The 50,201-nt window shown below is 36.3% G+C and carries 53 protein-coding genes (1 of these 53 only partly in view); 34 read left to right on the forward strand and 19 right to left on the reverse strand.

Annotation, left to right across the window (positions count from 1 at the left end):
* The 8 genes from JFU56_RS12110 to JFU56_RS12145 all read left to right on the forward strand — a co-directional run.
* Window positions 1-445, forward strand: the 3' portion of a protein-coding gene (locus JFU56_RS12110) for a hypothetical protein (protein ID WP_198437551.1). The gene continues 86 nt to the left of window position 1, outside the view; only the last 445 of its 531 coding nucleotides appear in the window; its start codon lies beyond the left edge, outside the window; it ends in the stop codon at window positions 443-445.
* A gap of 44 nt (window positions 446-489) precedes the next feature.
* Window positions 490-906, forward strand: a complete 417-nt coding sequence (locus JFU56_RS12115) for a hypothetical protein (RefSeq protein ID WP_198437552.1) — start codon at window positions 490-492, stop codon at window positions 904-906.
* A 78-nt stretch (window positions 907-984) separates the two neighbouring features.
* On the forward strand, window positions 985-1,158 hold the full coding sequence (locus tag JFU56_RS12120; protein WP_198437553.1) for a hypothetical protein: 174 nt from the start codon (window positions 985-987) through the stop codon (window positions 1,156-1,158).
* Between the two features lie 80 nt (window positions 1,159-1,238).
* A complete protein-coding gene (locus JFU56_RS12125) occupies window positions 1,239-1,922 on the forward strand; it encodes a hypothetical protein (protein WP_198437554.1) in 684 nt (227 codons plus the stop codon).
* A gap of 47 nt (window positions 1,923-1,969) precedes the next feature.
* Complete coding sequence (locus tag JFU56_RS12130; protein WP_198437555.1) at window positions 1,970-2,173, forward strand: hypothetical protein; 204 nt, start codon at window positions 1,970-1,972, stop codon at window positions 2,171-2,173.
* Between the two features lie 377 nt (window positions 2,174-2,550).
* Complete coding sequence (locus JFU56_RS12135; RefSeq protein ID WP_198437556.1) at window positions 2,551-2,787, forward strand: plasmid replication protein RepB; 237 nt, start codon at window positions 2,551-2,553, stop codon at window positions 2,785-2,787.
* An 826-nt stretch (window positions 2,788-3,613) separates the two neighbouring features.
* Window positions 3,614-4,603 carry a DNA-binding protein gene (locus JFU56_RS12140; RefSeq protein WP_198437557.1) on the forward strand — a complete coding sequence of 330 codons (990 nt, stop codon included), beginning with the start codon at window positions 3,614-3,616 and terminating at the stop codon, window positions 4,601-4,603.
* A gap of 11 nt (window positions 4,604-4,614) precedes the next feature.
* Window positions 4,615-5,499 carry a DNA replication terminus site-binding protein gene (locus JFU56_RS12145; protein ID WP_198437558.1) on the forward strand — a complete coding sequence of 295 codons (885 nt, stop codon included), beginning with the start codon at window positions 4,615-4,617 and terminating at the stop codon, window positions 5,497-5,499.
* 270 nt (window positions 5,500-5,769) lie between these two features.
* Here the strand turns inward: JFU56_RS12145 and JFU56_RS12150 are convergent, their stop codons facing one another.
* The 15 genes from JFU56_RS12150 to JFU56_RS12220 all read right to left on the reverse strand — a co-directional run bounded on the left by JFU56_RS12150 (window position 5,770) and on the right by JFU56_RS12220 (window position 15,656).
* Window positions 5,770-6,093 (reverse strand): hypothetical protein, encoded by a 324-nt coding sequence (locus JFU56_RS12150; RefSeq protein ID WP_198437559.1) that lies wholly within the window; start codon window positions 6,091-6,093, stop codon window positions 5,770-5,772.
* Between the two features lie 82 nt (window positions 6,094-6,175).
* On the reverse strand, window positions 6,176-6,529 hold the full coding sequence (locus tag JFU56_RS12155; RefSeq protein ID WP_198437560.1) for a hypothetical protein: 354 nt from the start codon (window positions 6,527-6,529) through the stop codon (window positions 6,176-6,178).
* A gap of 79 nt (window positions 6,530-6,608) precedes the next feature.
* Window positions 6,609-6,947, reverse strand: a complete 339-nt coding sequence (locus JFU56_RS12160; RefSeq protein WP_198437561.1) for a hypothetical protein — start codon at window positions 6,945-6,947, stop codon at window positions 6,609-6,611.
* A gap of 149 nt (window positions 6,948-7,096) precedes the next feature.
* Window positions 7,097-7,501, reverse strand: a complete 405-nt coding sequence (locus tag JFU56_RS12165) for a hypothetical protein (RefSeq protein ID WP_198437562.1) — start codon at window positions 7,499-7,501, stop codon at window positions 7,097-7,099.
* On the reverse strand, window positions 7,488-7,730 hold the full coding sequence (locus tag JFU56_RS12170; RefSeq protein WP_198437563.1) for a hypothetical protein: 243 nt from the start codon (window positions 7,728-7,730) through the stop codon (window positions 7,488-7,490). The genes JFU56_RS12165 and JFU56_RS12170 overlap by 14 nt, the downstream gene beginning before the upstream one ends.
* A gap of 55 nt (window positions 7,731-7,785) precedes the next feature.
* The gene (locus tag JFU56_RS12175) at window positions 7,786-8,106 is read right to left on the reverse strand and encodes a hypothetical protein (protein WP_198437564.1); all 321 of its coding nucleotides are present in this window, start codon (window positions 8,104-8,106) and stop codon (window positions 7,786-7,788) included.
* A gap of 444 nt (window positions 8,107-8,550) precedes the next feature.
* Entirely contained in the window at window positions 8,551-8,802 is a 252-nt protein-coding gene (locus JFU56_RS12180) for a hypothetical protein (protein ID WP_198437565.1), read from the reverse strand.
* 673 nt (window positions 8,803-9,475) lie between these two features.
* The gene (locus JFU56_RS12185) at window positions 9,476-10,228 is read right to left on the reverse strand and encodes a hypothetical protein (RefSeq protein WP_198437566.1); all 753 of its coding nucleotides are present in this window, start codon (window positions 10,226-10,228) and stop codon (window positions 9,476-9,478) included.
* A gap of 197 nt (window positions 10,229-10,425) precedes the next feature.
* Entirely contained in the window at window positions 10,426-11,232 is an 807-nt protein-coding gene (locus JFU56_RS12190) for an EAL domain-containing protein (RefSeq protein WP_198437567.1), read from the reverse strand.
* 87 nt (window positions 11,233-11,319) lie between these two features.
* Window positions 11,320-11,688 (reverse strand): hypothetical protein, encoded by a 369-nt coding sequence (locus tag JFU56_RS12195; protein WP_198437568.1) that lies wholly within the window; start codon window positions 11,686-11,688, stop codon window positions 11,320-11,322.
* Between the two features lie 37 nt (window positions 11,689-11,725).
* Complete coding sequence (locus JFU56_RS12200) at window positions 11,726-12,085, reverse strand: hypothetical protein (RefSeq protein WP_198437569.1); 360 nt, start codon at window positions 12,083-12,085, stop codon at window positions 11,726-11,728.
* Window positions 12,085-12,957 carry a hypothetical protein gene (locus tag JFU56_RS12205; RefSeq protein ID WP_198437570.1) on the reverse strand — a complete coding sequence of 291 codons (873 nt, stop codon included), beginning with the start codon at window positions 12,955-12,957 and terminating at the stop codon, window positions 12,085-12,087. The genes JFU56_RS12200 and JFU56_RS12205 overlap by 1 nt, the downstream gene beginning before the upstream one ends.
* Window positions 12,958-13,426: 469 nt before the next feature.
* Window positions 13,427-13,858: a hypothetical protein gene (locus JFU56_RS12210; protein WP_198437571.1), complete on the reverse strand. Its 432-nt coding sequence runs from the start codon at window positions 13,856-13,858 to the stop codon at window positions 13,427-13,429.
* Between the two features lie 33 nt (window positions 13,859-13,891).
* Window positions 13,892-14,581, reverse strand: a complete 690-nt coding sequence (locus JFU56_RS12215; protein WP_198437572.1) for a hypothetical protein — start codon at window positions 14,579-14,581, stop codon at window positions 13,892-13,894.
* Between the two features lie 118 nt (window positions 14,582-14,699).
* A complete protein-coding gene (locus JFU56_RS12220) occupies window positions 14,700-15,656 on the reverse strand; it encodes a hypothetical protein (protein WP_198437573.1) in 957 nt (318 codons plus the stop codon).
* A gap of 532 nt (window positions 15,657-16,188) precedes the next feature.
* Here JFU56_RS12220 and JFU56_RS12225 point away from each other — a divergent pair.
* The 5 genes from JFU56_RS12225 (at window position 16,189) to JFU56_RS12245 (ending at window position 20,676) form a co-directional block, all read left to right on the forward strand.
* Entirely contained in the window at window positions 16,189-16,377 is a 189-nt protein-coding gene (locus JFU56_RS12225; RefSeq protein ID WP_198437574.1) for a hypothetical protein, read from the forward strand.
* 234 nt (window positions 16,378-16,611) lie between these two features.
* On the forward strand, window positions 16,612-18,054 hold the full coding sequence (locus JFU56_RS12230; protein WP_198437575.1) for a hypothetical protein: 1,443 nt from the start codon (window positions 16,612-16,614) through the stop codon (window positions 18,052-18,054).
* Window positions 18,055-18,130: 76 nt separating this feature from the next.
* Window positions 18,131-18,466 carry a hypothetical protein gene (locus JFU56_RS12235; RefSeq protein ID WP_198437576.1) on the forward strand — a complete coding sequence of 112 codons (336 nt, stop codon included), beginning with the start codon at window positions 18,131-18,133 and terminating at the stop codon, window positions 18,464-18,466.
* A 246-nt stretch (window positions 18,467-18,712) separates the two neighbouring features.
* Window positions 18,713-19,021, forward strand: coding sequence for a hypothetical protein (locus JFU56_RS12240; protein WP_198437577.1), 309 nt, complete (start codon window positions 18,713-18,715; stop codon window positions 19,019-19,021).
* 362 nt (window positions 19,022-19,383) lie between these two features.
* Window positions 19,384-20,676: a conjugal transfer nickase/helicase domain-containing protein gene (locus tag JFU56_RS12245; protein WP_198437578.1), complete on the forward strand. Its 1,293-nt coding sequence runs from the start codon at window positions 19,384-19,386 to the stop codon at window positions 20,674-20,676.
* A 74-nt stretch (window positions 20,677-20,750) separates the two neighbouring features.
* Here the strand turns inward: JFU56_RS12245 and JFU56_RS12250 are convergent, their stop codons facing one another.
* The 3 genes from JFU56_RS12250 to JFU56_RS12260 all read right to left on the reverse strand — a co-directional run bounded on the left by JFU56_RS12250 (window position 20,751) and on the right by JFU56_RS12260 (window position 22,320).
* Window positions 20,751-21,650 (reverse strand): thioredoxin domain-containing protein, encoded by a 900-nt coding sequence (locus tag JFU56_RS12250; protein ID WP_198437579.1) that lies wholly within the window; start codon window positions 21,648-21,650, stop codon window positions 20,751-20,753.
* A 19-nt stretch (window positions 21,651-21,669) separates the two neighbouring features.
* Entirely contained in the window at window positions 21,670-21,861 is a 192-nt protein-coding gene (locus JFU56_RS12255) for a hypothetical protein (RefSeq protein WP_198437580.1), read from the reverse strand.
* 78 nt (window positions 21,862-21,939) lie between these two features.
* Window positions 21,940-22,320, reverse strand: coding sequence for a hypothetical protein (locus JFU56_RS12260; RefSeq protein ID WP_198437581.1), 381 nt, complete (start codon window positions 22,318-22,320; stop codon window positions 21,940-21,942).
* 96 nt (window positions 22,321-22,416) lie between these two features.
* Here JFU56_RS12260 and JFU56_RS12265 point away from each other — a divergent pair, with 96 nt between their 5' ends.
* The 5 genes from JFU56_RS12265 (at window position 22,417) to JFU56_RS12285 (ending at window position 28,796) form a co-directional block, all read left to right on the forward strand.
* On the forward strand, window positions 22,417-23,367 hold the full coding sequence (locus tag JFU56_RS12265; RefSeq protein WP_198437582.1) for a tyrosine-type recombinase/integrase: 951 nt from the start codon (window positions 22,417-22,419) through the stop codon (window positions 23,365-23,367).
* A gap of 296 nt (window positions 23,368-23,663) precedes the next feature.
* Window positions 23,664-25,094 (forward strand): DNA cytosine methyltransferase, encoded by a 1,431-nt coding sequence (locus tag JFU56_RS12270; protein ID WP_198437583.1) that lies wholly within the window; start codon window positions 23,664-23,666, stop codon window positions 25,092-25,094.
* A 153-nt stretch (window positions 25,095-25,247) separates the two neighbouring features.
* Window positions 25,248-26,918 carry a DUF6884 domain-containing protein gene (locus JFU56_RS12275; RefSeq protein ID WP_198437584.1) on the forward strand — a complete coding sequence of 557 codons (1,671 nt, stop codon included), beginning with the start codon at window positions 25,248-25,250 and terminating at the stop codon, window positions 26,916-26,918.
* Window positions 26,919-27,315: 397 nt separating this feature from the next.
* A complete protein-coding gene (locus JFU56_RS12280; protein ID WP_198437585.1) occupies window positions 27,316-27,837 on the forward strand; it encodes an Hsp20 family protein in 522 nt (173 codons plus the stop codon).
* 344 nt (window positions 27,838-28,181) lie between these two features.
* A complete protein-coding gene (locus tag JFU56_RS12285; protein ID WP_198437586.1) occupies window positions 28,182-28,796 on the forward strand; it encodes a hypothetical protein in 615 nt (204 codons plus the stop codon).
* A 181-nt stretch (window positions 28,797-28,977) separates the two neighbouring features.
* On the opposite strand, the gene JFU56_RS12290 is transcribed toward JFU56_RS12285, so the two are convergent.
* Window positions 28,978-29,481: a hypothetical protein gene (locus JFU56_RS12290; RefSeq protein WP_198437587.1), complete on the reverse strand. Its 504-nt coding sequence runs from the start codon at window positions 29,479-29,481 to the stop codon at window positions 28,978-28,980.
* A 367-nt stretch (window positions 29,482-29,848) separates the two neighbouring features.
* Between JFU56_RS12290 and JFU56_RS12295 the strand changes: the two genes are divergently transcribed.
* From JFU56_RS12295 to JFU56_RS12370, 16 genes are all read left to right on the forward strand, one after another.
* Window positions 29,849-31,747: a 3'-5' exonuclease gene (locus JFU56_RS12295; RefSeq protein WP_198437588.1), complete on the forward strand. Its 1,899-nt coding sequence runs from the start codon at window positions 29,849-29,851 to the stop codon at window positions 31,745-31,747.
* Window positions 31,748-31,799: 52 nt separating this feature from the next.
* A complete protein-coding gene (locus JFU56_RS12300; RefSeq protein ID WP_198437589.1) occupies window positions 31,800-32,606 on the forward strand; it encodes a hypothetical protein in 807 nt (268 codons plus the stop codon).
* On the forward strand, window positions 32,603-33,754 hold the full coding sequence (locus JFU56_RS12305) for a hypothetical protein (protein ID WP_198437590.1): 1,152 nt from the start codon (window positions 32,603-32,605) through the stop codon (window positions 33,752-33,754). Before JFU56_RS12300 ends, JFU56_RS12305 begins: the two co-directional genes overlap by 4 nt.
* A 657-nt stretch (window positions 33,755-34,411) precedes the next feature.
* Window positions 34,412-36,019, forward strand: a complete 1,608-nt coding sequence (locus JFU56_RS12310) for a class I SAM-dependent methyltransferase (protein ID WP_198437591.1) — start codon at window positions 34,412-34,414, stop codon at window positions 36,017-36,019.
* A gap of 177 nt (window positions 36,020-36,196) precedes the next feature.
* Complete coding sequence (locus JFU56_RS12315) at window positions 36,197-36,874, forward strand: zinc-finger-containing protein (RefSeq protein WP_198437592.1); 678 nt, start codon at window positions 36,197-36,199, stop codon at window positions 36,872-36,874.
* A gap of 95 nt (window positions 36,875-36,969) precedes the next feature.
* The gene (locus JFU56_RS12320; RefSeq protein WP_198437593.1) at window positions 36,970-38,364 is read left to right on the forward strand and encodes a DNA cytosine methyltransferase; all 1,395 of its coding nucleotides are present in this window, start codon (window positions 36,970-36,972) and stop codon (window positions 38,362-38,364) included.
* Window positions 38,365-38,423: 59 nt separating this feature from the next.
* On the forward strand, window positions 38,424-38,672 hold the full coding sequence (locus JFU56_RS12325; RefSeq protein WP_198437594.1) for a hypothetical protein: 249 nt from the start codon (window positions 38,424-38,426) through the stop codon (window positions 38,670-38,672).
* Between the two features lie 394 nt (window positions 38,673-39,066).
* Window positions 39,067-39,261: a hypothetical protein gene (locus JFU56_RS12330; RefSeq protein ID WP_198437595.1), complete on the forward strand. Its 195-nt coding sequence runs from the start codon at window positions 39,067-39,069 to the stop codon at window positions 39,259-39,261.
* Between the two features lie 1,105 nt (window positions 39,262-40,366).
* A complete protein-coding gene (gene parM, locus JFU56_RS12335) occupies window positions 40,367-41,353 on the forward strand; it encodes a plasmid segregation protein ParM domain-containing protein (RefSeq protein WP_198437596.1) in 987 nt (328 codons plus the stop codon).
* Window positions 41,354-41,833, forward strand: coding sequence for a hypothetical protein (locus JFU56_RS12340; RefSeq protein WP_198437597.1), 480 nt, complete (start codon window positions 41,354-41,356; stop codon window positions 41,831-41,833).
* Window positions 41,820-42,401 (forward strand): DUF2913 family protein, encoded by a 582-nt coding sequence (locus JFU56_RS12345; RefSeq protein ID WP_198437598.1) that lies wholly within the window; start codon window positions 41,820-41,822, stop codon window positions 42,399-42,401. Before JFU56_RS12340 ends, JFU56_RS12345 begins: the two co-directional genes overlap by 14 nt.
* A 407-nt stretch (window positions 42,402-42,808) precedes the next feature.
* On the forward strand, window positions 42,809-43,198 hold the full coding sequence (locus tag JFU56_RS12350; RefSeq protein WP_198437599.1) for a hypothetical protein: 390 nt from the start codon (window positions 42,809-42,811) through the stop codon (window positions 43,196-43,198).
* An 8-nt stretch (window positions 43,199-43,206) separates the two neighbouring features.
* Window positions 43,207-45,117, forward strand: a complete 1,911-nt coding sequence (locus tag JFU56_RS12355; protein ID WP_198437600.1) for a TraI domain-containing protein — start codon at window positions 43,207-43,209, stop codon at window positions 45,115-45,117.
* Window positions 45,118-45,213: 96 nt separating this feature from the next.
* A complete protein-coding gene (locus JFU56_RS12360; protein ID WP_198437601.1) occupies window positions 45,214-45,912 on the forward strand; it encodes a hypothetical protein in 699 nt (232 codons plus the stop codon).
* Window positions 45,913-45,930: 18 nt separating this feature from the next.
* On the forward strand, window positions 45,931-46,815 hold the full coding sequence (locus tag JFU56_RS12365; protein WP_198437602.1) for a hypothetical protein: 885 nt from the start codon (window positions 45,931-45,933) through the stop codon (window positions 46,813-46,815).
* A 262-nt stretch (window positions 46,816-47,077) separates the two neighbouring features.
* Window positions 47,078-47,992, forward strand: coding sequence for a PFL_4669 family integrating conjugative element protein (locus JFU56_RS12370; protein WP_198437603.1), 915 nt, complete (start codon window positions 47,078-47,080; stop codon window positions 47,990-47,992).
* Window positions 47,993-50,201: the final 2,209 nt, after the last annotated feature.

The raw sequence follows: 50,201 nt of genomic DNA on the forward strand, positions 1-50,201 counted from the left end.
ATCATTGATTGTTGAATTAGCGACTTCAACACTTTGCCCATCATTTGAAATATTCGGAGAAGACAAACCAAGAAATTGGCAGCCGTTAGTTGTTAATAACACAAATAAGGATTGGATTAACGGGCAATACTTTAGTGGTCGCTTTGTAGGTAAGTCGCATTCTTTTAACGTTTTGATAAAGCCGAATAGCGCGAACATTCAAGTGTTAAAAAATGCAATCGCGGAAAATCATAACGGCTATGACTATCAGTCATTAGCTTTTGAGATGTTAAGTGAACACATTAAAGTCAAACATAATGGTACCAATATACTGGTATCGAAAGATGTTTGGTCTAGTATCCAAAATGGTCGACACCACGATATGAACTTGGGAAATTGTATTTTAGTTGGGGAGCGTTTTTCACAGCAAACCAAAACATTTTTCACAAATACCTTAGCCTATTAATATTAAGTTTGTTAACTCAACATTTAAATAAGGAAGCATTTACAATGCCAACTAATGTCAAAATAAATACTGCCCTAACAATTTACTACTGTGATAGTGATAATTACAAAAATGAATACACAATTATCTTAGCAGGTGCCATTTCAAATGAGCATTTGCAAGGTTACCTGGCTACTAGTCGAGAGGGTATTATTCCAAATCAAATACATCCATCACTAGAACATCCAGCAGTTGAATGTGGGGAAGAATCATTTTGGGATCCAGATTCAGATCATGTTTGGTGTTCAATAATGGAACTTGATGAATGTGGTGACAATGTCGATTTAGATAGCTTGCTCACGAATGATGATAAAGCTATTGCTATGTCGGTCTCTGATTTCTTTAAAAAAATTATAGAAATTGAAAACGATGAAGGATGGGACGTCGAAACAGAAACAATACGTCATCTAGACCAAGATTAACCACAGGTATATTAATTTAAACCTACAAAAACTAACCTGCCATTAGGCATAATCCAACAAACATTAAGAAACATTAACATGGCCACAGTATCATGGACAAACAGCAACGGTAATGAAACAAAAAAACACATCCAGGGCGGCTATAAAACGCTTTGCGGTATTGAAATCCCTTCACAAAAATTTGAGTACAGTGTTTATGGAATACCAGAATGCAAGCGTTGTATTAAGCGTGAAGATTTAGCAAGTGAATAAATTTTCTGTTAATTAAATTAAACATACCGGTCAAATTGGCCGGTAACTTTACCAAAACAAACTTCCAAATGGAGCGAATCATGACTTCTCATGACATTAAAACCAATCAAGAATTTCTATTCCCTGATCAAGTTGAGGATGCTAAAATTCTTGGTACTTATCCTGGCGCCAAAAAGCTACTGGGTTATATAATTGAAAACAAAAAAATAGCTGTTGGGACCATGGTGGTTAATCATCATCATATCCCACCAATGGTTATCTCAAGAGAAATGCTGGAACATAATTTTCCAAGCATGAGAGATGCAACAATCTGGTATGTACTACCCGAGTCCCTACAACCTTACCTCTTCATAAAAAGCTTAAATGTTAGTGGTAAAAAACTTGAATTATGTGAACCTGCTGGTCGATTACAAGTTATATTTAATCCTGACACAGGTCATGTAACAGTGTCCGGTAAAACCTCTGATCGTAGTGAAGCCTATAGTTTTACCTTTCATGAATTTGAAAAATTATATCAATGGTTAAATATAGCTAAAGAGTTAAATACCTGTATTTACTCTTCACTTAAACCCTTCAATATAGTTTTTGAAACCGATACCGGCAAAATTGTTGGTATTTATGACACGCCAACTCTGTGTGATGAAGAAGCTGCAGAGCAATTTCGACGCACGCAGCGAGATCTCAGTTATGGAATAGTACACACCCCTATGGGTATGTATAAAGATGATGTTATCGGTAAAAATATGTCATCGTTCGCATACTAACTGCTATTAAAAGTAGACTATTGCTTAATAGTAACAAGGAGGTGTACATGCCACATATTATTCAAATGGTCGAAGAGATCACTGAATCCGTAGCTCAAATCAAAGTAGTAAAAAACGGTTGTATGATGGATATCATGACCGATACTAGTTTAACGCTTGAGCAAAAAAATAAAATCGTAGGATTGTTGCAACCATTGGATGTTTCTATTGCTGCAGCGAGAAAATCATTTCTTTTCGGAGAAATGGAGTAAAACTTTAAGGTAGTAAATTTATTAAGGCTGCGGGGATTTCCCTGTAGCCTTTTTTGTTGTTAAAACCCTGATTAGTGAATAACAAAAGCAGATCATTTTATACAGTTTATGCGTATAGTTTGTACCATTTGTATGCATACAGTCGAAATTCCGAATAACATTACATGAAGATATTCTTTTTATATCATTAAAAACCCAATTCAAATGCTCACTTATGATTATCAAAAGGCATGTTTTGATAATCAATATACTGGTATTGAAAGGCGTGTATTGATAATCAAAAGCAGTGTATTGATTATCAATGAAACCGTATTGATTGTGCGTAAATGATAAGTGAGTTAGAATAAATCCATACAAAAACTATAATTTGGAATTTGATGGAACTTCGAGATATAAAAAGTGCATTCACAACAGGTGGATTATCAAGTTTAAGCATAAGTTATACGTCACTATTGGATGGTTATATTGTTACAGTTAAAACAAAATCAGGTACAGCACATCCACTGACAACGCAACGCGAAGGTAAGGGCTGCCCAAGATCGTTCAAAAGTGTTGATTCAGCAATAGCGGCCATTAAAAATGTTGGTTTTAAACAAGTGACCATTGACCTCTAGTAATGAAAAATTAATTAAATCATGGGTAAATACTTGCCTATGATTTAATCTTCGCATAAAGAAAGCTATTCCCTTCCTCTTCTAAATCTAAATACAAGCCTAAAATGTCCAAAACCACAAAGTGTGATCTGTATCGCCTCTACGTGTTCAAATGTATCTTTTCCAAAGTAGAGATTATTCTAAAGACCGATGTGGGTGATTGCCCTGTAGAATTCACGTAGCGCTGATTTTATTTGGATGAAAATGTAGTCTAAAGTGACTATTTCAAAGTGGAAGTTGGATATTTATCATGGCCATAATCACGGTGCGATTCTATTAAGATTTAATCTTAATTAATTGGCCAATTCTTAAATTAAATTGGCCATGATTTTACATTGTTAACATCTGGTTACGGCTGTGATATTTGACCGGTATTTTCACCTGGACTCTAAATTGGTTAGTAAAAAATAGCCCAAATGCCTGCATATTATTTCTTCATTAAATTTATCAATTAGCCTCTATCTGAATGTGATTTGCGATCATAATTGACGAAGCTACTTGCTTCACAAATGGTTCAATTCAAGTATGTATTTAGGTGGTCTTAATTTTGTAGTTCTTAAGACTGTCGCTGTACCGTTATGAACATATCGGTACAGTTATATTTATGTTGTATAATTTTATGTTCTTGATATAAATAACAATAAATATACTGGTACTGAATTTACGTGTAATTCTGTACCGATATATAATACTCTTAAATATCGGTACAGTAACCCTGCATACTAAAATATATACGCTAATATTATGTTATTATGGATTTAATTTAATTTAATTGGTCAATAGAAACATGGAAAAAAAACAAGCTGTCCCCCTTACGTTTAATGACGTTAAAGAAGTGTGTGACCGACTTCATTCAATGAATGAGAAAGTGAGTGGCAATAGAATTATTGCTGAGTTGGGTCGTGGATCCAAGGGTACAGCGCTGAATTTTATCAAGCAGTGGCGTGAAGAATTAGATGCATCATTACAACATTTACGTGACAGCATGGGCTTCAGTGAGGCGTTCTCAATCAGTTTCATGCAGGAAATTGGCCGGTACAAAAGTGAAATTGCTCTACAGTTTGAGGAGACACTAACAGCAGCTAAATTATTAGAAGCAGAAGCTTTAATTGCTCTGACTGAAGCTGAACAAAAGCTTGAAATTGCATATTCTGATCTCGGGAAAAAAGATGAAGCCATTACAGCCTTCAAGCAAGAAATTGCAACTATAACCTCCTCCAGCAAAACTTCCGATGGGGCTTTACGCAGTCAAATTATTGATCTAGAAAAAAGCATAAGTGAACATGTAGGAAAGGCCGATCGCCTAACAACGGAATTGGCAAAAGCTGAAGTAAGACTAGGAGACAATTTTACATTCGTTACAGAAGCTAAGTTAACATTGGAAAAAAAACAAGGTGATATTGATACCTTGAGTAACGAGTTATCTAAATCAAATGAAATAATTGCAACATTAACAGCTCAAGATAAAGCAGCCAATGATGCATTACAGCTACTTCAGACTCAATCAAAGACAAGCATACTATCACTTGAAAATAGGTTATCACAAGGTGAAGCACAATCGATAGCTTTGGCAGATATAACAAGATCTGAAAGAAAAGATCTGCAGGGTGAAGTTTCTAAGCTTAATACCCAATTTGCCTCCGAGTCCGCAAGCCATCAAGCGTTAATTATCTCGTATGGGGAGACAGGTAAATTACTTGATTTAGAACGGGCTGCTCATGATGTAACAAGGGGTGAGCTCTCAATATTGCAGAAGCTAAATGCGAACAATAAATAAAGGTGTGAGAGATGATAAATGAATTAGGTGCTACAGTTAAAATTGACCTTGAAACGTGTATGGGAGAGATTGAATTACAATTACAGGAGCTATCCAAAGTTTTAAGAGCATCAAACCCTACGGCACAGGTATATGTTTTACCGTTAATAACTAAAGAAGACGAAAACGTAGATAATAAAATAATAGCAGTGAAATCAGTAACAGGCGAACGAGCTGTCGACCTTGCTATTCAGGCTTATAAAAAATTCATTATTGATGATAATGTTTCGTTAAAATGTGTATATCGGTTACCTGGCTTTATCCAAGTTAAAACTAATCACGAATTAATATTAAGTATTATTGATAGAATTAATTGCCTAAAAGCTGATTTTAAAAATCAGGTAATTAAGGCCGGTCCTAGGATGGTTAGATTTAGACTGGTTCATGAACTATTCCCATATACAAATACAAAACAAATTTACCGTCGTATCAACATCCATAAAGGCCTCGATATTCATAAGGTTAAATTCATTTGGGCGAGAAAGCATTCGGTTAAAAAAATCACAAAAATAGAAGTTTTGACCCTACTTGATGAACAAATACGTGAACGTTTACAAGACGAAACATGGGTAAAAGATGTAAATGCAGACATCGATAAAATAAAGCGGCTACCTGATGATATAGTTTTAAGAATAAAACGGAGTATAAAGGAGCACCCGATGATAATCATTAATAATGATATACAACTGCAGTGTGCATTACCTCTAATTGTTCTACAAGATATGCCATTCAGAGTACGAGAATTACATAATTATGATCCAAGTGATTCTCGAAGTGAACGCTCAGACGTTATAATTTCGAATGAACCTATTATCAAACGGATGCACCTTTTTGACCTAATCAAAACGGACTCATAAATGAAACATTTTCATAACTTAAAAAAAAGCCAATCTATAAAGATTGGCTTTTTTATTAATATTTAGTTTTCTAATAAGTGAAGACGTAACTCCAGAGACTTAACTAATGCTATTGCATCATTAAGTGCATCAACTGGATCCCGACTTTTTGTAATCACTAGTTGTTCATATAACCAACGTGATTAATATTGAATTATTGATAACCTTCATATTTGTTTCACTTGCGTTGAGGTTTAAGATTCAAAGACAACTTTATATTAAAAATAAATATTAGAAATCCCACTCGCTATTTTCACCATGTTTAATAAGCATTCCTATTGTTTCAAGTTCGTGATATTGGAACAAGGTTACAATCATTGGATCAGGAATTATGCTCGGATCTAACAGGTTAATATCGATTGAACCCTGAAGTGTACTAAGTATATGATTTTTACGATATTCAATATTTTGTTCACAGTCCTCATCAAAACCATTATTCTCGTATAGTGAATGAGCTGTCAGGACAATGATATTCCAGAAGTGTTCAAGGGTTTCTATACCATTAATAATTGTAAGCTTACCTTTGATGTTTAGTGGGATTGCAATTACGGACATTGATAACTCCATTTGTTGTATGTTTATCTAATGAGTAAACCAGATCAAATAAATTAGCCGGCTAAGTAAGTTTCATTAAAAATTACGCAGTGTAACCTTCTGTTTTCATTGCAGCGAGCACATCTGCAGAGTAAACATTGTCACCAAACATTATTTGAGTACCTTGTTCGACATTGTCTTCAAGCCATAGCAGTAATTCTTCAATTGCAGTGGGTGTTTTGAGTAGTTCATTCTCCACCGGATTTTCTGATGCTTGAGCAAGAACTGGAATGACAGTATTTGTGAATTTGAAGTCAGCAATTATGTCTTCTTTAACTGCTTGTCCCAAAAGATTGTTGATTTGATCTGCAATATCGTCTCCGTCACTAACGTTAGCAGCCATGGCTAATTTAACTGTTACGAGGGCGTGAATTGCGTTCGGTTTTAAATTATTCATATTAATTTCCTAATGGAGTCTTGAAAAAAAAGGCTAAATTACATGTGTAAATTAGCCGATTCGAGTTTTGAAGTTGAAGTTATCCGAATAGGCCTTCATGGAAAGCATCGTCAAGATAACGCCCTACTTGCCATGAAAGATCGTGGTCGAAATACTTAATTCCGAACAGTTCTAATATTGTCCCTTCATTTACCACGCAAACAGTAACGTAGTAACCTTCACAACCGCCGTGGTCTACGATGATTTTAATTTTACCTGATGGCCAAGTGTCTTTAGGATTAATGCCCCATTCAATATCACAACGCTCTGCATTACCAAGAGCAGTGCAATCGGGAGCAATTTCATGAATGATAAGTTGAGCCAGTACATTTTTGAAGTTGTTGAACACCTCTTCAATTCTAAAAGTACGGTCCAGCATTAACATGCCTGGTCTAGTTGGATTTGGTATCCAAGTGTCAGTTTTGATTACTATACGATCGGACATAGTATTACCTATAATTTTGGATGGTGACCTATTGGTCAGTTGGAGTTCAAAACGCCCTTATAGCGTGATATCGAAATAAGGGGTTAAAAAGTTATATCTTGCCAACCTGCACAAGCACAGATAAGGGTTCTACCTTCAACTATAATTACATCACCAATTGATGTACTAGAGTTAAATGTATTTTCACTGATTAGTTCGACCTGTTCATTGTCACCCCAAAAGTGATTAATTGAATTCGTCAACGTAAATACTTCATCTATGTCAGTTGCGATTACTTTTGCTGCGATCTCAAAGTATTGATTATGCTCACGCCAAAGTTCAATAGCTGCATCAATAGAAATAGAACCTAGTCGTTTTAGATTGACTATTTTCTCTTCCGCTTCCGTTAAGCCAGAAGGATATTTACTATAAATATCCATAAATTCATTTGTATGACGATAAACTTCAAAGGTTTTGGTGGTTGGAATAACAAGATTAGAATAACTCATCGATATTATCCTCAGTCACTGTTTCACCGTCTTTAGTCAGTTCATAAAGAAATCGAAACTCAACAACAAAAGCTTTAACAACTGCTTTGTAGGTATCAAGTTTTAACATCTTATCGCGAAATGCTCGCTGTTCTTGACGCGATTCGCACATTTGACGTTTTGCACTTTCTCCGATTGAGATCAAAGACATGGTGTTACCAGAACGGCCGTCAAGATCGATAGTTTGCATATTAAATTCCTTAATGGATTGTTGGATTTTGCCAGAAGGCAGATTGGGTTTATGTTTAGTGTTTATTTAAACTTTGTATCTTAGTTACGATTTTAGATTTCGAAAACTTACCAGATGGCGCGTAGCCAGCTTCCTCTTTAGCTTTCTGGCGTATTAAATTCTTACCAGTAAGCTTTGATTCACGATTTTGTTCACAGTAAATTTGTTCGACAATCAACATGAAATTGAGGTCAGTAAGAGCTGTTTTAAGGCTTTCGATTAGTACTTGGTTTTTTATCAGGCGCTTACCAATGAAGATGGCGCCAATAGTTGGGATTAGAGCTTGAACAATACCGGTTGCGGCCTTAATCAGTTCTATCATTAATATTTTTTCCATAAGATTTACCCTATGTGGAAGGATTGAAAGTAAGGCAGCGTAAGAACGCTTGTCGCTAACAGCCTTGTGCGACAATCTAGTGATTGGAATATCACGTAAAACAGCGATGAAATATCAATTTACTGAGTTCAGGAAGGCAAAATTTCATAGCTCTTTTGAGTATTATAGTGTTGGGAGTCATACCCAGAAAAGTGTGACGGCGTCACGGGGTATTGTAGTTGGGCGAAACGTGGAAGTGAGGCTTCAATGACGCACTTAGCCTAGTGCGTATCAATACTTTACATTATCTGTAATTATTTACAACAGTGTATATGCGAACTACTCAAATTAGCAATTCAAGAAGTGTTAGTTATCCACAGATTTTGTGGATTACTTTGTACAAATAGGATTAACATAAAGAATTCAAAGGGTAACTGCTATAGCTAAACTTTAAATTCATGATAATTAATTGAACCAATCAATATTTGATTTCTTTTGTACGATCACGGCATTCTTCCAATCAATTGCAAGAAAATGATTACTCGGATCGTAATGTGTTGCCATTACCACATTGTCTTTGCCTAACTTAGGAACTAGGCTATTATTTCCTTGTGTGGTTTTACGAATTAAAGTGACCTCTTCAATAGAGGCGTTCCAGAACAGTATTTCACCATCAGGTTCTTGAGTTGCACAAGTTGACCCTTTGGGCCAAGTCATATTATCTATAACTTCAAGTAGGGATACACACTGAACCTGAACCTGATTAGTAACACCAACTACACTAGGTTGAAAAACTATTAAATCTTTGATCTTTAACACCATGACTAAAGTATAATAACAAGTGACTATAATATCATACCACATCACCTGAAAGTATTATGGCTGAATATTAACTAACAACATGATTGGTTATTACTCTTGAAAAATTGACATCACTCTCCACAAACTACTGGATAACAGAAAGTAAAACACATTTCATATTACAGTCAATCAAGTCAAAGTAATCCTAAAAAAACTAAATTAAAGTATGCATGTTGTCATAAAGAAATTACTTATATTTTGATATATAGCAACGTATTGTTGCGGTCTATTTAAAATTTGGACAAAGTAACGATACTAACAGTCTTCACGGGCTAGTTTGTGTAAAAAAATTACATGTATTTTTAATACTCGGCAACAAAATGACTTTGAAAAATCGTATTCCTAAAAGGATACTTTAATTATCTTCAGTAATTACTTGTTTGAGAGGCCGTCGGAATAAGTTGAAGGTTAGATTTAGTGGATTAACTAAAACTTGATATTAAAGCAGTGAGATATTGTAAAATAAATTAAGATTGTCAAAGCCTGGCTTCTCTTGCAAGTCGATTTGGCTTTGAGTGAATAACTTAAACTAGTAGGTTGTACTTCTAGGGGTACTGTCAGAACCATCTTTAACTCGAATACTTAAAAGATTACTGGCTTCTTTGTTTATCGTAAACGTTATAGAACTCATTGATTCAATGTTTATAAAAGCATCTAACAAGCCCCTGTCACTTTGGCTTGTTGTTGATAGCCATAAGAGTTTAATCAGCATATCTCGACGTTCATTTTCATCTACAGCTGGAAATGCATTGTCGATACTTTGAATTATATCAGACCTAATCGAACTATACTCAGCTACCGTATATTTAGCTGCAGCCATAGATATAAGTGATTCAAATGCAAATTTTGGCATCGGAACACTGTAAATTTCATCACTATCAACAGTCGTGATATTAATTTCTGATTGAGTGTTGTTATTCACTAAGTCTTTCGAAGTAGATCCGGTGACAATTTTGAATTTTAGAGATAGAGTTAACGCTTGAAAATATAGATAAAAATCATTATCATTATCAAACAGTCTATTTAGCAATTGTTCTTTAGTTTCCCTAATCCCAAGTTCAGCCTGAAGTAGGTTAAGGATTCGTGATAGTAAGTTAACGCCATTATTCTTGATAACATGAGCACGGGTTTTTTCATTAACTTTTAAACGAGAAAAACTATCAGCAAGAGTTCTATCGTTTGTAATAATTTTAAACTCAGGTTGAACTATTTCTAACATCTCTTTCGAGAATAAACCACCAAACTCATCGTTACGAAATCGACAGGTTCCAATTGTAATCATGATACTAACCCTTTATACGACTTTTCACATTTAACATTCGGAAATGTCATAGTGAGTCTTAATAGTTATAACTTATAATCTATTATAGGTTATCTAAATTCAGAAAACGAAAGTTATAACGTTAATTTACAATTATTTAAGCGTAAAGGCACTCCCTTTGGGTTATATCTTATGTTTTTTGGTTATAAGAGGTTGATTTAAACAATCTCAAACTTAGAAATTAGAGATCCATTAGGTTTTCCCAAATAATAGCCTTGACAATACTGAACCCCCCTTTGCTTAAGTGATTCCAATTGCATTTCTGTTTCTATTCGCTCTGCAATGACAGTAGCACCAATACCATGAGAAAGGTTTATAATAGCTTTTAGTAACTCTGGATTGTCTTCCTCCGAACCAATATTATCAACAAAAACACCATCGATTTTAAGGTAATCTGGTTTGAGCCATGTGAAGAGTGCTAAATTACTGAACCCTGTACCGAAATCATCTATTGATAAGCAAAACCCTAATGAGGCTAAAACATCTAAATTATCAATTACTGGTTTAGAACGTTTCAACTCTGAACGCTCAGTTATCTCTAAAACTATTCTATGTCCTATATTGGTAATGTCTTCATCTGACATCAACCGTCGTACATGTGATATAAAATAATTTTTGATAATATGGTCTGGCTCAATATTCACTGATAGATAGAAGCGTTTATCCTTATACTTACTAATAGTTCTTATTGCATGCTTAAGACTGAACAAATCAAAATTAAATCGTGTTCTATCGGTTAAGTTATCGAATAGTGTCGATATGTTAACGCGACCTTTGATACCTTTAATTTCTGCTCTAGAAAGCATCTCAAACCCAACAACTGATTCGTTTATTACATCTACGATAGGTTGATAATAATACTGGTTTGGTGATAGTAAAGCATCCATGACTCTGTCGTCGAGTTTTACATTTGAATAGTCAATACACAATGGCACTTCGGCACCGGCCCCACTTACTATCTTCATTCTAACCCCTAATTCTAATTATAATTATATTGGCAGAATTAGATGATAACCCTTTCTAATAAAGATATGTGAATCGGCCGAATATCGTTATTCAAACTCTTTTTTAATTAAATTAGTAATTAAACGCCTAAATTTATTTTTGTCCATTTTATCAATTTCTAATGAGTTCATCATTTTACCAACAGTCGACTTGCTTATCGGCAAATTAATCGTAATACCAGTAACAGCTTCCTTATTTTTAACATTTTTACGAAGTCTGAATTGACGTAGAGCACGTCTCAAAGACTCCTTAATCTCAATTTTTAAACCGTCAGCAATGAATTCATTTAATTTATACTTTGCATTTTTAGTATCAGCTGTAACCTCACAGGCGATTTTCTTTTTTGATAAATAGGTAAGAGCGTAAACTATTTCTTCATTTGTAGAAACGTACTCAACTTTAGGAGCAGCATTCATGTCAATTGCCCACAATCTAACGAGACAAGCATAATCTCTACCCTCCAAATATATTTTGACCATTTTCATGAGCAATTGTTGACTCAATGTTACACGCCCAATACAAAACAAAGAACCGTATAACAGCTTCACAGCCGAAGAGTAAAAAGGTGATAGCAAACATCTGAGCATCAAAGTTTTGGCCGAAGACCAAGCCCCAGGCTGCACCAAGAAAAATAGCTATAAGTAACACCGGAACTATTAGAGCTAATAAAGAAGATGCAGAGTCAAGATAGAGTCCATAGAACATTTTACCCTTTGTCTCATACGAGCGTACATCAGCGGAGATAAAGTGCAGAGAGCTGTCATGTTTACCACTTTTAACAGCTTCAAATAATTTTCTATTATATTTCATCATTATACTTTCCTTTTTGTGTGCAATCGTACTGCAGCACGTTCGTAAATATCGACCAATATTTTGATTGGTTTGTCGTCTTTATTGACTGCATTTTCAAGTCTGTAATTATAACGACTACCCTGTGTACCCCAAACTTCTCGTCCAGTTTCTTCGTTAGTCACTTTGTGTTCGAACAGCTTATTATTCATTTGCTTAGTTATTGTAGCGAATAAATCTAGTATGTTCGAAGCAGTATCAATTTTTGCGAATGAATTAATAGCTGATAGTGATACAAAAACTTCACCAGCTACGGTGTTAAAGTTATCAGAGTAATAAAGTCTGTCAATTTCATCTGTCGATAATCGTTCATCATGAATCACTTTCAGCGAATAAAAATCAGTTGCAGCTGTGCGTTTATCTAATTTTAATGAGGTACGGTACTTAACATTCATAAAGCCAAAATACTTTTCATCTCGAGGCTCCATAAGACGAACACTTTTAAACTTGCCTTCACGAGCCTTAATCATATCTTTACCGCAACCCAAGTAGACTTCATCCTTTTTTTGTAGTTCACCAAATACTTTACGAACGGAAAGCAAGTAATGAGTCACAATAGCTTCAGCTTTAACTAATTCAGGTCTTTTTTCATTATAATTCCCTGCGGCTAAAGTAATGACGCCACCAGTGAATAAATCTGGTGTACACCACTTTACAAAAATCTTGCCTTCGTCTAATGATGGCATTTCAGCTTTAACATTTAGTGTGAAATGTCGTGGCTCATGATCTTCCTCAAATGAAATGATATTATTTTGTTCAGTTTCATTAGTGGTTTTTAAGATATTCTGACACTTCTCAGCGGATTTAATTAGTTCTTCTAATGCTTTATTAATCATACTTCCTCCTGTTACTTTACCCAATAGTAACAGGCAGTGTTGAAAATGCAACAATAACAATGAATTATTTATATTAATTTACTCCATCGGCATCAGAATACACTCAATTAAACTTACTTCGACAACTTATAATTGATGATAGATCTAAATTTAATAGTGAATTTAATAGGTGTCGATGTAAGAAAGAAAAAAACACTTATGGGTGATCGTGATTTGACTTTTTATTGGCTGGATTGAATTCCTGTAACTGGCAAAGTTCAGGAATAATTATTGAAATCAAATTATTACAGATGCAGAACGCTTCTTATTATTATTTATAAAAGGGCGTATGTGTCCTCAAATACGATCCATACTAATCTCGAAAACCTATATTGTTCAGGTTATCCCCCCCTTGATATACCGAAGGGTATTGAGTCTAAAACATAGAAATACTGGTATAATCCATCGTAATCAATAGTTGCAAACACATTTATTTAAACTGATTTGCATTCAAATTTGGTGTGTTAACCGATAAGCATAACTTTTCCATGCTTTCATCATTATAAGTTTTAATCATATAATGTTTAGGCTTAGTTACATCCGAGAGCGGCAGGCATATTTCACTGTTAGGAAGAATAAGGATATTAGCTTTATTTACTACATTCATACTATCTGAACGACTATAGGTGACCCCCACATAATACTGCTCTTTTTCGCCGTCAAGAATACTACCAAGTACTTTTAATTTAAAAGCTTCCCCAGACACATAGACAGAATTGAACTTTACTTCGTCGTTTAAGTGTGAAGTGGCCTGGTTGACCAACTGACCATTAGCATCATAAATACTAGCGTCCAAATTCACACCTGCAGTTACAGGCAATGAGTACAAACTAATTAGTGCCCATATAAATTTTTTCTTCATATAACGATTCCTTACTTATAGGTAATTTGCATTTTATACAGTAGAACTGAGTTGCTTCGATAGTTTCCGAGGGATAATCCTATAACGCCTATTCACCAAACCCGAACTATCTATCCAATTATTTAACTCACCGATAGCGTAATAGTCGGAAAGCGTCAACTCCATTGTATTCAATTGTGATTCATTGCCGTAAGAGGGTTCAACACCTAGTAAGGATGCTAAATCTTTACACCAGATCTTCCAATCAAACAGTAGTGATTTTAGGTTTCTTTGGCATGACGGAATAAAGTGCACCTGGTAAAGTAATTCATACCACTTAGAGACATGTTCATGACCAATGACACTGTTAAGCCATAGAGCCGTATGATTCTGCAGCTGCATTAACCCCAAATCAGAGTAGCGGAGGTTAGAGGGTGAATAGTTTGCTGAACGGCTAAGTTCCAAAGCAAACGTCGATGCTCTATTTCTTAAATCAATTTCGATATCGTGTTCATTTATAGTAACGTAAAATAAAAGAGAATCTAAATGGGAATATTTATTGACCAACTTAATGATCATATCTCCAAGTCTCTTTTTCTCATCAAGCCGAGCTGTATTAGTGCCAATTGTACGCATGACTGCAGAAAGATCTTTTGCTAAATCAACTCCACCAGCGATTTCGCCAATTAGTGACTTGCTTATTAGGCGCATCCCCTCACTCAGTAATCGTTGTATGTCCATCATCCCTACCCTTTCATATTAACTAAGACACATTATATAGATTGGCTTTAATGAAAGGGGGAACGACTGAATATTGAAATTAATGACTTATTTTTGATTAAACAGTTAAATCAACAACTAACTAATGCTGATTAATGTGGTTGATCAGTTTATCACTGTACACAACTTCAATGTATTTATCATCAAACCTTAATTCATTAAACAAAGTGAATCTGTGTACAATGGTAGGAGAATTGACTTCTGCTTTGAAGAATATCATCTTATTGCAAATATCATTTATCTTATTGTCCGTAAGGTTGTAGTCGGCCCTATCAAACCTAAGCGTTTTAATTGCCAATATATCCGATGCTAATACGATCTCGTCAGAATCAAATTTAGGTCCAAACAATTTCAATTTTGGCGAGATGAAATTAGAGGTTGTGGTGTAAACTCCGTGTTTATTAGTGAACGGAATATTTCGGCCCTTTGCTGCATCCCTGTTCTTACTCTCCATGCCACCAAGAGCAAATAGGTAACTGTAATTCATATCTAAAAGTGGCAATAAATGACATCTACTGGCTTCTTTAGGTGACAATTCAACACCCTCTAATTGTAAGGGCATCTTGTCGATAAACGATTTAACTATTTGCTCGCGTTCATCTTCAGTTGTTTCATAAAGGTCTTCGATTAACTCGTCATCAAAAATAGCGTCATGCATAGAATTGACGCTTTCATCAATTCCAGCTTGTAAGAATGCTTTTTGCTCTAGTTTACTAAGATTAATCACAATGTCGCGACATAGTTTTACACTCAGGCCTTCAATTTTAGCTGTGAAAACTGCAATGATTGAGTCTGTCACATCTTTATTATAAATAATGAGAAAGTCGTTTTCATCTGCTTGATTTCTGAATTTTGCCGAGTCAGTTAATTCAGAGTGACTTTTATAGCCTATACCGATTGACAGGTAATCATTTCGTTTGAAGGAAGATAATTTCTTTTGTGATAGCGCATCAGCAATAGCTTTAGCCAGTTGATCTGACTTTTCTTTAAATGCGTTTAGTTGCGACGGATAGACCGCTAGAGGAAATGAAGATTTCATAACTATACCTTTTGGTTATATATACTAACTACGTGCCCCACCGCGTCAGCTTACCCAAAGATATTTGTGGATTAGCTTTGTATCGTCTTGGCAATCTTAGAGACTGAGGCATGCCCTGGCGACGAATAAACCAGTTCATCCATGGTATCTTATTCCCCCTAGAAATCAACAGCACATACCCATACAAAAAAATTGCTTTTTGGCCCCTTTCAAGCTAACTTAATTGATACCAGTCAGGCTTAGCTGGTGTCACGCCTCACTTTCAAGATCATTCTACAGTTACTCGTGCTATTTCATTATCTTTTGAAATCGCTATTTAATTCCAAATCTAATTACTAGAAACAACTTTGGGTTGTGCTTTTTTGCGTCTGCAATTTAAGTTAAGCACAGCGAAAAATTGTTTTGTGTGATTTTTTAAATCATCAAACGTTGGAACAGGCATTGCTTCCAACAGGTCCCCAGACTGCCTAACTTTCAAACCGCCCAATTAAGGGCTCGCCTTATTGGCACAAACCATCCAAAGGATAATTTAATGACCTCATTAACAACGATCGCGACTAACAAGATCAAAGCACTACAAAAAGCCTTAGCACGAGTTGAATTGTGTAAAGAGCAATTACAAGAAGCTGCACTATTGAAATCTCGTGGTTACATGACTAGCACTTTCAATGCAGAAGTTGCTCTATCAAAAGCAAATTGGCAACTACGCCAGTGTTTATAATCAAAACTGAATCAGAGGGCTTACGCCCTTTTATTCTTTCCATCTAACAAAGTCCCATGTCCTAAATAAAGCCTAATTACTAGACACCGCAATGAGGTTTCAGCATCGTTAAACCACATTGCAGTTTCGTGTAACTTATGTTGCTCAAACGTCGGATATTGGCTAACCACTGACACATGCTTTCTGCATGGCCACCTACCAACACTGCCTTTAGGCAACATCCAAGGACTTTTTATGTCTCATTCAATAACACTACAAGAAAGACAAGCAATTGTTGACGAGTTCGTGACCGGAGAGTATGTATTACCTACCGTACCAGGGAAAAAAGTATTTTACATCATTCCGCTTAGCGGGGGGATCGACTCAATGACAGTCGGGCATGTCCTTACGGCAAGATACCCTGACAATAAATTTATATGCATCAACGCTGATACAGGATTTGAAGCAGACGGCACAGAGGAAGCTCTTGAGCTTTTTGAATCAATTACTGGAAAAAATATTGTTAGGATCAAGCCCAAGGATGACCTTCTTACCATGATTGAAAAGTCTGGAAACTTCCTTCCTAGCCAGAGGGCTCGTAGCTGTACTGGTTATACCAAAACTATTCCAATTAAAAAGTTATATCAACAACTCAGAGAAATGCACGGTGAAGATGCGGTGTTTATTCAATTTGTTGGCTTACGTTTTGACGAACCTACTCGCGAGGGTATTACGTGGAAAGAGGATTATATAGCTTCTGCATATCCACTTCAGGCGCTTGGATTAACAAAGAGTTGCGTTAATAAAATCGTAGAGCGAATCCAAGGGATCCCGCGTTATTACCAAGAAAAATCGCGCTCTGGCTGCAAAATGTGTATTTTTTCGAGACGTTCGGAAATAATAGATGCTTGGAAGCAATCACCAGCGGATTTAACCCGTGCGGCTAATATGGAAGAAATACCTACTAATACGTTGCGTGTATACAACGAAATGCCAAAAACTGTATCTGAGATTACTGGGACTGCTAGAAATTGGCTTTCTTACTATCGTCCGTCTCGACTAAATAATCCAACAACTGGATATGAAGGAGAACGGGGTAAAAATCGACTCAACGATAGTATCGGTGATTTATTCGGAGCTAGCGATGCAAAGAAACTTTACGTTGCTGTCGAATATCATTATCACGGTGGTTACGGTGGTTTCTTTCAGCCCCAAGTTTACTTTGAGAAAATGATTACTTATTCAACATCGCTTGGTGGAATAAAGACAGCTCTTAAACATTGGTGGCTACACCGTCTTCACACTAAAGAACTTTACAATAGTGATGAAAAGGAAATGACCGGTACTCGTCAAGTGCAAATACTTGAACTTGAAGTAGATGATTTTGACGAAGAGATACCGCCTAAGCCTACTGGTGTGTTTACCTGGCAGAACGATCGAACTCCACTTTTCGCAATTAAGAAGGCAGTGGCCGTAATTGAACGGATACTACTAACTGAAGGGCTTAAACAAGATCTTAAAAGTGCTAACAAGCAAATTAAACAGATCGCGAATGAATTAATACCGATGATTGAAAACGCTAAATGTTACGGAAGAATTTTAAGTAGCATGGAGTATTGCAAACCAGCATTATCAGATCTCGTTGATGACCTTGTTATCACCGAAGCGCCTGTAGCCTGTATGTCTTGCTCAAGATAATTTCACTACCAACAACACGCCCAATTTAATTGGGCGTTGCCAATTTGGCTCAAACCATCCCATAAAGGATAAATAAATGACAGATCAAGCTATTATCGATTGTTTAATTTTAAATCATGTCTTTTTTCAAGCGTCTCCGAGAGGTGACCATGGTACTTATGACATGCTGGTGAATGCAATGGATAAAGAACGAAAACAACAGTACTTCAAATCGACAGTACTACCGTTATTAAAAGTGTTGAAGGTACCACTAATTGAATCTCTACTTAGCGGAACTAAAAACGAGGCTCAAGGTGATGTTTACAGTAACCAATGGTTTATTGCCAATATCACAAGTGATCTTGTTAACGACGCAGAGAATGCTATTAACGTTATAGATCGAGTTACCCAAGATAAGTTATTAAAAGCATAAATTTTTTTATCAGAATAGTGAACGTCACAATTATATTGTGGCGCTCTATTCCGTGACGTCGTCACACTCGTGTAAAATCTTGTCTATGCCACCAGCATAGGCTTACTTACTCAATCCGCCTACTTTGGCTACATAAAGGACTTTCATGTCTCAAAATATATTTTTACAAATCACCAGGGTGCAATTAAATTTGCTTTCAATAACGCAATCGGTTTTGAATCGCTAAAGGCGTTCAGAGAAGAAGCAATGAAAACAAAATTGAATGTAGTTCAGTTACAATTTGATAATGAGAGTGTTCACTTTACTGATGACACAGCTAAATTGAAAATTGCTGAATACCTTTGGGATACTTTTAAAAATATCACTTTGGATGAAGACGGAGTTGATGGTTCCATTCTCCAACCATTTTTACATTTTACACCACATACTGATGTTTACGATATTTGGCACTGGTTTGAAGCTGAATTTGAACTAAGCGTTCCTAAAGACTTAATGAAAGTTTTACAAGAGATGAGCGCACATAAGTGTGTGCTCATCTCTACCTCAGCTACTTAGCTGTTTCTAAATCATTCTTATACCCGCTAGTCCATATTGTCATACCGCCTTCCCCCCCATTTTATTGCCCTTTCAAAATAATCATGAATAATTCATTCCGCCAACAAGCAATGAATAAGTTTAAATATACATAACTCGGTTATATCCGCTTTCACTGCTCATCGAAACATTTATTAATGAATTAAGTCAGGAGCATCATATGAATTCAAAAATTCAGCCGATCTCCAAAAGAAGTCCTGATAAAGTTACAATTCTATTTAGAAAATACGAGGTCAAGTAGTGAATGCTTCAGTGATAATAACTGATTGTTGAAATTAGACTTACTTTGCCAATAATAAAAGAATATTAAATAGGACGAGTAAATGAATGTAGATATGGATATGGCACTGACGGTAGTTGCATGTATTGTTGCAGCAAATGTCATTAATCGGGTCGCGGTCAACCCGATACTCAATCGCTTTACTGGATCAGGAAGCGTGATGAGCAGACGACACGAAAATAGTTCCGGACTGTCATCAAAAACATCTCACGAAAAAAGAGCAGTCGTTCATCATGCAGCCAACGATGATACCTCCCTTTCTACTGCAGATAGGTCTGACATGATTAAACCACCAGCTCAACATGACGGCGATACTTTTACCGTATTTTTCGAGTGGGTAAAATCAGAACTTGAGTATGGCTCCATAGCGATTAATAAAGAATCAAGTTCAGTCCATATTATTGAAAAGCACCTCGCGCTTATGTCTCCACACATATTCCAACACTTCATAAAGTCTAACGTTGGCAATGAGTTTTTAAATAAACATATGCCAAATAAAAAATCAAACAGACAAAAAATAAAACAGGTAAAAAACGATATACTCAGTGCGCAAAGGCATTTGTGTTCGGTCTTTGGGAGTGATTTCGTTAAAGTAAATAATACTAATGTTGGCGCCAAGAAAAATAAAGTGTTGATGCTGGACAAGGCATTGACAGAATACTTACTCAACAACCTAGCATTGGAGGACTCAAGTCATGTTATTACTCGTCTACCTATAATCGACGACAAACAAGATACGATTATGAGCAGTCAATGTGAAACAGTCTCCGGTTACACTCTAAAGAGCATTCCAGAAAAAGATACAATTCTAAATGCCGAGTCGGCCACCCTATCACCCACCCAGGGCATTGCGGCCACAGAGTCAATTAAGAAACTCGGTGTCAATGAAAACGAAACATTCAACATATTCACAGGGTGGTTAAAGGTCCAAATAGAAAATGGCAGCATACCTATAAATGAATCAGTTAATTCTGCGCATGTAGTCGACCAAAATCTAGTCCTAATTTGGCCGCGGGAACTCACTAAATTTATTAATTCGATTCAAGGTTGTCATTTGTTGCAGTTGAAGGCAAAAGACTCCACCCGTAAAGGTCAGCGCAAGTATATAGAACGCGAATTGTTCAAGGCTGGAAAGCATATATGCTCAGTTACAAGTGATGATGTTTTAAAGTTTGGTGAAAATGGATGTGATAAAAGTAAAACAATTAATGGATTTATGTGTAATCCTGAATTGACCAGTTATTTACTCAGTGACAAAGTATACGTGAATTCTGATTACATAACTTTAAAGTCGATTATTGATAGTAGAAAGGAAGTTAAGATAGCCGCTATTTAAAGATGTGGTGACAATGGCACTGTGCTAAGTATTACAGTGCCACATATTGATTAATCGCATCAAACGTCATGAAATTACTTATCTAACATTCCCAATTTCGTCATTAGTTCTTCAGTGTTCATTACTCCCGACTCGAAAGAACCGTGGCCTGTTTTGTTATTAAGCAAGAATGACGTTGGTGTTTCCCTTACATCAAATTGAGCGGCTAAACTAACGTGCAGTTCAACGTCCTTTAACCGCGCTTCAGTATCACAGTTCTCATACCAATCTTCAGAGTATTGCATTGCATCATCACTAGCCGCTTTCAAGCTGCGAGATGCACCCAACGCCCCAAACATATCCGTCATTGAACTGAAATAAGCGTTAACACCTGATACTTCATTCACACATTCAGCAATGATTGCCTTTTGAATCGCTATATCTCCGTGAACCTTTTGGTTGGGTAAGTTAAGGTATGTAAAATTAACCTTGTCACCGAGTACCTTAACACTTTGTATTAATTCTGCATGATGTTGCTGGCAAAACTCACACTCAATATCAGTAAAAATAGCTACCGTATAGTCGGCATCAGGATTGCCAATCTTTGGTCTAGCTTCTATTACTTCTAATAACTGCGGCTGACTTGCAGTTTCAGAGTTGTTTTGTTGGGTAACTGTAATTGGCGTTACGACCATGTCCGGTACATCCGGTGATGTAGAAAGGCGCGTTGTTTTATTAATGGATACTTCTACCCTACTCGCTTGTGTGTCAATACTCGTATCATTTAATTGCTGAGACAAACTCGAAGCTGATTGCTGGGTTATCAAAGGGCTTAATAAATAAAGTGAAATGGTTACAAGGATTAGAGCGAAAACAGAAAGTGGATTAGCTATATGTTTACTGATAGTTCTTGTTGGGAAATATGAGATAACCGAAAGAACTAATGCAACCGTAGACAAGGTGATGGACACCGCCACTGCAACTTCATTGATCATGTTTTATATACCTTATAATTTAGATCTGAATGGCCAGAGGTTTTGCTGCATTACGAGTACCGGTCAGTCGCAATGCCGACAACATATCACTCCAATCTTTACGGCCATGTATTTTAGCTACTGCATTAAGAGCAATAGGCATGGATTCCTCATTTTTACTGGCATATTGCCTTGCTTGATTTTTTAGTTTTTTAATTTTATGAATATCCATTACTGCACCTCTGATATTAAGTGGTTAGATTATATCAACATCAAGAGAGCAATTGTGATTTGGCCGATTTTGGAGAATTTAGGATAGTTTCATTAGCGCTTCGCGGATTAAATAATCATCAGACTGACTCTTATGATTCGGCCTTTCCTTTAACCCGTTGAGTATTTTGATGGTTGGAGCTGCAAGGCGAACCGTTCTTGATATGTTTTTTTTCGCATGTCGATTTGTACGGTTCCAGTCGAGTAACTTTAAGTAGTACTCAGAATTCAATAACCCTTTTAACTGAAGTATGTAGTGACTTTCGTCTTCATTGATATTTCCGTTACAGAGATAGGAAATTTCTGATTTCGTTATCTTATCGTTGAACTGATGAGTTTTAGTTAAGACTTTACTATCAATTTTAATTCTAATCTGAATTTTCACTAATTCGATAAGCGAAGGGTTGAATTGACGCGGCATTAAAATTCCTATGAACAACTTGTTGGTGTAACCATCTTATTGTTATATTATATAATTAATAACGTTGTTACAACGATAAGGTAATGGGAACTAATAATGAGTAGCAATACAAAACAATTATCAGTGATTAATAATGGTATCGCTACAGTCGCAAACTTAACCATTAATCCCGCATCTGCCTATTTGCTAAGCCTTCGATCTAAATCAAGTCGAAAAAAAATGGGTTACAACCTGAATAATATTGCGAGATTAGTCGGCTATTCCGACATGAACGACTGCGACTGGGGAGCTATTAGACGTCAACACGTACAAGTTATTATTGATCTATTCATTGAAGCTGGTCGAGAGCCTAACACCATAAATACAAACCTTGCCGCAATAAAAGGTGTCGCTTATGAAGCTTGGTGTATGGAACTTATGGACACGACTGCCTATCAACACATAAAATCAATCAAAAGTGTGAAAGGTGAACGGCTACCGAAAGGTCGGTGCTTAGAAGCATTTGAAGTGAAAGCATTATTCGCAGTTTGTGACGAGGACGATAGCAGTAAAGGACTCAGAGATGGCGCAATATTCGGTGTTCTATTAGGTTGCGGCCTGCGTCGAGGAGAAATAGTGGCATTGACAATGGACAAGATCAATTGGCGAGATGGTGCTATTAGAGTTGTTGGTAAGGGTAATAAAGAAAGGTTAGCTTTCATGCCCGATGGAACTGCTAGAAGATTGGAAAAGTGGATAGAAGAAGTCCGTGGTGACAGTGAAGGTACAATAATAACCCGTATCCGTCGTCACGATGATGTGACCCTCGATTCTATTGGCGATCAAGCAATCTATACGATCTTGAAAACAAGGGCTATGCAAGCTGGGATCGAGGATGTCGCTCCGCACGATCTAAGACGCACATTCGCAAACAACCTGCTTGATAATAAGGTTGAAATAATGACAGTAAGTAAAATGTTAGGTCATGCAAGTGTCGTTACTACGCAGATTTATATCAGAATTAAAGATGAAAAAATGAAAATTGCCAGTCAAGGACTTGTAATCTAAATTAAACCTATTTAAGCTTGAAGCATAATCAAAGCATGCTTCAGGCTAAAAGCATTTAAAGCCTCACTTCTAATCTCATATTAACATCTAAATAATTACCTCTGTGACGTCGTCACGAACTCAATATATTTCAACCAACAGATATGTATATTTATTTGTAGTAACTAATGTTCCTGCAAATTGATTGTGCACATCTGTTTGTGTGATCTTTTATCACCAAATATCGTAACAGGCTATCCAGCGATAAGTGCAATTGCACTGCCTCACTTCCAACCTATCCTATTAAGGAATTCAAAATGACCACAGAGCACATGGTTCAAGTTAACGTACCTGGTAATCTAGGAAGCAAACGTCTTAAAGTTATTAACCCAACAGGTGAAGGCCGCAGAAAAATTCAAATCTCTACCAACCTACTGCCTCTTTTTGGTTTTGAAGCTAACACCAAAGTAACAGAACGAAGCCTTGGTTTAGGTAAAGGTTATGTTATTGAACCGGCAAAAAACTTTCCGTTTAAAAACGTTAAGAAAATTTATTCACGCACTTATAAGCGTCGACGTAACAACCCTTTTGAAACCGTTTCAGAAACCACGTCTAAAAAAGTCTTAGACGACTCAATTCCTTTATCAACGCTGATAGTTCATGTGACACTTATGCAAGACCGTATCATTGTGAAACCGATGATGAATAAAGCGTTTGAGCGTGTTTCACAAATTTTAAATGCAAAAGATCCACTGACTGTGTTCGCTGCCTGTACTTCAGGTATAGACGCTCACGCATCTGTGAAAGCTGGGTTTAAAATTACAAGTGTGCTTGAGTTTAGACCTCAAGAGAGCAGAGATAAACGAGATCTAACTGAAACTGGCGCTTTAACGGCGTTGGCCAATCTTGAGATCGATAACTTGTTTAATGAAGATATCGGTGAGGTGTCGACTGATTACCTTGCTTGGGCAACCAAAAACAATCCAGCTAGTGTCTTCACTTTGTCTCTGCAATGCGATGAATTTTCTGTGGCAAAATCAAAATCACTTAAAGAAAAATCGCTTACTGACTTAAGTTCGACTCTCGATATGGCATACGACGGTCTTAGACTAATCGAGAAGTTACAATTTCCGATTGTCTTGCTAGAACAAGTACCTGGCTTTAGTTCGTCACCAATAGGCCGCATGTGGGATCTTCGCTTGCGTCGTATGGGCTATCAAACACATGAAGCACTGATCGATGCAAGAGACCATGATGGTTGCACTTCTAGAAAACGATTCTTTCATTTAGCAACCAGTTTACCGGTTGAGTTTAACTGGCCTGAATCAAAAGAAAGAAGTGACAAAACTATCTTTGAAAGATTCATTGCACACCGCATGAATGAGTTCCGAGATATAACACACACGAGCAGTATGAAAAAAGGCATTGAAACAGGCCGCTTACGTATCATTAATAGTGAAAGTAAGTGGAGTCCATCGGTACTTAAGAGTCAAAGTCGTCAGGCAAAGGACAGTGTAGTAATTCAAAAAGACACTGGTGAAATACTTTTCCCTGATTTACCTCTGTTACAGACACTGATGGGAATACCTGAAGAGTTTAACTTTAACGCGGTTAATTCTGAGCAGTGCTCAGAGCAGATCGGCCAAGCCGTTGATTATCCGTTATATAATATGATCATGATGAAGATTAAAGATCACATTAATAACTTTTTAGCTGTTAGTAATTCAAAACCAGCTATGGCTTGCTAAACCCCGCCCCCTTTCATTGGGGGTTTTACTTTCAACACTTAATCCACACTCATATATTGCGATGTTATCTTTATGTCGCATATCACTACAAACCAACCAACATCGGTGCATTAGCACCAGTCTACTACCAACCCATCCAATCAAGGATTATTAATGACATATCAACTAGATTTGCTAATAGATAACGTCATATCTATTGACGCAAAAAACAAACCGGTATTAATTATTGGTTGCTCTGCAGCTAAAACCGGCGGTACTAAACCTGCTTTTGATTTATACGACGGCACGATGTATCAGCTGATACGATCAAATCTGCCCGACATACACAAACACTTCATCGTGCTTATTCTAAGCGCTAAACATGGCCTTATTGGGGCACATGATATGATAAATGACTATGACTTGAAGATGCCGAGTAGAAAAAAGGAATCTGAAATCTCTGTTTTTGCCGAGAAACACAAAAACACCATGAGAAAGATTACGGAACTGGCCAATGAAGACCGGTCAATATATACCGTATTAAGCAACGATTATTTATGTTGCTTTGATAAAATGGTAAGAATAGCCACACTTAAGAAATTCAAGTCGCACTACGTGTCACGCGGGCACTCAGGTATTGGCGTGCTACGAGGACGGCTAAATAAGATTCTTAGTACAGTGCGTGCACCTACACCGAAAACAGTGTTATACCGGTCTGGTCTTGCGAATGCTGATGAGTTTATCGGTTTAGCAAAAGCCCGTGCAAACCTTGGGTTTTCACTGGCTTATGTAAATCAACAGAAACAAAACCACTTACTCAAGATTGGTTTAGAATCATTGGCATCAGGCAAGGACCTATTTGTTGATAATGGAATTATAACCAAAATTGGCAAGGGTGAATTTGTTGATGTACCGAGTGTTCTTGATATGTATGTTTCAATTATCAATAGCCTACCGGAAGGTGCATCTAAGAAAATGGCTATTGTTATACCTGACAACCCCCTAGATTCAGCGGGATCTCTGGATATTGTTCGAGAAAACAAGGAGGTCATAACTTGGTTGTCACACCGTGCAGATGTGATATTACCCGTACATAAATTCGGTGTTGATATTGCAGAGCATGCATTGGCAATGATGGAAGCGTTAAATTTTCCAGATGTTCGATTAGGGATACCCTGTAAAAAGGCCCTAAAAACAGAAACCGAATCTATTGATATTCAATTAAGTTTGAGTGAAATTGAGGTGCTATATTCTCTAAAGAACGACAAGGGTCAACCACTGTTCAAAAAAGCGCATTTTTTTGCCTTAACCGAATACAGCCGCGGTAACCTGCTTAAACAAAGAGAGTTACTTAGTGCCATGTATGACGTAACAATTAGTGCTGATGGATGCAGGACAACCGCAATCATGGGTAACGAGTTAACGTCTGATCGCATTGGTTCTCGAACCATGAGGGCAATCCGTAAAGAAGTGGTACTTGATAGACTACAAAAAGATCCAAATTATTTATTTCATCTTGTTGAGAATGAGTACGACGCTCCATTGGTATATGAGCGAGTGCTTGACTTGATTAATACTGATGTACGTGAGTTTATAACAATATGGAACGAAGTAATGGATAATCACTGGTCTATAGCCATCGATGATAATGAAAGCGATGAAGAATTGACTTTATATTGTGAGGATCTGTTCATCAACTTCCCACGCATTGTAGAACAGGAAATGCTTGATCGTTTGAAAAAGTATTTTTGGTCTTTGTTCTCCAAGCCAGAGTTTGAACCGAGTAACCGTGATAAACGCATAGAAACGTTTGTTCGTCTGTTTTCAAATAAGACAGCTGCGTAAGTAAAAATGGTCCCCTCTTAGTGAGGGGCCATCTCCTTCACATAATATCGATAAATTAAAATGAATATCAATGGGAAATAATTGATTAACCGATAGAAATACTCTAATCTACTTAAATACGTGCAAAGGCTTGGCACGTTGTAAAGCCTCACTTCCAATAATAAATCTATCTTTAGTACCACTTCAAACAACTGTGACGTCGTCACACTCTTAATCATTGCACGATATTCAGCTATACATATTTCCCCTATCCCAGTCATCAAATGATTGTGTATACCTGTTTTTCGTGGTCTTTTCGATCACCTAACTGTCGTTACCGGCTAATCAATCGACAAATGCATTTTGCATAGCCTACTTTCAACTCGCCTTATTAAGGCAATTCAATGGAATATTAAACATGACTACAACACTTGATTATTCAATAACAAATCAATCTCAAAACCTATGCGATAACAATGATGAAATTGCAATTGTAGACAGCTACCCATTACATAACGTAGTTGAAATCAATAAAAATGAGCATTGTCTTATGATAAGCCTGCCTGGCTTTAATGAAGATGATCTCAAAATCACTACTCGCCTATCAGAACTTAACGAAATAGAAGTTGTTGTTAAGGGCACGCCACCTAAAACTATGTGCACCTCTAAAACTAGTGTTTTACACAAACAGTTCGATATCAAAAAGTTTGAGAAAGTTTACAAACTACTACCGTTCATGCAGGTCAGTTCTATCGAGATTACTAACGGCATACTGGGTATTTTCTTTAGTAAATTTGAACCGTTAGGCCTTGGGGCGCTGCAGTTTGATAGTAAAATAAAACAAAAAGCAAATAAGGTTGTACAAGTAGCTACAGTGTCAGCTACAAGTGCTGAAAAAATTGCAAAACCTGTGAAAACAAAGACTGCGACTAAAGGGTAAGCGCCAGTCCGTACAACAACCAAACCACCGATAACATTTTTCGGTGGTTTTTTTCCAAACTTAAGATTAAATCTAGGAATAAATACCAACGACATCACAAATCGGCAAAACCACACAACAATAAAATACTTTGGCATTATAACTCTGTTGTGTTTTATTTTGGCCACTAGCGTATTTAATGTTAGTGGTATTTTTTACACGCTTCATTGTCAATTCAAGGTATTGAAATTCGTTGTATAACGCCGCATGACGCATACACTATTCTTCATAATCAGCAATTACACCTTTCAGTGAAAAGGTTTGATATGATGAACGATTGCTCATCATTGATAAGGCCTCAGATTATGAATAAACATTTCACTAAAATGAACCCTCTCGATTTACAGAATATTCAGGCTCGTATATGTCGAGATACAATGTCACTATCCAACCTTGAGCTGACGGGTTTATTCATAAAACCACCTCCAGTTGAGGATGAAATATCAATGTTGATCGATAAGATATGTCAATTCAAATTTAGTCAAAAAGACGACTTTATTTCTTTTATATCACTTGTTTTTACTGAACCTTATCTCAGCAAGATTCACACATGGGGTAGAGCCGTAGCCTCGAGAAAAAAAGCTGAAATGAGTGGTGCAGATGTCACCAAGGCCACATTAACAGATATCGCCGATATCAAACTTGCATTAAAACAAAATGAAGGCGATTCAATGACCGTACCAGAGATTATTGAATTAGCTATTAAAAATCTAAAATCTGAAATCGTTACCGAGAGGCAAGTAGCAATAAAGAAATTACCCTACATAAAAGACAAGAATTTATTTAAGGCAACAAGCCTCTACCTTTGGCTGGTGTTTGAACAGCGCGTTCCTAAAGATAAAGCTAAAAAGATAAGTATGAACAAACACGGTGTTACGATTAATAAGTTCGAAAAGTTAATTGCAATCACTGAGAGCTAGGGTATTAACATTAAATGCCTGCAAGCAAACTAATTAAATATTTAGTTTGAATTAGGATGATCGACATAAATATTTCGAAGTCTGATGAATATATTTTACGTATACTTAAACTGAAATAACCAACCTAACCAATATTCCACATTTGGTTTTTCGCGAAACTATTAAACTAAAGTACATTAATTTAGTGTAACTTACGTCCTAATGTAACAGTCCTTTTCTCCCAGCTATAAAATGCCCTTTCCATGATACAGTTTATTATTTCATTGGCTTCTGATCTAAACTTTTGTATTTGCACCGCCAAAACACAATTTTGTTCTATAATAAAATTCCTATAAATTACACATGCAAATACTAAAACGTCGTCAAAGACAATCTTCTGAATAAAATCATCAACACAGTTACTAATCTCACTCACTGAACCAGCAATTACAACTGCACTATCTTCTAACTTTATCATTGGAAAGTAAAAAGATGCTGGTAATGATAAATTGAAGGTGGTTAATTTCCTTTTAATTAGATTGGCTTTAACTTCATTAACAATACTGCTTCCATTAATATCAGGCGCAACATCATCAATCTGCAAACAAAAAACATCTACTATTTCATTTAAATGAAACTGTAAATCTTGGATCATAACACTTAGAAGTACATCAGATACTTGGTCAACCATAGGTTTGTTAGTCACAATTACCCTGCTCTCTCATTTTAATATAAGAATTAGTTTTCTCTATTACAAATTAGTTCAATCTGACCATGATTATTAAATAAACTGACAACATAAAAACTAATGTGTAGCAACGTCTTAAGAATGACCGTCGCATTCTATTTAAGGCTTTATAATATAACATAAAATATGCATATCTATTTTAAATTAACATTAGATTAATCATAATCAACTGACATTTTTCAAATATCATCCCCTCCAAACAATTATGGGATCTGCGTCCCGTATTTATATTTTTAGAATCAGCGTAATCTACAGAATCAGCCAAAGCACACTTCAAAATTAATTATTGATATGATGAATCAAACAATACTTAAATGACGATGATATGGACACACCAGAACAAGCTTATTTTATAAGTAGCGACTTTGACCTACTATGTCTCGCTTTGCCTGGTGCAGGTAAAACCTACAGCACAATCAAACTATCGGGATCATTACTAAAAAAAGATTCAAGCTATAAGGTGTTGCTTATTACTTTCACAAAGTCAGCCGCCAACGAAATGAACGAACGACTTGAGGGTGAAGTTGACGCCCTTGATATTCTGACTGAGCGGGTTCGGGCAAGCACTTTTGATTCAATGCAAAACAAGCAAGCAAAACAACTTAGTCGCTTTAAAAAAAGAACGTTGGCTGGCGGCGAAATGGGGAATTTTATATTTAGATGCATAAACTCCTATTCTGAGGTGGTTGATTATGATGATGCAACGCGTTGTATTGATCAATTTGGTCACTATGTTGAACTGCCTACTTGTTCAATCAAGGGGTATAATTTTGACGCAGTGGCTTTTTATCAGCACTACTTATCAATGTTAGAGGTGAACAGGTTTACCGACTTTTCAATTATAAGTCGAAAAGTATGCCTAGCGATGGAACAAGGAAAGATAGATCTAGATGGTGTTACCCATTTGATCGTAGACGAATATCAAGATTCTTGTCCCGTTCAATACCGATGGATAAAAGCTTACCGCAACGCTGGTGTTAAAATAATTGTTGTCGGCGATGATGACCAAGCGATTTATGGATTCCGCACACAATCTGCCAATTTAGACGGCCTCTCTAATGAGGATGTATTTACTCTATTCAACAAGGATTTCAACCCAGCAGTTTGTATGCTATCACGGTGTTTTCGTTGCCGCCCTGAAATATTAAAATTAGCAGAACGTCTGATTAGCCATAATGTAAAACGTATCGACAAAGAGATGATCGCGGTAAAAGAACCTGGTGGGAAAGTTCTGTTTCGAGGATATAAAACCAAAGATGACGAACTTGATGCCATCGCTAGACATGTTTCAGAGTTTAATGACGGGTATGCAATTCTGTGTCGCACTCAGAGAGAGCTGAGCGACTTAGAGGTTCACCTTTCAGCTCATAATGTAGAATATGAAAGAATCGGTTCTAAGAGCCTCTGGGACAACCCTGCGGCCGATTACATGCTCAAGTTCTACTGGTCTACATTTAAACAGAAGGATTTTCGCTTTATTGGAGAGATACTTGGCCACTTCCAAGAAACCGAATCCGTAATTCAATTTATCATTACTAATTGCAGAAAAAAGACGTTATTTTCGGATGTTATAATTCCGGATTCACTTAACCCTTTAAACGTGACACTTAAGCTTCAATCATTATTTAAAGACTATCAGACAGATACTTTAACGTATCACGCAAGAAAGAAACGTATTCAAACAGTGTCAGACCTAGTAATACGAAATCGCCAGCTAAAGGAAACATCTCAAGAATTCAAAATCATCCATATCATTGGCGACATTTTAAATAAAATGAAATGTAAACGTGAATTCAGTTACCACGACAGAGTCGAAATATTAGGTAAAAACCTTGCACCAAAAAGCAACGCAAGTAACGATGATGATAATCAAATCGTTAAAATCATGACCATGCACTCTTCAAAAGGCCTTCAGTTTAATAGTGTCTGGTTGCCAAACTGTGTTGAGACAAGCATTCCAAGTAAACGGTCTATTGAGACTGATTATGTGAACGGGACAAATGACGCGGTTGAAGAAGAGCGTAGATTATTCTTTGTTGCAATCACAAGAGCTGTCCACAGAATACATATCTCATTTAACCATGATTTTTCTAAATCGGACAGTAATCCAGTTAGCCGTTTTGTGGGTGAAGCGGATAGTGCCGCTTACGATAAGGCTGTCAAAATGTTGCATGCTGAATATCAAATAGAACAATACGAAGATCTAGAGTACAGCAATTCTTAAAAAGCCGCTTCCTTAGGGGTCGGTAAACTTAACTAAATAAGGAAATATGATTATGTTTTCATTTCTAACGACAAAATTTGATTTATTTAATAAAAATAAAGTAGCCAGCCTTAAGATTGAACTTGAAGCACAGAAAAAACTGCTAGAAGAAAGTCAGAATAAGTTGATGCCACTAGAGCATTTTTTTGAAAATGTATATATTTATGCTGGTACTTATCCAAACTGGAAAGTACAGCAAGAACTTCGCGAAAGTAATTATTATTTAAAGCAACATGGCGCCGCATTTTACCATTTTAAAACTATCGATAAATACTTAACCAGACTTGTTGACGCTACACAAGAGTATGTTACATCTAACCGTGCTGATTTAAACGGTCCAGAGAGATTTTGGCAAGAAGGTCTTTCGGAAGCAAGAGGTGACGACATGCTGACTCCTACTTCAAACAAAAAATCGCCTCAACTAAAACAAAAAAATGAACCATTGATTGAACACCGTAAAGTGATGTACCCGCAAAAAGATGTTCATATAACAATGGCATTCAGTAATTTAATTGCTGACGTATTGAGAGTCCCGAACACAGCGAAATTTGATGCGGAACATTTACAAATTTATGTACATGAAGCAGGGGTCGCGTTGCACAATTTACCAGAGTGTATATTAGAGAAGCGATTAAGTAGTTATGAATTGATCAAGTTAAATTTATTAGACCCTACTGGTTCTGATACTAAATGGGGCGATTGGTCGACTCAGTTTGCACTCGCATTCGACTTAAAACTTCCTGACGTTCCGGTTAGTTATCAAGACGAGAAAAAACAGAAACAATTGCAAGCCACCGCTAACTTAGGGGCTGAAATATGAGCATTAACAAAGTTGCCAAAATGTTTTGCACACAAAATTTAAACCCATTTCAATCTTCAGGATCATACAATGTACATGCATATTTTGATGATGCTGATGAAGAGGCCGCTTACGTAAGTTCTCTGCAAAGTTTTTGCGAAAATGACAATATTAAATTGCACTGCCTCGATTTTAATTGCGGATCATATTTTAATGCCAAACACACTACTGATTGCACCGTTGATGAGTTGATTTATAAATACCTTGAACACAGCGATGAAGATTACTGTCACCATGGATTTGAACTATTATGTATCCTGCTTACTTACGGACTGGACCATAAAAAGGACATTATTAATCGTGAACTGCGTGAATTAATGCCATATACGATGAGCGCAGAGTCCGCTTTGCAATTAACTGAAATAATATCAAAATCTGTCAAACGGTGGGCAGAGAGTGATGACCGAGACCTTCAGTCTATGGCAAGTAACTACCTGCAGACGTCAGAGTTTATCGCTAACAAAAGTACTTCAGAACCGCGTTACGGCTTAATCAATGGGCTTTCACTTTTAATGGAAAGTATAACCAACAATATCAGAACTCGTACAACAACTATTTGGTTACTTAAACATGAAAAAGAGTGCGAGTACCATACACCTATGGTTACTGAATTATTGCAACTTTTCCGCAGAAAAAACCGCATGGCCGGAGTGTCTTTCATTACAATCGATACTGCAAAGATTGATAAGTGCACAGCCTTTAGATACAAATGCGGTGTCTTAACGGGTACCTTCAGTGGGCGCTGGACACCTTTCATCAATCGAGAAATAGATACAGTTTACAATGAGGCATATCAGGCCAACAAGTTTCGAATTCCTTTCGTTGACAAGGTTGATATTGAAGCTGATGAAGTAATTGGTCTTTGGGTTAACAATGTATTTATTCCATCATTGATGAGATCTAAAAACAAATGGCCATCCTTTAAAATGAACCGTGCAGATGATGTGCCGAAACCAATTAAATACGGTTTAACCATTAACGATTTGTTGGTGAACCCTACCTTCAAAGCAGCTGTGGAACGACGACTGTCGCTTGTACCTGATAATTTTGATTATAAAAAAATACTTCTGGAAATCATCTCAGAATACCAAAAAATTAAAGTAGATTAGACCAAGTTCAGAATATAATTAAGTGGGGTGCCATGGGTTATCAAGTGATTTTTGATTATCTAATATATTTCAAAAAAACAGAACTTCAAGCTCATCAATATATCGAGGTGAACATCCCCCACTTAGTCAGACCTGAAATCATGATAAGCGAAGGAAAAGAGTTATTAGAGCAAGGTAAACGAGCATCATGACTTGATATAAAAGGCCTCACCGCACAGCGTTATACCATAACAATGCAGCATGTTTATAAACAAGGTTCGATGAACAGCATTGCTACAATCGCCGTTCCGGTAAATTTATCTTTTGGTGATAGTTTAAGATGAGATACTGGCTGCTGCCGTTCATTTGCAATAACATAACTTATATCATATTATGGACTAGTGCACTCGAAAAGGCTCACGAGTGGTAAGCGCCTTCACTTTCAAAATCTCCCAATTCAATTTTCTAGAATAACTCAACAGTAGCGTGACGTCGTCACACTCCTGTAATTAGCTGCGCGATTAGACCCAAATTAGATATAAGTATTAATAAATATTTATTCCTAATTTGTTGCTATGCGACAACTTTGACAGCTCTATAACGTTAAATGCTGCAGCGATTCCCGCTCGTTAACTATCAAGCTTTCCATTTGGAAAACAATTCAATCAGGACTAATCCATGACTCCAACTATCAATACCGGTAGCGCTTTGACGTGCGCCACAACTTCAACCCCAATACACATCGATTTAATTCGAGATATGGTAACTGCACATGATCTGGATGTGAAATACATCAAAAAAGTGGCTGAGTTTAATGCTCTACCCGAACATAGAGGCGCACTTACCGGCATACTTCAAGAAAAGAATATACAACTCTTTAACGACATAGACTTATTCAAACCTGAAGCAGCCCTTCTTTCAGTGAGAAGAAGTTATTGGAAGAAATTATCAACTAAAAGTAAAATTGCAGACCTCATGGGTTCTGCTCAAAAGGAAGAGTTTGACGAGCAAATGCGTACTGGTGATGGTTTACCGGAATTTACGATTGACCACATCAACAGCTCCCTAAACGACCTTTACGGTCAAGGGCGTGATTTCTTCATTAACTCTGTAGATGAGGTATTTCAGAAACTGTCAAAGGACCATGTGACAAACTGTCCTGCTGGTTTTAGAAAGAAAATGATTATGGCGGGTGAACGTGAATGCTGGGGCACTATAAGCACTTCGATTATGAACCTTATCCATGATTTACGCCGTATTATTGCTCGGTTTAGTGGTCGTGGTTCTGAAGGCCTCAGTTATGAACAAACAAAATACGTGTTTTCTCACGCAGACAGTGACACGGGCACCTACGTAGATGTTGATAACGCGTTTCGGTTAAAAACATTTAAAAATGGTAATTGTCACGTAGAGATTAACGATGAAATTGCACATCAGCTCAATGAAATACTGGCCGAGAAATATCCAACAGCAATTCCTGCACCTAAAAGGAAGAGCCAATCTAGTCGCAAAAAGACCGCTAAAAAACAGGTGTTTATTGATAAGTTACTTAGTTTTAATGTCCTTCAATCTCTAACTGATATGGTTGAAGGCGAACGTTTTCACTCTTTATCGAAAATATCTTATGAACGGATTAAAGCTGTCTCCGGAAATAATAAATTTATGGCTGGTCAAATTGTTGATGTATTAACATTGCTTGGAGCAGTCAGAACAGAGCGTTTTTTCCAATTTGATGATTCACGCACTGGTGTCATTGCCGCCATGCTGAAAAGTGTCATTACTCATGGTTACGTACCTGATTACAAATCTCAGCAGTACTACCCATCGGGTGACACTGTTGCCAGGGCAGCTGTAGCTTATGCGAAAATTGATAACTCTGGTTTATCTTGTATTGAACCAAATACAGGGCTGGGGGGTATCTCTAAATATTTACCTTTTGATACTGTTAATGTTGAAATTAACCCGTTGTTTTGCGATTTTTTAACCGCTAAGGGTTTTCAGAATGTCATCTGTGATGATTTCTTAAAATACAGTGCTAATACTACTGCAAAATTCGACCGCGTGGTGATGAATCCTCCATTCACTGATAATGCATGGTTATTCCATGTTAAGGCCGCTTTAACGTTATTAAACAATGATGGTGTACTGGTCGCTGTTTTGCCTGTAAGTGCTAAACAAAAACTGATATTGAGTGAACAGTACAATGTTGAGTTTCTAGAAACGTTCGACAATGAATTTGCTAATACACAAGTTAGTGTAATTATAATACGAATCACAATCAAATAACCTGTACCTAACCACCTGAAAAGGTGCGTTAGGATACCATCGTAGCAGCAATAGTTAAGTAATTTCATTACAAGATAGCTTAACTATTTCTGGTATCTCGGTACCTCAAATAGCAAGTGTCAGATTGAAAACTTGCAAGGGGACTTTCCCTATCTAACTTCCAACAAAGGATTACCTATGCCAAAGCTTAGCACTGGTCAATTAGTCCGATTATCCAATTCAAGAACTAAAGTCATCAACACGTATATACGCACGCACAACCTGCATGGGTTACCACTTGAAGTGTATGTTGATAACCTTGGATGGATATCTGCTAATTATAACCAAACGTCTTTCGGTGCGTTTGAACTGCAAACTGTAAAACATCTTTTAACACAAGATGAACGCTTAACATCCCAACAAAAAGCTGAACTAAAGCGCAGTGCAGAGTTCATGCACTGGGTTGAACAAAACTTGAAAGTTAGCTTTCAGCCCATTCATTTTAATTGTAATTATTGCAACTCAAAGATGAAAATTAAAACGCTGTACAACAGAGATAGTTATTGCTGTTCAAACAGTATCTGTGATGCGAGGGTGGGGGTCCATAAAGTGGACTTCATGCCACTGGGTACACCAGCAAACACTTCACTGAGAATGCATCGTAAAACTTGCCATACGGAGTTTGATAAGATATGGAAAGAAAACTTATTGGACCGCGCTGCTGCATATCGCGCCGTCGGTTCAATAACTAACTGGACCAGAAATCAATGCCATATCGGTAAGCTTGAGAACAAGAAACAATGTGAATTGTTTATTGCTGCCGCCAAAATCATTTGGCAACGAGAAGTTTCTCACCCTCAATATTTAAATGCTTAACTCGCATCTAACCTATTAACAGTGCCTTATTGGCACTGTTAAAACCCTGTACTCGCATTTTTACGCGTAACTACAAACATCCAATAGGAATTATTATGAAACTATTAATAAACAAAGCTCTAAACCTGATGAAAAATGGGCAGAAACGGGTATGGCTTGAACACGGGAATCTGATCGATTTTTGTAAGCCTGGTACCGGTCTAAAGATTACTGATATTGATGCTGACACAATCAACGTCTTGTTCACTGACGAAGATACGCCGCGGAGCGTTTCAAAACGCAACGTTAGAGGGGTTGAAAAGCCACTTATTGAAATCTCTGAGGCTAATTCTGATGTTTTAAAATCATGGGCTGATAATGAGTCACTACGTATTGTAGTGACTACAAAAGGCATCAATATTTCTATAAACAAGAACTCCATTGAAGCTAAAGTTATAGCGCGTGAACGTCGATTTAATCATTCATTGGCTAACAGCAAGATAAGTATAGGAAGTGTATTTACTGGGTTTGGTGGTTTAGACTACTCGGCTCACGAAGGCTTTGAAAAGGCCGGTATAAAAACAAAGATACGATTCGCAATTGACAACTACGAGCCTTCTTTAATGAATATACAAAAAAATCTTAGTTTTTTGCTAGATGAGCGTTCCATGATCATTAACTCAGATATTGCTGAGTTAAATCTAGGTTCGGGTAATCTACCAACGGTTGACGGATTATACATAACACCACCATGTATTGATGCCAGCGTGGCCGGTAGAGCAAAGAAAAAGAACACTTTAGAAACTAGTAAAACTTGCAACTTAGCCTATTACTACAACCAGATCATCGAGCGTAGTGAAGCAGGGTTTATCGTTTTGGAAAATGTGATCGGTTATATGAAAACAGCAAGTTTTCAGTTGTTAACTTCACTACTTGAAGCGTGGCGATATCGTGTTCAAATACGTGTCATTGAATCCAATAAAGAGGGTTACAGCTTTGAGAATCGCAAAAGAATGTACTTAATTGCAACAAGCGAGGGAATTGCTCAAGACTTTTCTATAAATGACGTTATCAATGTTGGTGATACACCCCCTACATCATTGGGGGAGTTTATGGACACTGTGGATATTGACGACAAAGCCTGGAAAGATAAGCTTCATTTAATTGAAAAACAAGAACGTGACAAAGAAAAAGGGTCTAGCTTCTCTATGCAAATATTTGATAAAGATAGCAAAAGCATTTCATGCTTACGCGCACAAGTACAAAAATCAGGAAGTTCAGATCCACTTATCCAACATCCTATTACAAAAAAATTCAGAATACCTTCCGCGTTAGAACATATAAAAGCAAAGGGTTATCCTGAATGGTTTATCGATGGACTTGGTGAAGGCCAGGCACATTATGGGGGGGGCAACTCAATCATACCCAATATTCTCATTAGCTTGACCTATTTTTTAGGCATGTCTCTTAAGGGAAATTATCAACAAACAAAAATGGCAATTGCTGTTTAACTTTAAACGGCCTCACTACGGGGCTGTTTACTTTCAACGATTATCAAGTAGGACTTAATATGATAATTAAAATTCGTAACTTTGGTAACGACACGGATTGCGATATAAACGAACTACTTAATGAATTGAAAGATTATTCAGGGTTATCAGTTTCACTACAATACAAACGACCATCGGGTATGAATGCATTATTGTTCATTGATCCTATAATTGGGAAAGATGGTGACATCATAATCAAGGATGCATACACCGATGAAGTGTATACTATTCAAAATATCAAAGAGAATTTCGGAATAATGAAAACGTGATCTCAATATGATATTATGATGGCCATTACAATTAACCTTGTAATGGCCATCCATTTTATCATAAAATTAAATTTATTACGCACCAGGCTCAGTGCAACATATTCGCCTCACTTTCAAAATACTTCAACGTACTAATATACCGCGTGACGCCGTCACACTTTTTAGAACACACTAAAATTAGTATGATCTGTTGTCTTTAAATCTTAAGTACTGACAGACCATACCTATTTATTGTGTTGATTCACATCATCACATTAGTCGGACTCAAGCAATAACCGACAAGGTGTTTATCCACCGCTTACTTTCAACATTTATTCAACTTACTCCTTGGGGTGTCCTTTAAAGCAAGTTCCCGAACTTGTTTTAATGGCCATCCCTATCATTGGAGTTTGATATGTCTACTCTTATACCTAATTGCATTACATTTTCACGAAATACAAAAACAATCCGATTCCCAAGTGGTATCCAACATCAATTCCGTGGTGCTATTTTATCAACTGGAGCTGACAGTGAAGCAGAGCAACTTCTTCGTAAATGGGCTACTTACAAAGGCCTAATGACTGCTCAGGATAAAATCTTATTTTACTAAAGACCAAGTATGCCGGTTCTCCGGCAACTTTATGTCTATATCATATCTAAATTTTACATGATGATGTACGAACAATTGTGTGATGATGACTTATTTGTTTAAAGTACATAACAAACCTAAAGCAGAATATTTATTTATTGGTTTATACATAGAATTAGATATAATAATCAAAATAAAGTGACAACGGTGCTGAGAGTCACGTATTGCATCCACTTCCAAAATTAATTAATGAAAATATAAATAATCATTATGAGGGATTATCTATATTTTTATGTCAACTCTGTTGATATAGCTGCAACGAGAATACTGTAGCAAAGGCATATGCCTTCTCAACTTTCAAATCGCTATGCTTTAGCCCCCGTAAATTTTACATCAATATTGCATTGATAAATGCAACGCTGCAAACAAAAACCGCAGTACAAATACATTGATTGCACACCTATAAGGTCTTTTAAGATTTCATAGGTGTGCAATCAATGAGGTGTATAAATATGTTAGTTATCGATTTTAGTGATTTTTTGATTTCAAACGGTAGAGTAGTAAAAAAACAGCCGCAAGCGAAATGAATTCAATTGCAGCTAATAAGGACGCACTCATTTCGAATGCGTCCTTAACTTCCTCCCAAAGTTCTTATGTATCTACGTGTTTATCCTCACCCAGTTTTCAATTCTACTCATTTTAAATACATGCATTTCAGTCTGAAATATAAAACCACAAAGCAACAAATACCATTCGAATGTCGCCTACACACCAGACATAGGCATCATACTGACTCCAATGTGTCGCCATATGTCGCCTACTGGCATGTGAGTGTCACTGCGTAAACTTATTTTTCACAATCCCATTGACAGATTACGAACATGCATAATAAAATCAAGGGTATAAAATACAAACATCAGTGACACCTAAGTGTCAATAATAAGTATTTTCATTTGTCATTAACGCACCAAAAGTTAATAATGCCAATTCAGGTTGTAATAATTAGGCTATATAACTGAAGTCTTTTTACGTTATGACACATGGATGCCAAGTAGTGACACTGGTGAACATCTAAATTAGTTATTTATTAGTAGATATTTTAATTGTCAAAATTTAAGGGGATATTATGTCAGAAATGGAAAATGGTATTAAACGCGTAGTTAGCGACGATGGTTCAAGCAGCAACAAATTAATGTATCGTGATAAGGAAGGACAGTTAACAAATTTACTCGTTGACAATGCATTCACACGCGTAAAAAAATCAGGACTTCACCCAGTATCAAAAAAACCTTTTTATTCATATAGTGTAGATGGGGGAAGAAGTTATTGCTGGGACATCTATGGTGATGATTCACTTAGTGAAAATCTTGACTTCCAAATGTCAGAACACTCCTTGTTCTCAACACACATCGGTTTACATAAAGCTGGTATATTGGGCGATGTCGAATTGATTTGTACAGTACCTATAAATGCGTACTTCAATCCAACTACATTCGAAGTGAACGATAATGTTATTAAAGCAAAGCAAAATCATATGATGCGTAAGATCACTCCCGATAACGCCGCATTGAAAACTGCCAACATTGTTTCTGTTAAAGTCATGCCCGAGTGCTTTCCTTTTGTACTTCAACAATTAGACAGAGTTGAAACCAACCCTAGAGATTTAGTACTAGGTTTTGATCAAGGTGGTTCTACTGGTGATATATATGTTTGCGATGCAGGAACGTTAACACCACAGTTGATGAGTCATGATGTAATTGGTTTTAACCGCATTATTAATTGGATTATGAAGTCATGCTTAGACCAAGGTTGCAGCGTCTTTGATGCAAAGGAGATTATTAAAGCTAAATCATTTGGGGAATTTGAAGGAAATATAGACGCACTAATAAAAATGATTGACGATACAGTTGAAGACATTATCAACTTTATCCAGCGTGAAGCAGGCGCTAAAATACAAAGAATCAAGCACGTCTTTTTAACTGGCGGACCAAGTATAATGCTCAAGGAACGTTTAGAAGCTTCAAATTTATTTAATTCAGAAGTAAAATTCTACGTTTCAGAGAACCCTGAATTTTCATTAGCTTCAGCAATTGCTGATTTTGAGGACATTTAAGTGAGTGATTCAACTTTTAGTCGGTTATCAAGATTAACCCTTCAAAAGAATGATCCATTTTATGATCTAGTAATGACTGAATACAACAAGCATGCAGTTAAACAACCACTTATGCGCGAAGCAATGATATTCTACAGCATTATTATGAACAAACTTCCACATCTTAAGCTTTACCTTGATAAGCAAATAGCAATCAATAAAGTTGATACCATTGATGAAGAAAAGTTTTACCAATGGTTATTACTTATGAGAAGAGCTGATGAAATCCTAGATGGTCATGGGGATGTAACTATTTCTCATGGTAACGAAACAGTTACTGAACAGGTGCTAGTTACAACCAAGCCTGAACAGGTGCTAGTTACAACCAAGCCTGAACAGGTACAAGTTACAACCAAGCCTGATCAGGTTATGTCCAATAAAGTTGTAAAATCATTGGGTCGTGACACTTTTTCGTCACTTGTAGCTAATGCAAACAAGTAAAATTAAGCACAGCAGTTACGATGTAGAGCTCAACCACCTAACTGTATGTGCTCTCTTATTTTTAGCCATAAATGATGTAAAGGGTAGCCCTTCATACGAAAATAGAAAATTACATAAATGGTTATTATCAGCGAGGAAACAAAAGCGTTTTAGTAGACTAGTAGCATCGGACTTAGAAATCCTAATCCAAAAATCAGCCATGAATGTAGACGTAGTTAGGATATTAGAAGACCTTAATAATCAATATGGTAATCGAACGGTTAATTCAAATAAAAACAGATTGTTCAATTCACTGAAAACATTAGAGGTTTACGATAATATTAAGTCTATATTTGTAAGTGATGATCAAAGTCCATTTAATGGAAAGAAGGGTGAGAAGAAAATAGTGATTTTGGAATCGGAACTAGAAAAAGCTCATGTTTATGGTTCATTGACAATGTCTCTAATTGGAGATATTAATGAAACAGTTACAAGGGCACTTGGTTTCGAATCAATTGATTTTAAAATCATAAACATTGGAAGTGAAAATGGTACAATAATCACTCAGTTAGAAATATTATTCAATTAACCAACCATAATAACTGCTAGTACTTAAACCCTTGAGAAGGCTTATTCAGGGGTTTAGCCTTAATTCAAAACAATAGACAATAAAGGTCATATTACTCATTGTCGTTTCGCGCTACTGATGTTCACCTTTAAGAGCAAAAAAACCTTCTATATTTACGCAATTATCTATTAAATCATGACAACAATTATCCCTATATAAATTCCATCAATCTATCAAATTTAAACACCTGTAGATCACCATTAAATAATAAATATGCATCGACCTGGATATGGGTATTATTTCATAATTCAAGCCAAACTGATTACAATATAAGACGCAAATAGTTACGACTAAATCTGAATATTCAGTACATCGACATTAACAAAAATTTCTCTGGTATAGTCAATAAATCTTAAAGGAGTTTAAATATGCTATACGACATAAACAGAGAAGTGTGCGGTATTTCTGTTTTGCTGAATAAAGCCGGTCCAGAATTCACAAATGCAATCATAGAGCTGTGCTCAAGTTTTGAGGACTTGTCGAAATATCATCCTCAACAATCACTAACACTAGAAGATGAAATTGAAAGTTGCTGCTTATTAACGATAGATAAGAGTCCTAAAAACTTCATGAGCTCGGTTCTTTACACAATTCACGCATCTAGCCTGCTGTGGGCCAAAGTAAGTTCTGAGTGTGGTAATGAGGAGTGGAGCCCTGAAACGGAAGCCTTTAAAACATTTGCATATCGGCACGATGGCGGAATCATTGTTGAGGCTTGTCAAAATTTACAACACCCTTTTAAACGAATAGTAAACTAGGTCGAGCAATGATAGAAATCGTCAGAAAATGGTTTAAAAGAGAAGAAGTGACTCCTGAAATCAGAAAAAAGAAGTTTAGTAATAGTATGATTGCTGAATCAGGTTGTGATTTATTAGGGCGACAACAACAAAAACTTGATGATATAAGAGTGTCATTAAGCTTAACTGACGATAGGTTTAATCTATTTTACGCACCATTATTTGAAAAGTTTGCAGAACTATCACAATGCATGCCAGCAAGCGAGAACCACCATCACGCGCACAAGTATGGGTTTATTGACCACACACTCGAGGTGGCGATTGTAGCCTTAAGAAAACGAGAAGGCGTCATATATAAACAAGACAAAGAAAGCCAACTAATGACCAAAAGGGAGGTTTTTAGTTATGCCGTGGTAGTTGCAGCTATAATGCACGATATTGGTAAACTTGTAACTGATATTGAAATATTCAGTGTGGAAGAGGAAAAAATTATTCATTACGCATCTGGCGACCGATTATCCGCTGGTGATGAGTTTGTCTATCGTTTTTTTCCTGGCCGCAGAATCGAAGATCACCAAGCTTCAGCTCTCATACTATTAAACCAACTAGTACCAAGTATTGGTTTGTCATGGCTATGCGCAGAGACAGAGCTATTTAGAGATGTAATCCACAGTATCACGTCCTCACATAAGTTTTCAGGTAAAATAGGGCAATTAATTATAGAGTCTGATAAAGTTTCCACCGCGAATAATTTATCGCGCATTTCCGTAAATTTTCAAACTACACAATTCGCACCTTCAGTGCCTAATATTGTACCAGTTAGTAACCAAAATAATGCTCTTTCTCAAAACAGTCAAAACAAAGCATTGATGATAGCCAATAGCATCAAACATATGCTTGAAAATCCGACAGATTTCGGTGGTAGAAAAACGCTAAATGTTGCAGGTTCCTTCGCATGGGTTCAGGGCGAATTTATATACATGTCTCATCCACTAGCTTTCAAACATCTTCAAGATCATATGAATGATGAAAACGCAAAAAACGCTCCAAATTCATCAAACATCTGCTATTCAATACTATTTGACAGTGGTTTTTTGGTTAAATCAAATGACAAGATGTTTGACTTTTATCATGTTAGTTCCAACGATGATGACTGGACTTCTACATTAGCGTATATAAAACTTGATAGAGATAAAGTCGATCCAAGCAGATCGCTCCCTGAGTCAAACCACCCTATAACACTATCGTTAAAGAAAAGTGATCTTACAAAGAAAAAAGTTAAACCAACCAAAAAAGAAACATCTTCATGCAATGAATTAGTCGATGATATAGGCAAACCTAATGAAATGAGTCATCCCCAAAAAAATGAATCAGAATTAATGCATTCAGAATCGGTTAACGAAAGTATGATTATCACGCCACCAGTAAAAGTCAAAAGTGATGATCCAGTAGACGAACTTCTAGCTCCAAAAGAATTTATAGAAGACATTGATAAAACAGCTGAATTCAGTAATAACGACACATTTAATATTTTTTTGAAATGGTTGACGCACCAATTTAGACACAAAACCATTGATATAAACAAACATAACGCCGCAGTGCATGTAGTTGATAGCAAAATTGTGCTTGTTTCACCACGCATTTTCATAGATTTTGTAAAATCTAACGGCGGCTCAGATATATTTAGTCAACCAGAATTATTAAACAAAACACAGAAGCAAAAGGTTAATTACATTCAGACAGAGTTTTTCAAGTCTAACGAGCATGTTCGGTCAGTATTAAGTGAAAACATTCTAACGTTTGAATTAAGTTCTAGCACAAAGAAAAGGACGAAATTATTTGGAATTTTATTAAAACCTGACATGTCTAGCTATTTACTAAATAACAAGGATTTCTCCAACTCAAGACATGTTTTTTTGCAATCTGTGATCCAGTCGTAGTGTAAAAGCACTAATATACCTTAAGTATGATATATAGTCATAAAATATTATATTTTCATTTAAATGTGTAGTATAAGTAGTCATTAAGGAATAGAGTTGGACAGTTTTGCCACAAAAATAACTAATTCAAAGGTTTATGAACTTTTAGAGCAGAATGCTAGCGATAACTCTGTATCTAACTTATATAAGCAATATTTGCAATCAGGGCACAATTTATCAAGAACTTCATTTTACTTGTACGCTCAAACGTACAAAATTCGTGATGTAATTGATAACAACCCACAGATTACAAAGAGTCAGGTACTATTTTTGCTAAAAAAATATGCTGAGTATGAACCTTATACAGACAGACCTTTTGAATCCATTGACCTTTTTATAGGAAATGAATTTAATGAATTGGTAATTAATAAGCAACTGAAAGTGAAATTCAATTCGAATAAATTACTGCTTGGTACTTATTTTGTGTTGACAGAAGATGATATATATCCTGTTAGGATTCACCAGGATAAAAGTTCTTTTGCTTCAAATTTACTATTTCTAAGTTGGTGGTCTATTTGGCTTTCTGACCAACCAATTTATGCAGATATACCAACTGAAGTCAGATTTTTATTTAAGAATTCTATTGATGGTGATAAAAGCAGTTTCATGTTTTCATTACTAAAAGTGCTAAGAAAGGACAATGTACTTCAACCGATCCATCGAAGTATAGCAATGCAGTCAACAGAAGAATTACTCATGCGATATAGTACGGATCCATGTTGTACAATTTTGATTTATTTACTCGCTAACAACTAGAAAGCAGGTTTACTTATAATGTCTTACAATCATGATAAACAGCAGGATTTCTTTATCTTGAGAACGCAAGAAGCTATCAGGGCTTGTTTTGTTGAAATCGGCGTGCAAAAAACGGAGCAATTCTTCAATGCTTCAGCTGAAAATCTTGAACTTAGCTTAAGCATTAAAACTGGCACTCTTACTGACAAAATCAATCTCCAACTTAAGAGTATGAGTGGGGCCGCCGTACTAGATAACTATGGGCCTAACTGCCGTACAATAGATATTACTAAAGCTGCTCGAATCTTAAGTAACTGTGTTATAAACTGCTTTCACGCACAACCAAACATGTACACCTCACAATTTTATGATATTCCACAACCATACATAACAGATGTGATCCGGTTGATTGAATCAGGCTTTGTGACATCAGAACGAATCGACAAGGCTCTTTCTTCATATCGAAACGCAAATTTTGATTTCAAAAATAAATTTTCTTCAGTTTTTACTTTCGTAGCAAAGAAATTATGTGAAACACATCGTGATTACGAAGCATATAAATTCTTTCTAGAAAATGGTGCTAGCACTCCTGATATGGAACGGTTCTTTGGTGTTAAAAAGAATTTCGCCCAAAATTTAAAAAAAGAACTTAAGATACCACCCCAATCGAGTCACAAAGGAAAGGTTTATTCTGAGGAAGAATTGTGTGCTATCTGGTTATATATCGAAGAGCAATCAAATAATATTAATCGTTTTTATGATGAAACACCCATTCCCGCCGAGACAATTATTCATTTAGTTAAAATAAATCCGCACGGTTACACGCTAAACGACTTTATTGAAGCTATTAAAGATTGCATTCAATACGGTGACCAAGAGAACCAAATGTTGACTGATTGCTTCGTTTATGAAGTTAATTGGTAATTATCAGATCCTGTACGTTGTATATAACATTCAATCAACTTTAGATTTAAGTTGAATCTATTATAATGCCTCTCTTCGAATATCTACTTTAAACCATTTTAATTTTAATATTCATTGATAGGGTGAATGCATTTATGGATATAAATGTATTAAACTCCTAGCAAACGTCACATTGAAATCTGGAAATTCAGCCATTCCCCAAAAAAGTATTACCATCTGTTATTGTTGAACCTTAATCAACAAACAACAGGCAGTAATTATTATGGGTAACAACAGCAACGTAGATTTTGAAAGACAATTTGGTGAGTTTTTAGGTTCATCAGAAGTGTATGAGGGTGGTGAAACAACGGATAATAGTGAGAATTTAGGTTCTCTACGTTCTGACATAAGTGCAACAGTTCACTCTAAAGAAGCGTCTATGCTATTCACAGGTAAAGAAAAGTCTAAAACAAATAAATTCGGTATCCCAGGGGTTCATGGTTTCTCAAAGCTTGCGAATAAATTGGAGCAGGCAATTAGACGAGATGACCCGTACGCTGATTACTTCTTTTACAACATTCACAATGAAATATCGCTAGCTAAAAGATCTGTAATTGAAAAGCGTGAAAAATTCAAATTATGGTTGCGGAACGAACTGCCATCAAATATTCAAATGACTAACAGCCTCAACATGAGTCCATTAAAATTTGAACTTAAGTTTAACAGTCAACTTGCATTCCAAGTTACTTACTTAATCATGGAACAAGATGAGTATTTTCGATTACTTCGTTTAGCTCAACATGCCAGCCTCATTCCCAATGACGTGACACATGACAACGTGCGTAAAGAACAAACTACAACACGCAGAATCATGTCTAATATATTTGCATATAAATATTGTGATGTAACACGTAACGACGCTGCAGCCAATAACCAACGATGGCAGAAAGCAATGGAATCAATGAAAGCATTTGATCTACCTGAAGAATTTTTGAATGGTACATTGCGCAGCATTATCGCACCACCTATTTCAACCCGACCTGAAGTTGATACTGACGCAAAGGAAACGTCCTTAGATCCGGCTGCAACAGTCGCAAATCTTGAGGGTAAATCAGATATTTTAACTACGACTAATACTACTAATGCTGCACAAATCACAGACTCCGCTGAATTAATCCAAGCTGAACGCTTTGGTTAAGCTGAACGCATTAGTTGATAGAATATAGCGAGTGACCTAGGACACTCGCTAATCTAACTTGTAAAGATTACAGATCCATTTTACCAGGTTTATTGCACCTTAATTTAAGACCAATCTGAAATTAAAAGACTATAATTAAGTCGGTAAATCAAAAGTCCCTCCAAAGCTTTACTCAAATAAAACCTATTAGATGTAATATAAAATAAGAAAGGATTTATATTACATCTATGTAAAACACCAACCTCACTTGGTTGTTCTGAGTTGCGTCTCAACCCTTTATTATCCTACCGCCGCAATTATGCGGCATAAGTGGCTAAGTGCCTCAGACTGGCCTAAACGCGCAGAGTATAGGGCAAGCAATGCCGATGAGTATCTTATAAGAAAACGTCATCATAACACCATTAAAACCATCTTCTTTTCATGTTGTTACTAGTACGAAGATTCAGTTTTCAGAAGATAATATAGTTAAATCGTAATTTGGTTTTTGCATTGAAGTTATCCATAAATTAAGGATCTATCAGTGTTGCATTTAATAACAGTCTGTTTCTGCAGTTGGCCACGGGACTAAATTATCAGACTTTATTGAAATTTTTCTGTATGTACAGTAACTAAAACTAATTGTCTATTGGTAATCATGATCAAATTATTTTGTGAAAAAGCCATTTGAAGTAGCCATAAACAAACTTTAATGGCCTCTGATATATGTCCAGATATAAATGATACACGTATTAAACCCGATAAATATCACTCTAAATTATGGCTAAACAATTACATTTATATAACCTATTTATACAGGTGATGGTACGTTAGACTCTCAATAACTTGCTATATTTGACGCATAAACAAACCATGTAGCCAATTAATAAAAGAAAAGCCACATAGTATTACGATTTAATATATATGTGGATTAACAATGGTGAAACTAAAATCTGATCACTTAAATTATCAAATATCCTACGAAATAATATCCACGAAAAGTCAGGTACCATGATACCTCGGTGTCATTATGCATTAATTAACAGGTGGCAAAGTTATAATAACTCACAATAAATGCACATTAATCTACGAAACGTATCGCCATAATGTACTTTACAAAGTGCAATTTCGAAGTGTTTATGTGTGTATCAATCACGGCAATGCTCCCAAATGACTAAATTTAAATACTCATTAATTCGTAATTCCACTGCTTTAAATAAGGTAAAACTCAATGACGACACTGGGTATAGATAAACGTTATTGCCTCTGAATCACTCTAAAACAACGCGTAAACGAAAAAACCAAATCTGTTTTTGTCATGCGTATTTCACTATAGGTATACTTCAATAAAGCAAATAAGAATTAAGTTTTAATTGACCCAAACATAAACTCTTCTGTCTTATTTCCATTTTGATTCCCTTCATAAATATTCCCTCCCCAAATAATACTCCGTTAGGTTATTATGAGTTGGTGACACTCCCGTCCACCAACCCCTAAGGCCTTATTGGTTTTGTAGCCCTTTACATAACAGGGCTCAAGTCAAGTTTATATATTTACTGCAGGTGTCCACCGATGGGCACTCCTTCAGTGGTGACCACTGTTAGTCAATCAAGTGTCATAGCGCGACTCCTTGGTGTCATCTCTGTAACCAGCGTGGTCGTCCACCAAGGTATCCACCACTAATCATTTCACTTATCATTATGATATTTGGCTATTTAACCTAACTGACACTTTGGTGTCACTCTGAGAGTCTCATTGTTTTATCGAGCACAAATATTCTATTCAAATCCATTAACATCATTTTATTGTCGTCCACCAATAATGATCTCACCTTATTACCTTCCAATAATACTGCTAGATCAACAAGATATGTTTCATGACTTAGCCGAAACGTCTAAGACAACTGAGATCCACTGAAATTTTGTTGCTCACACCAAAAAACACGTAGAAATGGACTTACTCGAACTATTTTTTGCACGATTTCCCCTATTAATATTAAATAATTAATAATTAATCATAATAGATAATAGTAGTCATCTATTTTTAGTGGACCAAAATGGCAGGTGCTTTAAAATCTGTGCTCTGGCATTCGGAGTAAAATGTCCGGAACCAAAATGGCAGGTGCTTTAAAATCTGTGCTCTGGCATTCGGAGTAAAATGTCCGGAACCAAAATGGCAGGTGCTTTAAAATCTGTGCTCTGGCATTCGGAGTAAAATGTCCGGAACCAAAACT

Source organism: Moritella sp. F3, assembly GCF_015082335.1.
GTDB lineage: Bacteria > Pseudomonadota > Gammaproteobacteria > Enterobacterales > Moritellaceae > Moritella.

What these genes read in the sequence shown, in the direction of transcription:
- JFU56_RS12260 (WP_198437581.1), bottom strand. Translation starts at nt 22,320, where the DNA reads ATGCCGCGTCAATTCAACCCTTCGCTTATCGAATTAGTGAAAATTCAG.
- JFU56_RS12225 (WP_198437574.1), top strand. Translation starts at nt 16,189, where the DNA reads ATGACCTCATTAACAACGATCGCGACTAACAAGATCAAAGCACTACAA.
- JFU56_RS12325 (WP_198437594.1), top strand. Translation starts at nt 38,424, where the DNA reads ATGATAATTAAAATTCGTAACTTTGGTAACGACACGGATTGCGATATA.
- JFU56_RS12320 (WP_198437593.1), top strand. Translation starts at nt 36,970, where the DNA reads ATGAAACTATTAATAAACAAAGCTCTAAACCTGATGAAAAATGGGCAG.
- JFU56_RS12315 (WP_198437592.1), top strand. Translation starts at nt 36,197, where the DNA reads ATGCCAAAGCTTAGCACTGGTCAATTAGTCCGATTATCCAATTCAAGA.
- JFU56_RS12135 (WP_198437556.1), top strand. Translation starts at nt 2,551, where the DNA reads ATGGAACTTCGAGATATAAAAAGTGCATTCACAACAGGTGGATTATCA.
- JFU56_RS12150 (WP_198437559.1), bottom strand. Translation starts at nt 6,093, where the DNA reads ATGTCCGTAATTGCAATCCCACTAAACATCAAAGGTAAGCTTACAATT.
- parM (WP_198437596.1), top strand. Translation starts at nt 40,367, where the DNA reads ATGTCAGAAATGGAAAATGGTATTAAACGCGTAGTTAGCGACGATGGT.
- JFU56_RS12355 (WP_198437600.1), top strand. Translation starts at nt 43,207, where the DNA reads ATGATAGAAATCGTCAGAAAATGGTTTAAAAGAGAAGAAGTGACTCCT.
- JFU56_RS12195 (WP_198437568.1), bottom strand. Translation starts at nt 11,688, where the DNA reads ATGAATGCTGCTCCTAAAGTTGAGTACGTTTCTACAAATGAAGAAATA.
- JFU56_RS12170 (WP_198437563.1), bottom strand. Translation starts at nt 7,730, where the DNA reads ATGCAAACTATCGATCTTGACGGCCGTTCTGGTAACACCATGTCTTTG.
- JFU56_RS12310 (WP_198437591.1), top strand. Translation starts at nt 34,412, where the DNA reads ATGACTCCAACTATCAATACCGGTAGCGCTTTGACGTGCGCCACAACT.
- JFU56_RS12300 (WP_198437589.1), top strand. Translation starts at nt 31,800, where the DNA reads ATGTTTTCATTTCTAACGACAAAATTTGATTTATTTAATAAAAATAAA.
- JFU56_RS12160 (WP_198437561.1), bottom strand. Translation starts at nt 6,947, where the DNA reads ATGCTGGACCGTACTTTTAGAATTGAAGAGGTGTTCAACAACTTCAAA.
- JFU56_RS12295 (WP_198437588.1), top strand. Translation starts at nt 29,849, where the DNA reads ATGGACACACCAGAACAAGCTTATTTTATAAGTAGCGACTTTGACCTA.
- JFU56_RS12130 (WP_198437555.1), top strand. Translation starts at nt 1,970, where the DNA reads ATGCCACATATTATTCAAATGGTCGAAGAGATCACTGAATCCGTAGCT.
- JFU56_RS12175 (WP_198437564.1), bottom strand. Translation starts at nt 8,106, where the DNA reads ATGGAAAAAATATTAATGATAGAACTGATTAAGGCCGCAACCGGTATT.
- JFU56_RS12205 (WP_198437570.1), bottom strand. Translation starts at nt 12,957, where the DNA reads ATGATTAATAAAGCATTAGAAGAACTAATTAAATCCGCTGAGAAGTGT.
- JFU56_RS12330 (WP_198437595.1), top strand. Translation starts at nt 39,067, where the DNA reads ATGTCTACTCTTATACCTAATTGCATTACATTTTCACGAAATACAAAA.
- JFU56_RS12145 (WP_198437558.1), top strand. Translation starts at nt 4,615, where the DNA reads ATGATAAATGAATTAGGTGCTACAGTTAAAATTGACCTTGAAACGTGT.
- JFU56_RS12345 (WP_198437598.1), top strand. Translation starts at nt 41,820, where the DNA reads ATGCAAACAAGTAAAATTAAGCACAGCAGTTACGATGTAGAGCTCAAC.
- JFU56_RS12140 (WP_198437557.1), top strand. Translation starts at nt 3,614, where the DNA reads ATGGAAAAAAAACAAGCTGTCCCCCTTACGTTTAATGACGTTAAAGAA.
- JFU56_RS12280 (WP_198437585.1), top strand. Translation starts at nt 27,316, where the DNA reads ATGACTACAACACTTGATTATTCAATAACAAATCAATCTCAAAACCTA.
- JFU56_RS12365 (WP_198437602.1), top strand. Translation starts at nt 45,931, where the DNA reads ATGTCTTACAATCATGATAAACAGCAGGATTTCTTTATCTTGAGAACG.
- JFU56_RS12220 (WP_198437573.1), bottom strand. Translation starts at nt 15,656, where the DNA reads ATGAAATCTTCATTTCCTCTAGCGGTCTATCCGTCGCAACTAAACGCA.
- JFU56_RS12255 (WP_198437580.1), bottom strand. Translation starts at nt 21,861, where the DNA reads ATGGATATTCATAAAATTAAAAAACTAAAAAATCAAGCAAGGCAATAT.
- JFU56_RS12270 (WP_198437583.1), top strand. Translation starts at nt 23,664, where the DNA reads ATGACCACAGAGCACATGGTTCAAGTTAACGTACCTGGTAATCTAGGA.
- JFU56_RS12190 (WP_198437567.1), bottom strand. Translation starts at nt 11,232, where the DNA reads ATGAAGATAGTAAGTGGGGCCGGTGCCGAAGTGCCATTGTGTATTGAC.
- JFU56_RS12285 (WP_198437586.1), top strand. Translation starts at nt 28,182, where the DNA reads ATGAATAAACATTTCACTAAAATGAACCCTCTCGATTTACAGAATATT.
- JFU56_RS12115 (WP_198437552.1), top strand. Translation starts at nt 490, where the DNA reads ATGCCAACTAATGTCAAAATAAATACTGCCCTAACAATTTACTACTGT.
- JFU56_RS12210 (WP_198437571.1), bottom strand. Translation starts at nt 13,858, where the DNA reads ATGAAGAAAAAATTTATATGGGCACTAATTAGTTTGTACTCATTGCCT.
- JFU56_RS12350 (WP_198437599.1), top strand. Translation starts at nt 42,809, where the DNA reads ATGCTATACGACATAAACAGAGAAGTGTGCGGTATTTCTGTTTTGCTG.
- JFU56_RS12370 (WP_198437603.1), top strand. Translation starts at nt 47,078, where the DNA reads ATGGGTAACAACAGCAACGTAGATTTTGAAAGACAATTTGGTGAGTTT.
- JFU56_RS12275 (WP_198437584.1), top strand. Translation starts at nt 25,248, where the DNA reads ATGACATATCAACTAGATTTGCTAATAGATAACGTCATATCTATTGAC.
- JFU56_RS12125 (WP_198437554.1), top strand. Translation starts at nt 1,239, where the DNA reads ATGACTTCTCATGACATTAAAACCAATCAAGAATTTCTATTCCCTGAT.
- JFU56_RS12185 (WP_198437566.1), bottom strand. Translation starts at nt 10,228, where the DNA reads ATGATTACAATTGGAACCTGTCGATTTCGTAACGATGAGTTTGGTGGT.
- JFU56_RS12250 (WP_198437579.1), bottom strand. Translation starts at nt 21,650, where the DNA reads ATGATCAATGAAGTTGCAGTGGCGGTGTCCATCACCTTGTCTACGGTT.
- JFU56_RS12235 (WP_198437576.1), top strand. Translation starts at nt 18,131, where the DNA reads ATGACAGATCAAGCTATTATCGATTGTTTAATTTTAAATCATGTCTTT.
- JFU56_RS12120 (WP_198437553.1), top strand. Translation starts at nt 985, where the DNA reads ATGGCCACAGTATCATGGACAAACAGCAACGGTAATGAAACAAAAAAA.
- JFU56_RS12200 (WP_198437569.1), bottom strand. Translation starts at nt 12,085, where the DNA reads ATGATGAAATATAATAGAAAATTATTTGAAGCTGTTAAAAGTGGTAAA.
- JFU56_RS12230 (WP_198437575.1), top strand. Translation starts at nt 16,612, where the DNA reads ATGTCTCATTCAATAACACTACAAGAAAGACAAGCAATTGTTGACGAG.
- JFU56_RS12215 (WP_198437572.1), bottom strand. Translation starts at nt 14,581, where the DNA reads ATGATGGACATACAACGATTACTGAGTGAGGGGATGCGCCTAATAAGC.
- JFU56_RS12180 (WP_198437565.1), bottom strand. Translation starts at nt 8,802, where the DNA reads ATGACTTGGCCCAAAGGGTCAACTTGTGCAACTCAAGAACCTGATGGT.
- JFU56_RS12165 (WP_198437562.1), bottom strand. Translation starts at nt 7,501, where the DNA reads ATGAGTTATTCTAATCTTGTTATTCCAACCACCAAAACCTTTGAAGTT.
- JFU56_RS12245 (WP_198437578.1), top strand. Translation starts at nt 19,384, where the DNA reads ATGAATGTAGATATGGATATGGCACTGACGGTAGTTGCATGTATTGTT.
- JFU56_RS12265 (WP_198437582.1), top strand. Translation starts at nt 22,417, where the DNA reads ATGAGTAGCAATACAAAACAATTATCAGTGATTAATAATGGTATCGCT.
- JFU56_RS12305 (WP_198437590.1), top strand. Translation starts at nt 32,603, where the DNA reads ATGAGCATTAACAAAGTTGCCAAAATGTTTTGCACACAAAATTTAAAC.
- JFU56_RS12240 (WP_198437577.1), top strand. Translation starts at nt 18,713, where the DNA reads ATGAAAACAAAATTGAATGTAGTTCAGTTACAATTTGATAATGAGAGT.
- JFU56_RS12155 (WP_198437560.1), bottom strand. Translation starts at nt 6,529, where the DNA reads ATGAATAATTTAAAACCGAACGCAATTCACGCCCTCGTAACAGTTAAA.